General features: G+C 36.5%; 44 protein-coding genes and 1 pseudogene (1 of these 45 running past the window's edge). 25 read left to right on the top strand and 20 right to left on the bottom strand.

Going from position 1 to position 57,671, the window contains the following annotated elements:
* The 6 genes from H8R24_RS08255 to H8R24_RS08230 all read right to left on the bottom strand — a co-directional run.
* Positions 1-310, bottom strand: partial view of an enoyl-CoA hydratase/isomerase family protein gene (locus H8R24_RS08255; protein WP_187018031.1) — the beginning only. The gene continues 473 nt to the left of window position 1, outside the view; only the first 310 of its 783 coding nucleotides appear in the window; it begins with the start codon at positions 308-310; its stop codon lies beyond the left edge, outside the window.
* 9 nt (positions 311-319) lie between these two features.
* Entirely contained in the window at positions 320-1,735 is a 1,416-nt protein-coding gene (locus H8R24_RS08250; protein ID WP_187018030.1) for a sensor histidine kinase, read from the bottom strand.
* 59 nt (positions 1,736-1,794) lie between these two features.
* Entirely contained in the window at positions 1,795-2,352 is a 558-nt protein-coding gene (locus H8R24_RS08245) for a CopD family protein (RefSeq protein ID WP_187018029.1), read from the bottom strand.
* Positions 2,336-3,694, bottom strand: coding sequence for an MATE family efflux transporter (locus H8R24_RS08240; protein ID WP_187018028.1), 1,359 nt, complete (start codon positions 3,692-3,694; stop codon positions 2,336-2,338). Before H8R24_RS08240 ends, H8R24_RS08245 begins: the two co-directional genes overlap by 17 nt.
* Complete coding sequence (gene hemH / locus H8R24_RS08235; RefSeq protein ID WP_187018027.1) at positions 3,695-4,726, bottom strand: ferrochelatase; 1,032 nt, start codon at positions 4,724-4,726, stop codon at positions 3,695-3,697.
* 99 nt (positions 4,727-4,825) lie between these two features.
* Positions 4,826-5,698 (bottom strand): helix-turn-helix domain-containing protein, encoded by an 873-nt coding sequence (locus tag H8R24_RS08230; RefSeq protein WP_187018026.1) that lies wholly within the window; start codon positions 5,696-5,698, stop codon positions 4,826-4,828.
* 228 nt (positions 5,699-5,926) lie between these two features.
* Here H8R24_RS08230 and hemA point away from each other — a divergent pair, with 228 nt between their 5' ends.
* From hemA to H8R24_RS08130, 20 genes and pseudogenes are all read left to right on the top strand, one after another.
* Positions 5,927-7,183: a glutamyl-tRNA reductase gene (hemA, locus tag H8R24_RS08225; protein ID WP_187018025.1), complete on the top strand. Its 1,257-nt coding sequence runs from the start codon at positions 5,927-5,929 to the stop codon at positions 7,181-7,183.
* A gap of 74 nt (positions 7,184-7,257) precedes the next feature.
* Positions 7,258-7,665 carry a GxxExxY protein gene (locus tag H8R24_RS08220; protein ID WP_187018060.1) on the top strand — a complete coding sequence of 136 codons (408 nt, stop codon included), beginning with the start codon at positions 7,258-7,260 and terminating at the stop codon, positions 7,663-7,665.
* Between the two features lie 99 nt (positions 7,666-7,764).
* Positions 7,765-8,691 (top strand): hydroxymethylbilane synthase, encoded by a 927-nt coding sequence (gene hemC / locus H8R24_RS08215; RefSeq protein ID WP_187018024.1) that lies wholly within the window; start codon positions 7,765-7,767, stop codon positions 8,689-8,691.
* The gene (locus tag H8R24_RS08210) at positions 8,691-9,383 is read left to right on the top strand and encodes a uroporphyrinogen-III synthase (protein WP_187018023.1); all 693 of its coding nucleotides are present in this window, start codon (positions 8,691-8,693) and stop codon (positions 9,381-9,383) included. Before hemC ends, H8R24_RS08210 begins: the two co-directional genes overlap by 1 nt.
* A 62-nt stretch (positions 9,384-9,445) precedes the next feature.
* On the top strand, positions 9,446-10,471 hold the full coding sequence (hemE, locus tag H8R24_RS08205; protein ID WP_187018022.1) for a uroporphyrinogen decarboxylase: 1,026 nt from the start codon (positions 9,446-9,448) through the stop codon (positions 10,469-10,471).
* A gap of 6 nt (positions 10,472-10,477) precedes the next feature.
* A complete protein-coding gene (locus tag H8R24_RS08200) occupies positions 10,478-10,858 on the top strand; it encodes a hypothetical protein (RefSeq protein WP_187018021.1) in 381 nt (126 codons plus the stop codon).
* Between the two features lie 5 nt (positions 10,859-10,863).
* A complete protein-coding gene (locus H8R24_RS08195; protein WP_187018020.1) occupies positions 10,864-11,400 on the top strand; it encodes a GNAT family N-acetyltransferase in 537 nt (178 codons plus the stop codon).
* Positions 11,390-12,298, top strand: coding sequence for an oxygen-dependent coproporphyrinogen oxidase (gene hemF, locus H8R24_RS08190; RefSeq protein ID WP_187018019.1), 909 nt, complete (start codon positions 11,390-11,392; stop codon positions 12,296-12,298). The genes H8R24_RS08195 and hemF overlap by 11 nt, the downstream gene beginning before the upstream one ends.
* A 300-nt stretch (positions 12,299-12,598) precedes the next feature.
* A pseudogene (tnpA, locus tag H8R24_RS08185) lies at positions 12,599-12,991 on the top strand (IS200/IS605 family transposase); the annotation flags it as partial.
* Between the two features lie 164 nt (positions 12,992-13,155).
* Positions 13,156-14,151 (top strand): porphobilinogen synthase, encoded by a 996-nt coding sequence (gene hemB, locus H8R24_RS08180; protein WP_187018018.1) that lies wholly within the window; start codon positions 13,156-13,158, stop codon positions 14,149-14,151.
* A gap of 87 nt (positions 14,152-14,238) precedes the next feature.
* The gene (locus H8R24_RS08175) at positions 14,239-14,652 is read left to right on the top strand and encodes a c-type cytochrome (protein ID WP_187018017.1); all 414 of its coding nucleotides are present in this window, start codon (positions 14,239-14,241) and stop codon (positions 14,650-14,652) included.
* 166 nt (positions 14,653-14,818) lie between these two features.
* Positions 14,819-15,289 carry a methylated-DNA--[protein]-cysteine S-methyltransferase gene (locus tag H8R24_RS08170; protein WP_187018016.1) on the top strand — a complete coding sequence of 157 codons (471 nt, stop codon included), beginning with the start codon at positions 14,819-14,821 and terminating at the stop codon, positions 15,287-15,289.
* Positions 15,290-15,433: 144 nt separating this feature from the next.
* Positions 15,434-16,147 (top strand): 3'-5' exonuclease, encoded by a 714-nt coding sequence (locus tag H8R24_RS08165; RefSeq protein WP_187018015.1) that lies wholly within the window; start codon positions 15,434-15,436, stop codon positions 16,145-16,147.
* Positions 16,148-16,283: 136 nt separating this feature from the next.
* Complete coding sequence (locus tag H8R24_RS08160) at positions 16,284-17,723, top strand: nucleoside recognition domain-containing protein (RefSeq protein ID WP_187018014.1); 1,440 nt, start codon at positions 16,284-16,286, stop codon at positions 17,721-17,723.
* Between the two features lie 354 nt (positions 17,724-18,077).
* Positions 18,078-19,679 (top strand): fumarate hydratase, encoded by a 1,602-nt coding sequence (locus H8R24_RS08155; RefSeq protein ID WP_187018013.1) that lies wholly within the window; start codon positions 18,078-18,080, stop codon positions 19,677-19,679.
* Between the two features lie 697 nt (positions 19,680-20,376).
* A complete protein-coding gene (locus H8R24_RS08150) occupies positions 20,377-21,261 on the top strand; it encodes a tail fiber protein (protein WP_187018012.1) in 885 nt (294 codons plus the stop codon).
* Between the two features lie 9 nt (positions 21,262-21,270).
* Positions 21,271-30,060, top strand: a complete 8,790-nt coding sequence (locus H8R24_RS08145; protein WP_225876784.1) for a LamG-like jellyroll fold domain-containing protein — start codon at positions 21,271-21,273, stop codon at positions 30,058-30,060.
* A gap of 73 nt (positions 30,061-30,133) precedes the next feature.
* Positions 30,134-33,469 carry a cadherin domain-containing protein gene (locus H8R24_RS08140; RefSeq protein WP_222617381.1) on the top strand — a complete coding sequence of 1,112 codons (3,336 nt, stop codon included), beginning with the start codon at positions 30,134-30,136 and terminating at the stop codon, positions 33,467-33,469.
* Positions 33,470-33,529: 60 nt separating this feature from the next.
* The gene (locus H8R24_RS08135; protein ID WP_187018010.1) at positions 33,530-34,405 is read left to right on the top strand and encodes a PorP/SprF family type IX secretion system membrane protein; all 876 of its coding nucleotides are present in this window, start codon (positions 33,530-33,532) and stop codon (positions 34,403-34,405) included.
* A 358-nt stretch (positions 34,406-34,763) separates the two neighbouring features.
* A complete protein-coding gene (locus H8R24_RS08130) occupies positions 34,764-35,180 on the top strand; it encodes a hypothetical protein (protein ID WP_187018009.1) in 417 nt (138 codons plus the stop codon).
* Positions 35,181-35,955: 775 nt separating this feature from the next.
* Here the strand turns inward: H8R24_RS08130 and H8R24_RS08125 are convergent.
* The 5 genes from H8R24_RS08125 to H8R24_RS08105 all read right to left on the bottom strand — a co-directional run bounded on the left by H8R24_RS08125 (position 35,956) and on the right by H8R24_RS08105 (position 41,613).
* Positions 35,956-36,612: a 3-oxoacid CoA-transferase subunit B gene (locus H8R24_RS08125; RefSeq protein ID WP_187018008.1), complete on the bottom strand. Its 657-nt coding sequence runs from the start codon at positions 36,610-36,612 to the stop codon at positions 35,956-35,958.
* Between the two features lie 85 nt (positions 36,613-36,697).
* On the bottom strand, positions 36,698-37,399 hold the full coding sequence (locus tag H8R24_RS08120) for a CoA transferase subunit A (protein WP_187018007.1): 702 nt from the start codon (positions 37,397-37,399) through the stop codon (positions 36,698-36,700).
* Between the two features lie 121 nt (positions 37,400-37,520).
* Entirely contained in the window at positions 37,521-39,827 is a 2,307-nt protein-coding gene (locus H8R24_RS08115; RefSeq protein WP_187018006.1) for a penicillin-binding protein 1A, read from the bottom strand.
* 9 nt (positions 39,828-39,836) lie between these two features.
* Positions 39,837-40,316, bottom strand: a complete 480-nt coding sequence (locus H8R24_RS08110) for a gliding motility lipoprotein GldH (RefSeq protein ID WP_187018005.1) — start codon at positions 40,314-40,316, stop codon at positions 39,837-39,839.
* A complete protein-coding gene (locus H8R24_RS08105; protein WP_187018004.1) occupies positions 40,300-41,613 on the bottom strand; it encodes a PSP1 domain-containing protein in 1,314 nt (437 codons plus the stop codon). The genes H8R24_RS08110 and H8R24_RS08105 overlap by 17 nt, the downstream gene beginning before the upstream one ends.
* Before the next feature lie 432 nt (positions 41,614-42,045).
* Here H8R24_RS08105 and H8R24_RS08100 point away from each other — a divergent pair, with 432 nt between their 5' ends.
* From H8R24_RS08100 to H8R24_RS08085, 4 genes are all read left to right on the top strand, one after another.
* A complete protein-coding gene (locus H8R24_RS08100) occupies positions 42,046-43,293 on the top strand; it encodes a hypothetical protein (RefSeq protein ID WP_187018003.1) in 1,248 nt (415 codons plus the stop codon).
* Between the two features lie 78 nt (positions 43,294-43,371).
* Positions 43,372-43,881: a hypothetical protein gene (locus tag H8R24_RS08095; RefSeq protein WP_187018002.1), complete on the top strand. Its 510-nt coding sequence runs from the start codon at positions 43,372-43,374 to the stop codon at positions 43,879-43,881.
* 76 nt (positions 43,882-43,957) lie between these two features.
* Positions 43,958-44,905 carry a DUF6175 family protein gene (locus H8R24_RS08090; protein ID WP_187018001.1) on the top strand — a complete coding sequence of 316 codons (948 nt, stop codon included), beginning with the start codon at positions 43,958-43,960 and terminating at the stop codon, positions 44,903-44,905.
* Positions 44,906-44,921: 16 nt separating this feature from the next.
* Complete coding sequence (locus H8R24_RS08085) at positions 44,922-45,875, top strand: hypothetical protein (RefSeq protein ID WP_187018000.1); 954 nt, start codon at positions 44,922-44,924, stop codon at positions 45,873-45,875.
* A gap of 206 nt (positions 45,876-46,081) precedes the next feature.
* Here H8R24_RS08085 and H8R24_RS08080 read toward each other — a convergent pair whose 3' ends face one another.
* The 5 genes from H8R24_RS08080 to H8R24_RS08060 form a co-directional block, all read right to left on the bottom strand.
* Positions 46,082-47,602: a SusD/RagB family nutrient-binding outer membrane lipoprotein gene (locus tag H8R24_RS08080; protein ID WP_187017999.1), complete on the bottom strand. Its 1,521-nt coding sequence runs from the start codon at positions 47,600-47,602 to the stop codon at positions 46,082-46,084.
* Between the two features lie 20 nt (positions 47,603-47,622).
* Positions 47,623-50,721, bottom strand: coding sequence for a SusC/RagA family TonB-linked outer membrane protein (locus tag H8R24_RS08075; RefSeq protein ID WP_187017998.1), 3,099 nt, complete (start codon positions 50,719-50,721; stop codon positions 47,623-47,625).
* A 245-nt stretch (positions 50,722-50,966) separates the two neighbouring features.
* Positions 50,967-52,325 carry an oxygen-dependent tRNA uridine(34) hydroxylase TrhO gene (gene trhO / locus H8R24_RS08070; RefSeq protein ID WP_187017997.1) on the bottom strand — a complete coding sequence of 453 codons (1,359 nt, stop codon included), beginning with the start codon at positions 52,323-52,325 and terminating at the stop codon, positions 50,967-50,969.
* Positions 52,326-52,650: 325 nt separating this feature from the next.
* On the bottom strand, positions 52,651-53,268 hold the full coding sequence (locus tag H8R24_RS08065; RefSeq protein WP_187017996.1) for a hypothetical protein: 618 nt from the start codon (positions 53,266-53,268) through the stop codon (positions 52,651-52,653).
* Between the two features lie 7 nt (positions 53,269-53,275).
* On the bottom strand, positions 53,276-54,256 hold the full coding sequence (locus H8R24_RS08060) for a YHYH protein (RefSeq protein WP_187017995.1): 981 nt from the start codon (positions 54,254-54,256) through the stop codon (positions 53,276-53,278).
* Positions 54,257-54,519: 263 nt separating this feature from the next.
* Here H8R24_RS08060 and H8R24_RS08055 point away from each other — a divergent pair, with 263 nt between their 5' ends.
* A complete protein-coding gene (locus H8R24_RS08055) occupies positions 54,520-55,419 on the top strand; it encodes a hypothetical protein (protein ID WP_187017994.1) in 900 nt (299 codons plus the stop codon).
* Between the two features lie 14 nt (positions 55,420-55,433).
* On the opposite strand, the gene H8R24_RS08050 is transcribed toward H8R24_RS08055, so the two are convergent.
* The 4 genes from H8R24_RS08050 to H8R24_RS08035 form a co-directional block, all read right to left on the bottom strand.
* The gene (locus H8R24_RS08050) at positions 55,434-56,228 is read right to left on the bottom strand and encodes a DUF6503 family protein (RefSeq protein WP_187017993.1); all 795 of its coding nucleotides are present in this window, start codon (positions 56,226-56,228) and stop codon (positions 55,434-55,436) included.
* Positions 56,229-56,415: 187 nt separating this feature from the next.
* Positions 56,416-56,874: a CPBP family glutamic-type intramembrane protease gene (locus H8R24_RS08045; protein ID WP_187017992.1), complete on the bottom strand. Its 459-nt coding sequence runs from the start codon at positions 56,872-56,874 to the stop codon at positions 56,416-56,418.
* A 67-nt stretch (positions 56,875-56,941) separates the two neighbouring features.
* Positions 56,942-57,154, bottom strand: coding sequence for a hypothetical protein (locus tag H8R24_RS08040; RefSeq protein ID WP_187017991.1), 213 nt, complete (start codon positions 57,152-57,154; stop codon positions 56,942-56,944).
* A 159-nt stretch (positions 57,155-57,313) separates the two neighbouring features.
* Complete coding sequence (locus tag H8R24_RS08035) at positions 57,314-57,586, bottom strand: DNA-binding protein (RefSeq protein WP_187017990.1); 273 nt, start codon at positions 57,584-57,586, stop codon at positions 57,314-57,316.
* Positions 57,587-57,671: the final 85 nt, after the last annotated feature.

Raw genomic sequence — 57,671 nt, 5'->3', positions numbered from 1 at the left:
CTGCAATAACAGGGATTTTAAGGTTTTCAACAAAGTTGAATAAGATGTCTTGTCCTTGAGCGGCAAGTTGAACGCCTTCTTCAACTGAGAAGTTAGCAAATTCAGCAATATCAGCTCCAGCTACAAATGCTTTCTCGCCACTTCCTGTTAGGATAATAACGCGTACATCATAACTTTTTTCCAATTCTTGAAAAGCTTGGTGCAGTTCTTCAATTGTCAATTTGTTTAAAGCATTCAGCTTAGTTGGACGATTGATTGTAATCGTTGCAATGTTATTTTCAGTATTTACAAGTATGTTTTCGTAGTTCATTATACTAATTTAAGAGTTAATTATAGGCAGGGAAACGGTAAAAGTGGTTCCTGTACCATATTCTGATTCAAAGGTAATTGTTCCTTTATAATTTTCAATAATATTTTTAATAATACCCAATCCAAGTCCCATTCCGCTACTTTTAGTAGTGAACTTGGGTTCAAATATACGACCAGTGTCGGCTGCTTTTATTCCTATTCCGTTGTCTTTAACCAGGATGAGTACCTTTTGGTCTACTTTTTTGACGGTCACGTGGACGGTTTTATTTTCCTGCTGTTCCGGTATGGATTGAATGGCGTTTTTAACCAAGTTGGTAATGATTCGAATGAGCTGCGTGCGGTCTATTTTCGAAATAATTTCAGGAGATTCACTTTCAAAAACAATTTGCTCTTCATTGAAAATGTCCAAAGTCAGTTCGACTACTTCAACCACATTTAAGGTTTCGTTTTGCTGTGCTGGCATCGAAGCAAAATTAGAGAAGGCCGATGCCACTGCATTCATTGTGTCTATTTGCTGAATCAATGTTTCCGAATAATCATTCATTTTCTGTTTGATATTGGGATCCGCCGGGTCAAAACGGCGTTGAAAACTTTGTACCGTCAATCGCATGGGTGTTAGCGGATTTTTAATTTCGTGTGCGACCTGTTTGGCCATTTCGCGCCAAGCTTCTTCTCTTTCGCTTTGGGCTAGCTTTACGGCACTAATTTCCAGTTCGTCAACCATTCGATTATAAGCAGATATTAGTAAATTGATCTCTTTACTGCTAGCTTCTAGTACAATCTTTTTGTTTTTTTGATTTAAGCTTGTTTCATACAATCGGTCAGAGATCGTCTTTAAGGATTTTGTTATGTATGACGATAGAAAGTAAGCGAGTGCAAATGCAACTAGCAACATAAAGGAATACACTTGCCCTAAACGGATCAGGAAACTATTTAATTCCTTGTCATAAAATCCGTCATCTTCAAGATAGGGTAGGTTTAAAACACCTAGAGGTTTGAATTTGTCGTCCTTGATTTGTGTAAACGAAGAGCGATTTTTAACTCCATTAATGGTTTTTATATCTACGTACCGTTTTTCGATAGAGGAACGTACGAGTTTTAGAATGTATTTTGGAATAGGTGGAGATACCTTGTCGACAGAAAATGATTCTTTGGATGATTTTAGTAATTGACCATTTAAGCTGTAAATGTTGATTTCGATATTGTGAATATGTGCAAGTTCATGAATTTTATCCTTGAAAATTAAATCTAGATTTTCTGTAGTCAAGGGATAAGTCGTAGTCGAAAGCACATAATTGATGTGTTCTCGAACAGCGTTTTCTTTGCGCTCTAGTCGTTCTTGGTGGTATTCTTTGGCTTCGTTTTTAAACTGTATGATCGAAATGGAAGCAAGTAAAATCGAGGCGACAATTATCAGTACGATCATCGAAAGGAAAATTCGAATTCGCAGAGAAAGCATCGATAACTTGAACCCTTTAAACATAATTATGATTGATTTTTTTCTCGAATTCTTTTATAAAATTTAAACCCTAACATGATTAAACTCGAAAACAAAATGATTCCGATTACACCGTAAATCCAATTGACAGCATTCTTTAAAACAACTAAAAAAACAACTGCAAAAAGAATGATGGTTGCACCTTCGTTCCAGATACGCATGTAATTAGAACTGTATTTCACTTCGTTGTTTTGCAATTGTTTGAAAATTTGGTGGCATTTAGCATGGTACAAATACAACACAAAAACAAAGCCAAGTTTCACATGCATCCAAGGCATTTGTAGCCAAGCATTTCCCATTGCTGTAAAAAACAACATCCAGAAAGCAAAAAAACTAGCCAATATTGCCGATGGCCAGGTGATGATGTACCACATGCGGTAGGTCATTATTTTAAATTGCTTTTGTAAAATCTCTTTTTCGGGTGAGGGTTTTTCGGCTGCTTCAATTTGGTAAACAAAAAGGCGAACGATATTGAATAGCCCAACAAACCAAGTGATTACAAATATAAGGTGCAGTGCTTTTAAGGTGTTATAATATTGATCCATTGTTGATTTTTGACAAATTAGTATTCATTTCTTTTTTTAGAAAATAACCTGTAATTAAAGTGGAAAGCACATCTGCAATAGGGAATGATATCCAAACTCCAAAAATACCGAAAAAATTTGGGAGAATGAGTACCAGCGGAATTAAGAAGAATCCTTGTTTGCTTAAAGTTAAAAAGAGTGCTTTTTTGGCTTTTCCAGCTGCTTGAAAGTAAGCTGCTCCAATTAATTGAATAGCAATTATGGGTGAGGCAGCAAAAACCCATCGTAAAGCAGTAGGCGTTTGGGCAATAACGGTAGGGTCAGTCGTGAAAACCGCTACTATAGGTTGAGCAAAAAACAGTATAAATACAAAGATGATCGCTGCTAAAAGTGCTGCGTATTTAATCGAAATCTTGATGCTTTCCTGTACTCGACCATAATTTTGAGCGCCGTAATTGTAGCCTGCAATTGGGATAAAACCTTGGGTAATTCCTAAAACGGGAAATAAGGCAAACATTAACATTCGACTAATGATTCCATAAATTGCTAGGGAATGCTCTCCTCCGTAGGTGTACAAAGTATGATTTAAAATAATGGAGAGTATACTTACCACGCCTTGTCTCGAAAAAGTAACAAAACTGAGTTCGGTTATTTCTTTTACGACAGGGAAATTAAATCTAAAATGTTTGAGTTCTAATTTGAGCTCGCTCTTGTAGAGAAAGAACCACAACACAAATAAAAAGCACATAAAATAAGAAATCGATGTGGCAAGTGCAGCGCCAAACATGCCTAAATTCATGATTTTGATAAAAACAACATCTAAAATAATGTTTACAAAGGCAGGAATAATCATGGCGTACATGGCAAATTTTGCTTTCCCTTCGGCTCGAATGATGTTGTTTCCCATCATGCAAAGTGCCAAAAAGGGAACCGATAAGATGATCGGAAAGAAAAATTCGGTTGCTGGTTGTACAATGGCACCTTTGGCACCAAAAAGCAATAACATATCGGCACTAAAAAACATTCCCAATACTACAAATACAAATGCCAATAAAAAGGTCATCATGATTTGATTGGCAAATGTTAACAGTGCTTTTTCTTTGTCATTAGCCCCTAAAGCTCTAGAAAGTACGGAACCGCCACCCACACCAATTGCCATTCCAAGTGACGAAATGAAAAAAGTGATGGGTAAAACTACGGTAACAGCTGCAATGGCTAAGGAGCCAATCCATTGTCCTACAAATATAGTATCAATCAAGATATTAACCGACATGAATAGGATCCCTATTGATGCCGGAACAGCTTGTTTAATAAGTAGTTTTTTTATGTTTTGAGTTCCTAATTCCTCGGCAGATACAGCCATTTAGTATTGTAAATTTTTTGAAATTGACCAGGTGTTAATCCAGTTGCTTACGGTATTACACCATTCGTCACTATCATTTAAACATGGAATTGCTAAAAATTGTTCACCGCCATGTGCTTTAAATTCATGGTTGGCTTCCATGGCAATTTCTTCTAATGTTTCTAAACAATCAGAAACAAAAGCAGGAGTTACAACAGCTAATTTCTTAATTCCTTTTTCGGGCATTTTGTTTACTTCAACATCAGTGTAAGGTGTTAACCATTTGTCACCTGCTAAACGAGATTGGAATGTTTGGCTGTATTTTCCTTCTGGAATACCTAATAATTTTACGACCTGTTTAGTGGTTTCATAACATTGATGGCGGTAGCAAAACTCATGTGCCGGTGAAGGGGTGTTGCAGCAAGAACCGTCAATTTTACAGTGTGATTTGGTTACATCTGTCTTACGGATGTGACGCTCTGGAATCCCGTGGTAGGAGAATAAAAGATGATCATAGTCAAAATTTGCCAAATGTCCTTTGATAGAATCAGCTAGATTTTTCAAATAATCAGGTTTGTTATAAAAGGCAGGAACCGATGTGAATTTCATTTCTGGGAAATGTTTTTTACGCAATTCTTCAGCCAGTTCTAATATTGTAGTCGTTGATGCCATGGCATGCTGTGGGTACAATGGAAAAAGTAAAACCTCTGTAACACCTTTGTCACGCAGTTCTTGTAGTCCAGATAAAATAGATGGATTTCCGTAACGCATGGCTAGTGCCATTGGTGCTTCAACTTGTTCTTTTACTTTGGCAAACATTCTTTTAGAAATCACCACTAATGGAGAGCCTTCGTTCCACCATATTTTGGCGTAAGCAGCCGCTGATTTTTTAGGTCTTGTTTGTAAAATAATTCCGCGAACAAGCAATGCTCGTAATAAAAACGGAACGTCAATTACATATTTATCCATTAAAAACTCATCTAAATACGGTTTAACATCTTTGGGAGTAGGACTTTCAGGAGATCCAAGGTTTACTAATAATACGCCTTTCATGGTTTGATTTTTTGTTTACAAAAGTAATGAAACATACTTTTTTATAAATTGTGATTAACTATTTTTTATTTATTGTTTAATATATAAAATCAATGTCATCTAAGTGTTGGGATTGATAGACATTAAATATTTCTTTGGTGTGGTTGCAAATTTTTTCTTGAATGCAGCAATAAAGTGGCTTCCGGTGCTGTAGCCAATTTTTAAACCTACCTCATTTACATTATAAGAACCGCTATCGAGCAGTTTTCGAGCAAAATCCATTTTGTAGTCGAATAAAAAACCATAAACAGTATCGCCATATATTTGCTTGAAACCCATTTTCAGTTTCTTTAAATTCAAACCTATTTCATCAGCTAATTCTTGTAAGCCTGGTGGTTCGGCCATATTGGCGATGATGATTTCTTTGGCTTTTCTGATTTTCATTACGTTGTCTTCGTCTATTAAAAACGGACATTGTTCTGCATTAGGATCTTCAGTTCGATTAAAATACAAGCTCAATAGCTCGTATCCTTTTCCTTTATAATACAGGTTTTTTATCGAAGGATGTAAGTTGTAATGAAACAACTGACTGAGTACAATAGCCATTGATGGGCTAATGTTTCCTTCGTTATAGTATTTTTTGTCCTTATTCTCTCCACTTAAAAAGGTAATATAGTCTGCTTCTGAAGAAAACAACGCGTGAAATTTTTTGATCGAAATAATTACAGATATCACCCAGGAGTTAGGTGCTAATTCCAGATTTAAGGGTAATTCTTTTTGTGGATTATAGAGTAACAACGACTTTTCTTCCTTCAAGTCTAGCGCATAGTTTCCTTGATTGAAAATGAATTTAGCGCTTCCCTTTAGTCCAAAGTGAAACTGAATCAATCCACTGCTTACTTCACGTTGGGCATTGAAAGTTTCTAAGCCGTCATTTTGAAAGCGAATGAGCGTAAAATCATCCTCTATTTTTATAATTTCTTGTGAACCCATAGCGACATTTTTTTAATGGTAATATGATAATTATCAATATTAATTATTTAGAATTGTTCTAAATTACTTAGGCTGTATAACTTGATTTCAGTACAAAAATAGCGTTTTTTGTCTATTTTGAGCCGTTTAGAATCAAAAAAACATATAGCGACACAAAAAGTACTTACAGCGTTACTTTTATAGAAGCTATAGTGATAATTTTGTTCGACTTTCTGGAAAAGTATTTATATGGAAAATAATAACCTTTCAAAACATCACTATTTTTATTCTGTTGGACTAAGCTACAAAAAAGCGGATGCCGAAATGAGAGGTAAATTTAGTTTAGATACTTTAGCAAAAATACGTTTGCTAGAACAAGCCAAAGCCGATGGAATCGAGAGTTTGATCGTGACTTCGACTTGTAACCGAACTGAAATATACGGCTTTGCTGAGCATCCTTTTCAATTGATAAAATTGATTTGCGAGAACAGTAATGGTAGTGTCGAAGAATTTCAAAAAGTTGGTTTCGTCTACAAAAATCAAGAAGCAATAGGTCACATTTTTAGAGTTGGGACTGGTTTGGACAGTCAGATTCTAGGTGATTTTGAGATTATATCTCAAATACGATCGAGCTTTACACAGTCAAAATCGATGGGCCTTGCTAATACTTTCATGGAAAGATTAGTCAACGCAGTGATCCAAGCGAGTAAAAAAATCAAAAACGATACAGAGATTAGTTCAGGAGCGACTTCGGTTTCTTTTGCGGCGGTGCAATATATAATCAAGAATGTTGAAGACATTGGTAATAAGAACATCTTGTTGTTTGGTACCGGTAAAATAGGTAGAAACACTTGTGAAAACTTGGTAAAACATACTAAGAATGAACAAATCACACTGATTAATAGAACGAAGGATAAAGCAGAGAAATTAGCTGGAAAGCTAAATTTGATTGTTAAAGATTATTCAGAACTTCATTTAGAATTACAAAAAGCAGATGTTGTTGTAGTGGCTACGGGCGCGCAAAACCCAACTGTAGACAAGGCTATTTTGAACTTGAAAAAGCCACTGTTGATTTTGGATCTTTCGATTCCGAAAAACGTACATGCTGATGTTGAGGAGTTAGAAGGAGTGACATTGATTCACATGGATTATTTGTCGCAATTGACAGATGAAACTTTAGAAAACAGAAAAAATCATATTCCTGCAGCCGAAGCCATTATCGAAGAAATTAAAGAAGAATTTAATGTGTGGACCAAAGGACGCAAGTTTGCCCCTACGATTCATGCTTTAAAGGAAAAGTTGAACGCGATTAAAAACTCTGAACTAAACTTTCAAAGTAAAAAAATAGCCGATTTCAACGAAGAACAAGCTGAGATCATCAGTGCTCGAATCATTCAAAAAATCACAACCCAATTTGCGAATCATTTAAAAGATGATGACACGATGGTGGATGAAAGTATTGAATGGATCGAAAAAGTGTTTAAAATTGGGTTAGCGGCAAAATAATAGGAACATTTCTTTTGTTTACCATTAAGAAATTAAGTTTCATTTAGTTTTAAATCAATATTACTTTATGTATGATGACTAAAAAGGAGGTTACGCAGTTGTCTTTTGAAATTACTGGTTTTGCCATAAAAGTTCATAAGAAATTAGGGCCGGGTCTTTTAGAAAGTGTGTATGAACAGTGTTTGAAATATGAATTAGAGAAGAACGGTTATGATGTCAAACAACAATTGAGTGTTAAAATCGTATATGATGATTTAGAACTAGAATCTAATTTAAGAATTGATTTGTTAGTAAATGATATAGTTGTAGTAGAATTAAAATCAGTAGAAACTATTTTACCAATACATGAAGCACAGTTGTTAACATACATGAAAATATTAGAAAGGCCTCAGGGTTTGCTAATAAATTTCAACACAACAAGTATTACAAAATCGTTGAAACCTTTTGTAAATGAATATTTTTCAATGTTATCGGAAGGATAAGCATAATACTTAATGAGTCTTAATTTCTTAATGGTTAAAAAAAAGGAACAATAAATTGTTAAAAAATCAAATGGTTCAAATCATTTGCGATAAATAAAAATGGCAGAAAAGACAATACGAATAGGAACTCGCGATAGCGAACTCGCACTTTGGCAAGCACATACCGTAGAAAAAAAGTTAAACGATCTTGGTTATAAAACTAAAATTGTAGCGGTAAAATCAACTGGAGATGTGATTCTAGATAAGCCACTTTACGAATTGGGAATCACCGGAATTTTTACAAAAACACTTGATGTTGCCATGATCAATGGTGATGTAGATATTGCAGTGCATTCTATGAAAGATGTTCCTACGGCTTTGCCACAAGGAATTGTGCAAGCTGCCGTTCTTGAAAGAGCCAATACACTTGATATTTTAGTTCATAAAGGCAACCTTGATTTTCTGAATGAATCAGGAACTATTGCTACCGGAAGTTTGCGTCGTCAAGCGCAATGGCTCAATAAATACCCAACACACAAAGTAGTTGACCTTCGCGGAAATGTAAATTTGCGCATGAAAAAACTCCAAGAAGGCAACTGGAATGGAGCTGTTTTTGCAGCTGCAGGATTAGAGCGTATTGACCTAAAACCAGAAAATTATATTAATTTAGATTGGATGATTCCTGCTCCAGCCCAAGGTGCAATGCTTGTGGTAGCCATGCAAAACGATGCTTTTACCTTGGATGCTTTGTCCCAATTAAATGATATAGAAACCGAAATTGTAACCTACATAGAGCGACAATTTCTTAAAACCCTAGAAGGAGGTTGCACGGCACCAATTGGCGCATTGGCACGATATAACGAACAAGAAGATACCATCCATTTTCAAGGGGTGTTATTTTCGCTTGATGGAAAAGAAAAAATTGAAGTAGACAAAAAGGTTCCTATCCAAGAATGGAAAAAATTAGGATTCTACTCGGCTCAAGAAATTCTGAATAACGGAGGCACAAAATTAATGACCGAAATCAAAAATAATTTGAAAAAATAATGAGCCAAATAAGTATTTTATCCACCAAAACATTGTCAGACGAACTAAGACAAGTATTTATTGATGCTAATTTGGATCTTTTAGAACAAGATTTTATCGAAATTAAAAACACCCTTTTTGAGCTAGATAAAATCAATAACAATCTGATATTTAGCAGCCAAAATGCGGTTTTAAGTTTGATGGAACAAAACGGTTGGGAAGCTTTGAAGTCCAAGCCTGTTTTTTGTGTTGGTATCAAAACCAAAGAATTATTAGAAGCGAATGGTTTCACTGTGGATGTCTATTTGGACTATGCATCAGAACTAGCGGAGATAATTACATTGATTTACAACCAAGAAAGCTATACTTTTTTCAGCGGAAACTTGCGCAGAGAGACTTTGCCAGAAGCTTTAAAAGAAGCCGGAATTACTTTTAATGAAATTGAAGTGTACCAAACCACTTTGGCACCTTTTAAAATTTCAGATCAAGAGAATTTTGATGGAATTATGTTCTTCAGCCCATCTGCTGTTGAGAGTTATTTATCGAATAATAAAATTAAAAAAGAGTTTTGCTTTTGTATCGGTAGTACAACAGCTGCCGCATTAGAAGAAAAGAAAATTAAAAACATTGTAATTCCTGAAATACCTACTGTCGAAGACGTGATTATTGAAGTAATTCAGCATTACAAGCCAATACCTGAAGAAGGTAACTAGAACAAAGAAAACAAGATAAACCATCAGCTAAAAGCCAAAAGCGACTAGCCAATAATAAGAAAATGATAAAAAACGACTTATTTTTAAGAGCACTTAAAGGAGAAACAGTGCAACGTCCGCCAGTATGGATGATGCGTCAAGCTGGTAGGTATTTACCAGAATTTATCGCTTTGCGTGATAAATACGATTTCTTTACCCGTTGTCAAACTCCAGAGTTGGCTGCCGAAATTACGGTACAACCTATCCGTAGAATCGCTCCTGATGCTGCAATTTTGTTCTCGGATATCTTAGTGATTCCACAAGCAATGGGAATTGATGTAGAAATGAAACCTAATTTTGGTCCGTATTTACCCAATCCTATTCGTACGATTCAAGATGTTGAGAACGTAATTGTTCCAGATGTACATGAAACTTTAGGATACGTTTTTGATGCTATTAAATTGACTAAAGAAATGTTGAATGATGAGGTGCCGTTAATTGGTTTCGCAGGTTCGCCTTGGACAATTATGTGTTACGCAGTAGAAGGACAAGGGTCTAAAAGCTTTGATAAAGCAAAAGGATTCTGTTTTCAATATCCAGAAGCAGCACATGTTCTATTACAAAAAATTACAGATACCACTATTTTATACCTAAAAGAAAAAGTAAAAGCGGGAGTAAATGCCGTTCAAATCTTTGACTCTTGGGGTGGAATGTTATCACCTGTTGACTATCAAGAATTTTCTTGGAAATACATCAACCAGATCGTTGAAGCACTAGCTGATGACGCTCCGGTTATTGTTTTCGGAAAAGGATGCTGGTTCGCTCTTGGCGAAATGGGAAAAAGCCGCGCTTCTGCATTAGGAGTAGACTGGACTTGTTCGCCTAGAAACGCCAGATACCTTTCTGGTGGAAACATTACATTACAAGGTAATTTTGATCCATCAAGATTGTTATCGCCAATTCCGGTGATTAAGAAAATGGTTCACGAAATGATTGACGAATTCGGAAAAGACAAATACATTGTGAATTTAGGTCACGGTATTTTACCAAATATCCCTGTTGATCACGCAAAAGCGTTCATTGATGCAGTGAAAGAATACAATCAATAATAGCAAATGCTAAATAAAGGAGTAAGAGACGAGAAGAAAGTAAAGATTGACAACATGTTAAGTACTTTACTTTCTTTGGTTTTTGTGCCCAAATTTTGGAATATTGAAGACACGAGTGTAATCGATAATCAACTGACAGATTTAAGTTTAAGTACAGCTATTTTATGTGAAATATCCGAAAGGGATTTAATCACTTTACTCTCTGGATACGGTTTCGATTGGGAGGATAAAGAAAGATTTGCTGATTTTTTAATGACCTACTCTAAGAATAATCAATTTGATTTTTTGGCGAAAGCCAATGCTATTTACAATCACATTCAAATGGATAGCAAAACATTTTCATTTGATATATTTAATAAAATTGCAGCTATTAAATCAAAAATATAAGGTAAATGATGTTGTCTGAAAATTACATTATCGATCAATTAAAATCAACAGATGCGACTAGATTGCATCTTTTTTTGTTAGATAATACCGCGCGTTTTAGTAAATTTTTCCCACTTACGCTTTCGAGTAATGAAACTATAGAAAAATCAGTCGCTTATATTGAAGAAAAAAAGGATGAAATAGAGCGAAAAATAAACTTTACTTTTGCAATTAAAGAATTGGATTCGCAAAAAATTGCGGGTTTGATTATCATTAAAAAAATTGATTGGGTTGATAGAATAGGTGAACTTGCTTATTGTATCGGGAATAATTTTGAAGGGAAAGGCTTGGTTACGAAAGCCGTTAAAGCTATTTCGGGCTTTGCTTATAATGAATTAGATTTGAAAACTTTACAAATTATCGCTCATAAAACGAATTTAGGAAGTTTAAAAGTGGCCCAAAATTGCGATTTTATATGGAAGCGAACGTTATTAAATGAATTTACTCCTACTGGAGAATCTCCATTAGATATGGAATTATACGAACACACAAATGAAAAATAAATTTTTTACCTACATACAAAACCTTCAAGACACCATCGTCGCAGGATTAGAGGCTGTTGATGGTCAAGCCCAATTTAAAGAAGACTTATGGGAACGCCCAGAAGGGGGTGGAGGAAGAACACGTGTAATCGAAAATGGTCAAGTTTTTGAAAAAGGCGGTGTTAACATCTCAGCAGTTCACGGAAAGTTGCCAGAAGCCATGCAAAAAATGTTTGGCGTAGGCGAAGCCGATTTCTTTGCCTGCGGACTAAGTTTGGTTTTGCATCCCAAAAGTCCTATGGTACCTACAGTTCATGCTAACTGGCGTTATTTTGAAATGTACGATGAGAATGGAAAAGTAATCCAACAATGGTTTGGTGGTGGTCAAGATTTAACGCCTTATTATTTGTTTGAAGAAGATGCCATTCATTTTCACCAAACTTGTAAAACGGCTTGCGATAAACACAATCCTGATTTTTATCCAAAATATAAAAAGCAATGCGATACTTATTTCTGGAACGCACATCGAAATGAAGCACGTGGAATAGGAGGTTTGTTCTTCGATTATTGCAAAGCTACTGACGAAATGAAAATGGAAGATTGGTTCAACTTTGTATCCGAAGTGGGGAATAGTTTCCTAGAAGCGTATGTTCCAATTGTAGAAAAAAGAAAAAACTTACCCTATACACCAGAACAGAGAACATGGCAAGAAATCCGTCGTGGTCGTTATGTAGAGTTCAATTTGGTTCACGACAAAGGAACATTGTTTGGCTTAAAAACCAATGGTCGAATTGAATCTATTTTGATGTCATTGCCACCTCATGTACAATGGGTGTACGATCATCATGCTGAAACTGGAAGCGAAGAGGAGAAGTTGGTAAATGTATTAGAATATCCAAGAGATTGGTTAGCTTCGTAGAAGCGACATATTTATAGCTGGAAGCAAAGAAGATAAATTAGTACAAGTATTAGAAAATCAGGTTGATTGGTTAGCTTCGTAGAAGCGACATATTTATAGAAATGGGATTTTTTTTTGATTGAGCTCCGTAGGAGCGTTATATTTATAGCATCCGTAGAAGCGACATATTTATAGCATCCATAGGGGTGTTATATTTATAGCATTCGTAGGAACGGTATATTTATAGAATACAGTTGGTGTTTTTATAAGAACCCCATAGGGGTGATATATTGTTTATTGACTTAATATTTGAAATGATAAATGGCTAATACGTACACTCAAATATATCTTCATATTGTCTTTGCTGTTAAAGGTAGACAAAATCTAATTTCTAAAAATTGGAAAGATGAATTATATAAATATATTACAGGAATTGTTACTAATGAAGGTCAAAAATTAATTGCGATTAACGGAATGCCGGATCACATTCATATTCTAATTGGATTAAAACCCAATAAAGCTCTGTCTGATTTAGTAAGAGATATTAAAGCCAATTCATCTCGTTTTATAAATGAGAAAAAATGGATCAATGGAAAATTTGAATGGCAAGCAGGATTTGGTTCTTTTTCGTATAGTCACTCTCAAATAACAAATGTTATCAATTATATACAAAATCAAGAAGAACATCATAAAAAGAAAACGTTCAAAGAAGAATAGGTTGATTTTTTAAAAGCATTCGATATAGATTATAATAATCAATATCTATTTGACGATGTATAATAAAATATAAAGGTAGCACCCCTACGGGGTTGATATCTAACGTAAATAACAAATTACTATAAATATAATGCTCCTATGGAGCTATAAACTAAAATATTATGTTCCCATTACACAGAGGCCGAAGATTAAGAACTAATGAATCCATTAGAAGTTTAGTTCGCGAGACGACATTAAGTCCGTCTGATTTTATGTTTCCCATGTTTATTGCAGAGGGAGAAAATGTACAAGTAGAAATTGCTTCCATGCCCGGAATCTTTCGTCGTTCGATTGATTTAACGGTCAAAGAAGTGCAAGAAATATATGCTTTAGGAATCCGCGCGGTCAACATTTATGTAAAAGTCAGCGAAGGCTTAAAAGACAATACAGGAAAAGAAGCTTGGAACCCAAACGGGTTGATGCAAGAAGCCATTCGCGCGATCAAGGCTGCTTGTCCAGAAATGATCGTTATGCCCGATGTGGCATTAGATCCTTATTCTATTTACGGTCACGACGGAATCATTGCAAATGGAGATGTAGAAAACGATTCCACAAATGATGCTTTAGTAAAAATGGCGGTTTCTCATGCGCAAGCAGGAGCCGATTTTGTAGCACCATCTGACATGATGGACGGACGTGTATTGCGTTTGCGTCAAGGACTAGATGCTGCCGGTTTCCACAATGTGGGAATCATGAGTTATTCGGCTAAATACGCTTCGGCGTTTTACGGGCCTTTTAGAGATGCTCTAGACAGCGCACCAAGGGAATCAGATGTTGTGGTGCCAAAAGATAAAAAAACGTACCAAATGGACTATGCCAATCGCATTGAAGCCATCAAAGAAGCGCTTTGGGATGTTGAAGAAGGTGCCGATATGGTAATGGTAAAACCCGGAATTGCCTATTTAGACATTGTGCGTGAAGTCAAAAATGCGGTGAATGTTCCCGTAACCGTTTATCACGTTTCGGGCGAATATGCTATGATCAAAGCCGCTGCCGAAAGAGGCTGGCTAGATCATGACAAAATCATGATGGAGCAATTGATGTGTATTAAAAGAGCAGGAGCCAGTTTGATTTCGACCTATTTTGCAAAAGAAGCTGCCATTCTTTTGGCTAAATAACAATCTTATTTTATACCAATAAGATGATATTTGTCATGATTTGTAAACCAATAATATCCTATCTTTGATAGTATAAACATTTATATCATGAAAAAAGTCGCAATAATTGCAATCGCATTTTTAGCTTTTGCTTGTAAAAAACAAGAAGCAGAACCATTTGGAAAACAAGAACCAGCTCCTAGTACCGAAGCTCCTTCAGAAGGAATGGCAGCGCAATCGCAAACACCAGAACAGTTAGGTGAAGTGCTTTTTAATGGAAAAGGAACTTGCGTGGCTTGCCACAAGATGGACACCAAATTAATTGGCCCTAGTTTCAAGGATATTGCAACAATATATAAAGATAAAAACGCAAGCATCATCAGTTTCTTAAAAGGAGAAAGTGAAGCCATTGTTGATCCCGCACAATTTGCAGTAATGCAACCCAATCTTGTGGTGACAAAAGCAATGAGTGATGACGAATTAAAAGGACTTGAAGCTTATATCAATTCTGCTTTAAAATAAGAAGCTATTCCCGCCATTCGCTATATCTCTTGTGGTGAACACCACCACAAGAGGATGCCGCTACTGTCGGGGCTAAAAAATAAGAACCATTCGTTTTTCGAGTGGTTTTTTTATTTAGAAAACATTCCAAAAACTTTCTGTACTTTGCAACTCTTATGCTAACACTATGGACACAGTACACATTAAAACACCCCTTGGCATTGCTACAATAGTTGGTGATGAAGCTGGGGTTTCATTAATTTCAGTAGCCGATGAAGGAATAGCGAGCATTGCAATACCAGATAGTTTACAAGAAGCGGTTTCGCAGCTCAATGATTATTTTGAAGGAAAAAGAACCCGTTTTGATTGTAAACTCAATCCACAAGGAACCGATTTCCAAAAAAGAGTGTGGAACGCTTTACTCGATATCCCTTTTGGAAAAACAAGAACTTATTTGGAACAAGCAAAAGCCCTAGGAGATGTCAAAGCCATTCGGGCAGTGGCTTCTGCTAATGGTAAAAATCCACTTTGGATTGTGGTTCCTTGCCACAGAGTCATTGGTTCTGATGGTTCACTTACGGGTTATGCCGGTGGTTTATGGCGCAAAAAATGGCTATTAGAACACGAATGCCCCACGCCACAACAAAGTTTGTTTTGAAAATGGAACACTAATTTCACCAATTTTCACCAATTAGATTAGTAAATTTGGTTACTTTTAAAGTGCTAAAAAGAGCTTGTGAAATTATTTTAAGTTTTCGTACTTCGTGTAAATTCGTGCAATTCGTGTTCAAATAATGCTATTATGATAGAAAAAATAAACCTCAATAACATTTTGTTTCTGGATATTGAAACAGTTCCAGAAGCCGAAGATTACAACACTTTAGATCCTGAACTCAAAGACCTTTGGGAACACAAAACACAATACCAGCGCAAGGATGATTATACGCCTGAGGAATTTTACGATCGTGCGGGTATTTGGGCCGAGTTTGGTAAGATTGTCTGTATATCTGTTGGGTTTTTTGCTAATAAAGGGGACATTCGAAACTTTAGAGTGACTTCGTTTTTTGGAGACGAAAAGAAAATTCTACACGACTTCAATAATCTATTGAACAATCATTTCAATCAAGCACAGCATGTTTTATGTGGTCATAATGCTAAGGAGTTTGATATTCCGTTTCTAGCGCGACGCATGATTATTAATCAAATTGCTATTCCAAATAAACTCAATCTCTTCGGGAAAAAACCTTGGGAAATTCCGCATTTAGATACCTTAGAGTTATGGAAATTTGGCGATTATAAACATTTCACTTCCTTAAAATTATTGTGTAAAGTACTAGGAGTCCCATCCCCCAAAGGAGATATTGACGGCAGTCAAGTAGGTCATGTTTTTTATGTCGAGAAAGATATTGATCGTATTGTAACCTATTGTGAAAAGGACACCATTGCTGTCGCACAAATTTTCTTGCGCTTACGAAGAGAGGATTTATTGATTGATGAGGAGATTATTCATGTGTAAATAATGGAAGTGCAAAAGGTTTAAAAAAGGGAATTAAATATAATTTGCGAATTTGCGGAGCATTGAATTAGTGGCTTTGCAAAAACCCTTTGTGTACTTTGCGGTTAAATATTTACATTTACAAAAATTATAAGTTATGGTATTGAGTAGATTTTGGTTGGTGATCTTTATTTCATCGATTGTTTTTATTGTGGTGAGTTTATTTAGCGGGAACAGTTACACGATCGATTTTGTCTTGAACGGTAAAAAAGACGATCCCATTTTGATTTCAGAAAAGTACGTGGATCAATTGCCTGCTTTTATCAAAGACAGTATTGCCAATGCTCCAGATAAAACAATGGTGATCAATAATATCACTACAAATCCTGATACTACTTATGTTTATTCGGCTAAAACAGTTAAAATTTATAGTGGTGTTCAAAAATCGGATGGTTTATTACCCACTTGCAAAAGCACTTTGCTGGATTTAATCATTCCGCTTATTGCTTATTTAGCATTTTTCTGTGGGTTGATGGAACTTTTAATTATTTCGGGAGCATCAGGTAAACTCGCTATCGTTTTGAGTCCTGTATTTGTCAAAGTGTTTCCAAGTATTCCTAAAAATCATCCCTCGATCTCGTATATGACACTGAATTTTGCTGCCAACTTCTTAGGATTAGATTCTGCGGCAACGCCTTTTGGGTTAAAAGCCATGGAGAGTTTACAGGAACTTAACCCCGAAAAGGATAGGGCCAGTGATGCCCAAATTATGTTCATGTGTTTGCATGCTTCGGGATTGACCTTAATTGCGACGTCGATCATTGGTTATCGCGCTGCCGCAAATGCTAGCAACCCTGCCGATGTGATGCTACCTTGTATTATCACTTCGTTTATTGGTACCATTGCCGCTTTTTTAATTGTGGGAATCAAACAAAAAATCAATTTTAAAAGCGCTTCTTTGGTGGTGGCTTTGATTAGTTTGATAGCCGCTATTATTGGTTTGTTGATGTACATCAATCATTTAGACTTAATAGGAAAAAATTACTTTACGGCGAATCTTTCGAGTATGATCTTGATTGTTATTATCGCGTTCACTTTGATCTTTTCATTCTATAAAGAGAAAAAATTTGCCGATGCGAATACAACCGTTTTTGATGCCTTTGTTGTAGGTGCTAACAATGGAGTGAAAACGGGAGTGGTTATTTTTCCGTATGTTTTAGGAATGTTAGTCGCTATCTCGTTGTTTAGAAACAGTGGTTTATTCGAAATAATCAGCAATTGGATCGCTTTTATTTTCTCTAATATGGGAGTGAATAAACAAATTACAGATGCTTTACCAGTGGCAATGTTGCGCCCGTTTAGTTCAGCGGGATCTCGTGGATTTTTAATTGATTCGATGAATACCTTTGGAGCCGATTCGTTAACCGGGCGCTTGAGTAGTATTTTTCAATGCAGTGCTGAGAGTACGTTCTATGTAATCGCGGTTTATTTTGGATCAGTAAATATTAAAAACACGCGTTATGCATTGCAAACAATGTTGTTAGTGGATTTAATTTGTGTGATTACAGCGATCTTTGTGGCTACTTGGTTCTTTTAATCGGTAGATCTAGTATAATTTAGTAGTTGGGTATAGGATGATACATTTATTTTCCTTTCTTTTGAGAAATAGAAAATCAAAGCGTTTATAAATTTTAAAAAAAAATACAAAATGTCAAAATACACAAAGTACATTGCAATCGCATTAGTGATTCTTTTTCTGGTAACTAGTTTATTGACCTAGTTCCTTTTTTCAAACAAACATTCAAAAGTGTTTTTACTTGCCGTTACAAGCAGTAAAAACACTTTTTTGTTTTTCTTTATAACAAAATTGATGCATTTTTATGAGAATGAGGGGTCTGAATGGTTTCTGCGACGGCAAATAATTTTTATCTTTGTAGAAAACTATAGACAAATGGACTTTATATATCAGGATCCTTATCCAATTTTAAAAGACGATACGCAATACCGTAAAATCACTTCAGATTACGTAAAAGTAGAAAAACTAGGCAATAGAGAAATTTTAACGATTGACCCCAAAGGACTAGAGTTACTTTCTCAAGAAGCGTTGAAAGATGTCTCGTTTATGTTGCGTACCGCGCACCTAGAAAAATTAAAAGCAATATTAGATGATCCAGAAGCGACGGATAATGATCGTTTTGTGGCTTACAATTTGTTGCAAAATGCTGCAGTAGCGATCGAGGGAGAATTACCATCTTGTCAAGATACGGGAACGGCAATTGTAATGGGTAAAAAAGGAGAAGATGTCTATACCGGTGTCGATGATGCCGAATGGTTATCTAAAGGGATTTTTAATACCTATCAAGAAAGAAACCTTCGTTATTCTCAAATTGTACCCATCAGTATGTTTGAAGAAAAAAACTCCGGCTCTAATCTTCCGGCTCAAATTGATATTTATGCCAAAAAAGGCGCTACTTACGAGTTCTTGTTTTTAGCCAAAGGCGGTGGATCTGCTAATAAAACCTATTTATACCAACAAACAAAATCATTGCTGAACGAAAAATCTATGGATGCTTTTGTCCGTGACAAGATTAGAGATTTAGGAACATCGGCTTGCCCTCCGTATCATTTGGCGTTCGTAATTGGTGGTACTTCTGCCGAGGCCAATTTAGCTGCTGTTAAAAAAGCATCTGCGGGCTATTTCGACCATTTGCCTACAACAGGAAACATGGCAGGTCAAGCGTTCCGTGATTTAGAATGGGAAAAAAGAGTACAGTTAATTTGCCAAGAAAGTGCCATCGGAGCGCAGTTTGGCGGAAAATATTTTACCCATGATGTACGTGTCATTCGTTTGCCTCGTCACGCGGCTTCTTGTCCAGTGGGATTAGGAGTTTCTTGTTCGGCCGATAGAAATATTAAAGGTAAAATTACCAAAGACGGTATTTTTGTAGAGCAATTGGAAGTAAATCCAAGACGTTTATTACCAGAAACCGCTCCACATTTAGAGCCAGCAGTGGAGATTGATTTGAATCAACCCATGGCTGATATCTTGAAAAAATTATCGCAATACCCTATAAAAACGCGTTTAAAACTAAACGGAACTTTGATTGTAGCTCGTGATATTGCCCATGCAAAAATCAAGGAGTTACTAGACGCGGGTCAACCGATGCCCGAATACTTTAAAAACCATCCGGTCTATTACGCAGGTCCAGCCAAAACACCAGAAGGAATGCCTTCAGGAAGTTTCGGACCTACGACTGCTGGACGTATGGATGTTTATGTTGAAGAATTCCAAAAACATGGCGGAAGCATGGTCATGCTAGCCAAAGGAAATAGAACCAAACAAGTTATGAATGCTTGTAAAACCTACGGCGGATTCTATTTAGGCTCTATCGGAGGTCCAGCCGCTATTTTAGCCAAAGAGAACATTCTATCTGTTGAGGTAGTCGATTTCCCTGAACTAGGCATGGAAGCCGTGCGTAAAATCACCATCAAAGATTTCCCTGCTTTCATTATCACAGATGATAAAGGAAATGATTTCTTTGAAAATCTATAAGCAAAGGTACTAAGTCGCTAAGGCTCTGAGGCACTAAGAATACAAGTATACAAACCGCTGTTTTGCAAATTCAATTTGTGAAATAGCGGTTTTTTTATGGAGTTTGTTCCCGCTATTCGTTTCAAGCATCGCTATTTCAAACCGTTTTTCTACGCCCCGTCAGGAGCTTCCTTTGGTCGCTCTGCCAGTGCAAGAAAAACTAGTTTTCAATACGCAATGGCTTTCCACTACTATCAGGACTAGCTGCGGTCTAGAATTAACAGTACGATTTTTCTATAGAAAATTAAATCGAAAAGATATTGTAAAGAAGAATCGCGAGCAATAATTAAAAAACAAAAATAAAGAATTGGTACGGGGTCATTATCCCAAAAAGATCAGAACAATTGCTTTCTTTTCCGCTTTTTTTATCACAATCTAACTTCCAAAAGTGTAGACAGTCACCATCAATAAGTCTTTATATCTTAAAATGAAAGCACTCTATTCAGAACCAAGAAACTTCTTTCAATTGAAATCTAGAAACTCTTTTAACAGAAATTTTTGTTAAAAAATGTCCGAATGGGCTATCGATTTGTCCGAATGGGCTAGTGGTATTCCGTCAAAAACAATTATTTTCGCGACTTAATTTAATTTTTCGCCTGCACAAAAGGGCAATAAAACGCAATAAAACCAATAAAAATAAACTTAAATTCAATTCATTATGAGAACAAAATTACTTTCATTTTTAATGTTGCTTACAGTAGCAATCAATTACGGGCAATCATCTGCAAATGTGGCTGGAATTGCTATTCAAGGAATTGCAAGAGACAATAATAACACTGCAAGAACTAGTGCAACTATAAGTTTGACATTTCGTATTTACTACGGCTCAAATGTTGCTATTTATGAAGTTACTAGAACAGTTACTACAGATGCTTTTGGTGTTTTTTCAGCAGTTTTGGAACCAGGAGAAACTAATAATATAGTGATAGCCAATACGCAGGCCTATCTAAGAATTTCAGAAGGTTCAACTACCATTTCTGATGAAAAATTAAAACAAGTGCCTTATGCCATTGCTGCTAGTAATGGTGTGCCAACAGGTTCTATTATGCCATACATAGGTACTACAGCGCCAGCTGGATGGATATTTTGTGATGGATCTTCCTTACCTGCAGATGCTTTGGGAGGGGCTGCTTTACGAGCGCTTGTTGGGGATTATGCTCCAGATTTACGAGGGATGTTTATAAGAGGTGCAGGTCAAAACGGTAATACTACTAATGCCGCAGAAATACAGCCTAACACTTTAAAAGCTGTTCAAAGTTCTGATAATAAAAGCCATAAACATGGTTCTGGTGATTTAATAAACAATAATGGAGGTAGGCATAATCATGGTTCTGCTGATAGAACCAATTTACTAGTTGTTAAGGATGGAACTACTACATCTTCCGGCTTAGATAATAGTTCAAATGAAATCAATCAAATAAACGCTCCTCAGATACCTTTTGATGGAGAACATACACATCTTATAAGCGGTTCAACTGCTAGTACAGGAGGTTCAGAAAGCCGCCCAATAAATTACGGTGTGAACTACATTATTAAATTATAAGTTATAATTATGAAAAAAATAATTATAGCTTTATTCCTAGGGCTCATCGCCACAGGACTGAGAGCACAAAATACCGAAGGGGCTAAAATAGCTCCCGTCTCTCAGGCAATCCAAAAAAACGGTTTTACCATTCAGGTAGGACTTCCTTATTTAGGACAAAATCAAAGTGCAGCTACCCGTCCAACACAACCTTGGGATCTACGTTTTCCTTGGGATGTACTGTACTTGTTTCCTACTTTTACAGAAGATTCTTTTGATGTTTCTAAAGGATATTTTGGAGATAAAATATTGATTAGTTGGGACCTCAGAAGTAATTTTGAAAAAATCAGTAGTATCAAGATCTACAAAAGAGAATACAATCTAGCACAAGACAAGCCCTATCAGTTTGTAGGTAGTGTTGCTCCTAGTGTAACCCAATACGAGGATCGTTATGCTGAGGGTAATGTCTTGTTTCAATATAAAATTGTAGCCGAAGGCGTAAGTACAATAGAAAGTTTATACAATACCTACATCACAGGTTTTGGATATCGAAATCCTACTGCTATTGTAACTGGAAATGTTAGTTACAAAGGGGGTAATCCTGTAAAAGATGTGATTGTAATGGCAAATTCGGCAGGAACAAGTGTCAATCTTGGGAGTTCCTTGTTGATCCCTGCTGCATCAAGTTTGAAAATCGAAAATACAAACAAAGCAATTACTACTGCAGTAACTTACCAAGCTTGGGTAAAACCAAAAACGGCTTACACGGATGATGCAGGAAGTGCAATAAAGTTGTTTCAATTGAAGAGCGTGGACAACAACACCATTGATGCATCGGTAAAATTAAAAGCAAGTACCAATAAGCTAGAAGTTACCATTGGAAGTAGTGTATATGTTCTTGAAAATTATTATCCGTCTGGCGGTATTAATGGTAGAGGGGATGATGTACTGATTCCGGTTACAAATTTCAATACTAGCTTTGTTCATTTTTCGGTCATTATGAAGGATGGTATTGTGCCTACTTTATTGATTAACGGTAGAGCCATAACAACAGCATACAAAGATCTTGTTAATTCAAAGTTAACTGGAATTGATGCGAGCTATACTGCACCTTACTTTAATGTTACTATTCCAACGGCAACCAATACTTTAAAAATTGGTGGTGCAGATACACAATGGAAAAACATTTATGCCGGTGGTGGAAGAGATGCTTATCTGGATGAAATTAGAGTTTGGAAAGCTGGATTGGAAACACAACAAATGCGCACCGATTATTCTCGTTATATCAGTGGGAACGATTCTCGTTTAGTAGCTTATTTAAGAGCCAATGAGAAAGTAGGTCAATTTGCCTATGATTTATCACGTGACGGATTTAACTACAATAAAAACCACGGAAAACTTGGTAACTCTGGTACTGAGGTTACATGGGCTAGTGGCTCAGGAGAATTCCCAACAACGAGTCAGCTGGGTGTTTTAGGGGTTACGGATGTAAATGGAAACTATGAGATAAGTTCTATTCCTTACTCAGGTACTGGTGAATCGTTTACCATAACGCCTTTATACGGGCAGCATAAATTTGAACCAGGACAACAATTGGTGTTTTTAGGGCAAGGTTCTGAAGTAGTTAATAAAATCAATTTTATTGATAATTCTTCTTTTAGTTTCAAAGGGACAATAGTTTATGACACAAAAGGGGTATTCCCGGTGCTTACAAAAAATAATGTAGCAGGCCCTGGAATTTTAGATGATGGGTATAATTTTTATACAAAAGGGAGCGAGAAATTCTCAAAAGGAGAGTATTGGTTAAACAATAATGGCACTCCTGCTGATATTACGGACGATTACTTAGATAAGTATGCCAGGATTTATACCGCAGGTGCTAATGTGTATATCGATGGAAACATTGTTTTGGATGCCAATAGTATACCAGTAGTTTCTGATGATGCTGGTTATTTTGATATCAGTGTTCCTATTGGAAACCATTATATCACCGTAAAAAAAGACGGTCATGAGTTTACCTACAACGGACGATTCCCTGCAGCATCAACCAAAGAATTCTTTGAAGATTCAAACGAAGCGGTTGTATTTGTTGATAACACTCGTGTTACCGTAATAGGAAAAGTGGTTGGTGGATCTATAGAAGCCGCTAAAAAAGCTGGTTTTGGAGAAGCTGGTCTTAAAACGCTATCCGTAACAGATGCGAGTGGCAATTCAAAAACGATTGACGTTAGTACTCGAAACAATATTGGAGTAGCTTCATTTACTTTAGGATACAAACCCTTAGGAGGTGATGTGACAGCGTCTACTATGGCTGAATTCAAAACCAATCCAACTTCGGGAGAATATCGCGTGTCTCTTTTACCGTTGCAATATGAGTTGAAAGCAGCAGATTTAACAATCACTTCAGATTCTGATATTAAATTGATAAGTGCAACTGAAACGTTTAATTTCTCGAAAGTAGAAGCAACTACTAAACCTGTTTTTACCTACACAGACAATAAAATCGAAAAAACTTTGGAGGGGAAACCATACCATTACGAAAAAAGTTTTGTGTACAGGTCTACTCCGGTACTAAAAGTAATAGAGCAAACTTCGGATAAAAAAGTAACAGTCAATGGCGTTAGTGTCGAGACTACAAATTTTCAAATTGAAGACCCTAAAGATGTAGCAAAGAAAATCGCAGTAAAAGTTTATACGCAATTTAGTCCTTATTCTATTGTGTTAAGTCGTTTTGAGCGCTATACGAACAATGATGTCACGAACAATCCTGTAGTAGTACAAGTACCCGTTAGTGATGGGGAATTAATTAAAAATAATAATTTGGCTTTAATCAACTCTGAAACGGTGGTTGTAGATCCAAATGACGCAAGTAAATTAACTTATACTTTTCAAGCTGGACTGCCATCAGTTGCATCGCCTTTTACCATTAGTAGTAGTTTAAAATACCGAATTAATGAGAAGGATTATGAGGTGGAAGGCTATGAACCGCTTGGTATTATTTTAGGAGGTAAGTCGGATGGTAGCCAAACGTTTGTAACAGCGGCACCAGATATTCCAGAAATCGTTTTAAGAGATCCTCCTGGTACTAATAGTTTTGCATCTATTGAAAAGGGAGAAAGTATTTCTTTTACCTCTGAAAATTCTATGACACATTCTGAAGGGTTTACCAATGAACTTAAAATAATGTCAGGAGTGAATTTTAAAGCAGGGGGTGGATTAGCAGGGCCCGTAATAGAGGCTGAAAATCTTAATAATATTACCTTAGGTATTGGACTGACTCACTCTTCAACTGATGGGAAAAGCTTAACGAAAACCTATACTTTTAACCAAACTATTTCAACTAGTGATGATCCTGATTATGTAGGTTCTATGGGGGATTTGTATATTGGAAATTCCAAAAATCAATTTTACGGTTCTTTTGATGATGTAAAGCCATCTACAACAAAACCTACGAAAACTGTTAATGGGGTTAAAGAAGAATTAACACCTGGGGAATATCTTGAATTAGGACCTACTGAATCACCTTTATACATCAGCAAGCAAAAAGCAGTGTATTTTGTTGATGAACCGTCAGAGACCTTTTTTATCTATTCACAAAAACACATTTTGGAGACTTTAATTCCAGAGTACGAATTGTTTATTACCAACATAGATAATGGTTCTTTGATACCCGGAAAAGACGGTACTTTAACCAAAGCGCAATATCTGGAAAGAATTCGTTTGTGGAAGAAGTTAATTTTGGACAATGAGTTAAATAAGTATTTGGCCAAAAACAATCGTACAGACTATAAAGCGAAGGCAACCAACGTACTTACTGAATTTAACAGTTCAATTAACAATGAAATTAACGATGGCGATGTAGGAGCTGCAGGTATTGCAAGCCTAAAAAACAAATTGGACGAGTCTAAAAAAACGAGTGATTTGTTAAACAAATATTTCCAAAAAAACATCTCTTTTGATTCAGGTGTTGGAGAATATTCTCAGAGTGTTGAAACGAGTGTTGTAAACACAACCGCTACAGAATATAATTTAACTATAGATGAAAGTTTAGCTCTAAATTTAGGTTTTAGTCTAAATGGTCTTGGTTTTGTAAACAATACTTCTGGTGTATTTCAACAAGATATTAATTCTTCTCTTACTGAAGAATCAACTCAAACAACAACCATTAGTTATACTTTGAAAGATAACGACCAAGCTAACTTTTTGAGTGTCGATGTTGTTAATGCCTTTGATGGAAATGGTCCAATCTTTATCACGCAAGGAGGTAGAACATCTTGTCCGTATGAAGGAGCAGAAGAATCTTTGTTTTATTGCAATGGTGTTTTCAAAGATTACGTTGCCGCTACTATTGCTATTGACAAAAGGATCGCAGCTAAACAAAGTGAAATAAATGCTAAGCAAAGTGAAATAGATAAAAATAGAGGTAATGATTCTGTTTCTCTGGCTAAAAAAGCAAGAAATATAGGGGAATTAAATGTATTAATACAGAGTAGACAAACCATACTGACTGAAAAATCAAATCTTGACGCAGCCTTTTCAAGCTTTTCAAGTACGACTTCAGATTGTTCAGATGGTAATACTGTCGCACAATTAAGTTATGCTACGCAAAAAGTAGAAGTACCTGTTTTAAAAGTGACAGTTGCTGACATTAGTAATGTAACCGAAGGTAGAAATGCTGAGTATGAATTGATATTAGAAAATCAAAGTGCTGCAGGGATTGATGCTGATTACAAATTGGTGGTTGATAATACAACAAACCCGGATAATGCGATTATCAACATCGCGCCAAACGGGACAATTGTTCGTGTACCTTACGGAAAAATAATTACCTATAAATTGACCTTAGGGAAATCTATTTCGGATGTGTACGATTATAACGATATAAAAATCAGATTAGAGTCGCTTTGCGATGGTGAAGACGTAAGTTCAGAAGTTGCTATTTCTGCGAGCTTTGTTCCATCTTGTTCAATTGTACTTGTAAACGCACCTTTGAGCAATTGGGTTTATAATAGAGAAGTAGCCTATAATACGGATGGATCCACTAAACCGTTACAAGTAAAATTGAACGGATACAGTACTAAATTCAAGAGTTTTAAAAAGATCGATCTAGAATATCGATTGGCAACTGCTTCTAACTGGACACGCCTGCAAACCTATTATGGAACACAAGCGTTTTATGATGCAGCAGTACTGGCTGGTGAAACGGGTATTAAATTAATCGGTACAGATGTAGTTTTAAACTATGCATTTGATATCGCTGCCTTGAAATTAATTGATGGAAAATATGAAATTCGTGCTAGAAGTACCTGTACTAATGATACCGAATTCATTTCTGATATTACAACGGGTAGAGTCGATTTGAATGCGCCATTGCGTTTTGGAACACCCTTGCCTATCAATGGAATTCTAGGATCAGGTGAAGATTTGAAAGTGTTCTTTAACGAACCTATTTTCTACAATTCGGCCGTCTCTACTATTGAAATTAAAGGACAAACCAATCAATTAGAAATTGATCACAATGTATCGTTACGTTTTGATGGTGCTACAAATGAAGCCGTAATCAACAGTCCACGAATTACAACAGGAGATTTAGCTTTTGAATTCTGGATGAAAAACAGTACGACTGCAACAGCAGCAACTATTATTGCTCAAAAAGAAGGAGTAAATATTAAGTTAGCCAATGGTTCAGTGTATTTTGAATTGGGCGGTTTAACTGCTAATGGTGGTATTGCCAATGATGGTTTGTTTCATCATTATACCTTTACCCATAAAAACAATAGTGGTACGCTTCGTATCTATCAAGATGATAAAGAAATTGGAGCTAGTACAGGGGTAAGCAATGTACAGTTTTCAAATAATAATGCGTTAACTATTGGTGGAAACACCTTTATAGGGAATATGCATGACCTACGTTTATGGACCAAAGATATCAATCTAGATGAGGCTTACGCCAAAATGTATTTGAAGCTTATAGGAAATGAAGCTAATCTAGTTGGATATTGGCCAATGGACGAAGGTAGGGGAACTATAGCTAATGACAAAGCACGATACAAACATGCTATTGTTAAAGAAGCATGGGACATCAAGCCTAAGGGAACTTCGTATGAGTTTGCAAACAGTCAACATTTAAAGTTAGACAAAGTTGGCTCTGTGCAGTTAACTAAAGAGATGGACGCTACGGTTTCTTTCTGGATGAAAACGGGTGTTTCGCAAGAAGCCACTTTGTTCTCTAACGGAAAAGGAGACGGTACTGATCTAAAACAATCCAATGGTTTTAGTAATAAATGGGCGATCAACTTGAAAGCTACAGGTAAATTAACCTTGGAGACAGAAGGAAATTCGTATGAATTAGCAAGTCAAAACATGGCCGACAATACGTGGCACCATGTAACCCTGTTATTCAATAGATTGGGTTCGTTACGTACGTATGTAGATGCTGTTGCTGTTTCGTCAAATCCAATGGTTAATATTGGTGGTTTCTCTGGAAACAAGGTTTGGTTAGGAGCACGTGGTGCAACCGATCTTGCAGGTGTCGAAACAGTAGATCGCGCGTATGCAGGTAAACTAGATGAATTCCAGTTATGGAATACCTTGCGTAACGTAGAGCAAATCAGTCGTGATCGTTACAATGAAATTAGCGCGGAGAGTATCGGATTGATGCTGTATGCAAAAATGAACGAGCCAGATCCAAAAACGGCAAATGGCCCTCGTTATTATCATGTAGAAAAAGGTGCAGCTGGTTTCCCAGATAATGCTGTTTTAAGTACAGGAACAGTTAAATATTCTGATGATGTGCCGCCAGTTAAGCCAGAGCGAACATTGATCAAATTTCAAGTGAACAATGTGGTTAATCAAGATCAAATGATTTTAGAACCAGTGATAACAGATTGGGCTTCATTAGAAGGTCAAATTATTGATATTACAGTCGACAAAATGTTTGATAGTGCCAATAACATGCAACAGTCGCCAATAACGTGGACTGCTTATGTAAAACGCAACGAAGTAAGCTGGTATGCCGAAGGCTACAACGAGATTGTTGATATTGTTAAAAAATCAGGAGAAGAAAAAACTTTTGAAATTACATTGTTGAACAAAGGAGGAAAAGGACAGCCTTTTGCTATTAGTAACCTACCAAAATGGTTGACTTTGAGCAAAACTTCTGGTACGATTTCACCGGCTAGTAAAGTAATCATTACTGCTACGATTGACAAAGAACTGACTCCTGGAGAATATCTAGAAAACCTGTATTTGAAAACAGATTTTGGATACGACGAAAAAATGCAAATTAAGCTAAGAGTACTGGGACAGGAACCAAGCTGGACCGTAAACCCAACGGATTTCAAGTACAGTATGAATATTGTAGGTCGAATTAAAGTAGATGGCAAGTTCTCTGAAGATACGTATGATCGAATAGCTGCTTTTTCAAATGGAGCTGTACGAGGAAGTACTAAGTTAGTCTACAATGCGTCTTACAAGGAATACTTCGTGTTTTTAACAGTGTATAGTAATTCTACTAGTGGTGAGAATATCGACTTTAAAATTTGGGATGCTTCACAAGGAGCAATTCTAATAGCAAACATGAATGCGAAAGCGTCCATTGCATTTGAAGAAAATGAAATATTTGGTAAGCTTAGCGCGCCTGTTATTTTTGAAAACTCTGCCGTAGTAGAGCAAAAAATCAATCTTAATACAGGTTGGACTTGGGTATCGATGAACGTGAATGATCCTAATTTTGCCAATCTTAATACATTGACTAGTGGATTGAAATTAGAAACTTCTGATCGTATGTTGACCAATTCGCCAGCGCGTTTGGAAACCTACTTTAAAAATGAAGCGATACCTGCGAATAGTGGTTGGTCTGGTACTATTTCGGCTAATGGTGGTTTAACTAATTTTAAAATGGTCAAGATGTACTTAACACATGAGCAATCGTTGACTATTAAAGGAACTGCTATTGATGTTGTTAACTGGAGTTTCCCATTGCAAGAAAAATGGAACTGGCTTCCGTATACTTTAGGAGGAAACCAGCAAACAAATGAAGCTTTAGCGTATTTTGATGCCACAGATGGGGATGTGATTAAATCACAAAACTTGTTTGCTATTTATGATCCGCTTATTGGATGGAACGGTACCCTTAATTACTTAGAAGCAGGAAAAGGATACATGGTGAAATCTACGAAAGCACAAACGTTTAAATATCCATCTTATTTAGCAAGTACGAGTAAAATCAAAACGGCTAACAAGGTGGACAATACAAATGACCTTAGTCAAGAACCTATTAAAGCTGAGTTTAAGCAGTACCCAGACAACATGAACGCTGTGGTTTTATTACCTACAGGATACAATGAATTGTTTGTGTATGATGCTCGAGGAGTTTTGAAAGGATCGGCGGCTACTCAATCTGTAAATGATAGTAAACTGAGTTTTATAACGGTTTACGGAGATACGGAGGAAGAGCTAGCTTTCTATATTGGAAACGGAATGAGTACTAAGAAAACGTCTAAGAAATTTACTTTTAAAGGTAACGATGTATTAGGTACAATTTCGAAACCGATCCTATTAGAAGAAATGACAGAGGGTGTAAGTATTTATCCTAGTCCATTTGATAATGAAATAACGATTAAAGCTAATGCAGTTAAAGATCAAAATATTAGTATCCGACTGTATTCATTATCAGGTAAATTAGTTTTAGATGAAAAACAAAATGTTCTGAAGGGGGAAAATGTACTAAAAATCCAACCAACAGTTGTATCTGGTGTTTATGTAATTCAAATTACAATCAATGGAGAAACCATCACTCATAAAGTGATGAAAAACTAGCATTAAATCAGTTTAGATTCCAAAACACCTTTTTAGGTGTTTTGGCAATTTAAATCAATTTAAAATTTAAACTATGAAAAATTTTATATACAGTACCATCGTACTGTTTCTTATAAGTTTTAACACTTTTGGTCAGGCTCCTTCTTGGACGGTGAATGAAAATAATTTTCAATACACCATGACTTTTGTTGGATCTTTAAACATTGATGGAGTTCGATTAGCCAATGGGAATGATAAAGTAGCCGCATTTGTAAATGGAGAATGTCGCGGTGTAACTAATTTGATCTATGTGGCTACCGAAAATAAGTACTATGCTTACCTAACGGTTTCTTCGAATACAAATAATGAAACCATAAGTTTTAAAATGTATGATTCGGCAAATAATGCCGTTAAAGATGTTTTTAAAACAGCAATTTTCACATCCAATGCCAATTTTGGAAACCTGTCTCAAACCTATATTTTCTCAAACAATGCTTTGCGTCAAGGTGCAGATCTTTTAGACGTAGGTTTTGTTGGCGTGACTCGCAATGACATAACCATTGTAGGTAATAAAGTAACACTGTATCTTAATCCAGGACAAACGGTAACAGCATTAAATACTATTTTTACAAGCAGTCCTGGGGCTACTGTGTATATCGGAAATTCACAACAGACTTCGGGTTCAAATAGTTTGAATTTTAGTAGTCCGATTGTTTTTAAAGTTTATTCGGAAGATCTAACTGTTGTGAAAGAATGGACTGTGGCGGTGCAATTGCCCACCTATCCTGTAACCTTACCGACTGTTTTTACTTTGTCAAAATTAACGATTAACGAAAATCAAGCAGTTGGAACTGTAGTAGGCGATTTTAATGTATTGATCGAGGACAGAGTTGTTTCGGATCTTTCCCTTGTGGCTGGAGATGGTGGTTTTGATAATGCTTCATTTGAGATTATCGGGAATAAACTGAAGGTGAAAAGCATCTTCGATTTTGAAACCAAGAGTATCTATAAAATACGTGTTCAAGGGGTTAGTAATCGTAAAGAAGTAATAGAAAAGACTTTTGAAATAACAGTTCTAGACGATTTGTTACCTACGGTTTTTACTTTATCTAAATCAACTATTGAGGAAAACAAACCTGTGGGAACTGTTGTAGGTGACTTTACGGTAGTTAAGGAAGATCGAACAGCATTTGCCTTGACATTAGTTGACGGTGCAGGCGGTGAGGATAATGCTTCATTCGAAATCATAGGAAATAGTTTGAAGGTAAAGAGTATTTTTGACTTCGAAGCTAAAAGTAGTTACAAAATTCGCGTGCAAGCAGTAAGCAGCCGTGGAGATGTTTTAGAGCAAAATTTCACAATAACGGTTCTAGACGATCTGTTACCTACGGTTTTTATTTTGTCTAAATCAACTATTGAGGAGAACAAACCTGTGGGGACTGTTGTAGGTGACTTTAAGGTGCTTAAGGAAGATCGAACAGCATTTGCCTTGACATTGGTTGACGGTGCAGGCGGTGAGGATAATGCTTCATTCGAAATCATAGGAAATAGTTTGAAGGTGAAGAGCATTTTTGACTTCGAAACTAAAAATATTTATAAAATTCGCGTGCAAGCAGTAAGCAGCCGTGGAGATGTTTTAGAGCAAAATTTTACAATAACAGTGCTAGACGATCTGTTACCTACGGTTTTTACTTTATCTAAATCAACTATTGACGAAAACAAACCTGTGGGAACTGTTGTGGGTGATTTTACGGTGATTAAGGAAGATAGAAATGCATTTGTACTGACTTTAATCGAAGGTGTGGGTGCAGATGATAATGCTTCTTTTGAAATTACAGGGAATAGTTTGAAAGTGAAGAGCGTTTTTGACTTTGAAGCAAAAAGTATTTACAAAATTCGCGTACAAGCAGTAAGCAGTCGTGGAGATGTTTTAGAGCAACCTTTTACCATCACGGTACTAGATGATAAATTGCCTACGGTTTTTACTTTGTCAAAATTAACTATTGACGAAAACCAACCCGTTGCAACTGTAGTGGGTGATTTTACGGTGATTAAGGAAGATAGAAATGCATTTGTACTGACTTTAATCGAAGGTGTGGGTGCAGATGACAATGCTTCTTTTGAAATTACAGGGAATAGTTTGAAAGTGAAGAGCGTTTTTGACTTTGAAGCAAAAAGTATTTACAAAATTCGCGTACAAGCAGTAAGCAGTCGTGGAGATGTTTTAGAGCAACCTTTTACCATCACGGTACTAGATGATAAATTGCCAACGATTTTCACCCTGTCTAAAGCAAACATTGACGAAAACCAGCCTGTCGCTACTGTAGTGGGTGATTTTACGGTTATTAAGGAAAACCGTACTGTTTTTACCTTAACATTGGTTGATGGCCAGGACGGAGAGGATAATGCCTCATTCGAAATCACAGGAAATAGCTTGAAGTCTAAAGAAATGTTTGATTTTGAAACTAAAAACAGTTACAAAATTCGTGTAAAGGCACAAAACAACTTAGGCGAAATACTGTTTGCTACCTATGTTATTGCTATTAATGACATCAATGACACCCCTGTTTTAATCACAATAAGCAATGATAAAATCAATGAAAACACTGCTGCGGGTACTGTTATAGGAACATTAAAGACCAAGGATCAAGATAAGGATACTAGCATATACCGTTTTTTTATAAGCGGTACTGATTATTTGAACTTTGATCTTGTAGGTGATCAGTTGGTGTTAAAGAAAAGTTTGGATTTCGAAAAGCAAAATGTTTTTAATTTTGATCTTATTAGTAACGATCAAAGAGGAGGAGAAGTAACTGAGAAAATGACGATTTACGCCCTAGACGTAAACGAAAATCCAGTTATTATTAAAAATGTAGGATCAAATACAGTAGATTTTGTTTTTTCTGGATTATCTAATGCTGCTGTTGTCGTTGGCAAGGTAGAAGCAACAGATGTGGATGCAAATAGCGTCCTAAGTTGGGAAATAAATCCGAGTCAGCAAGTTCCTTTTACCATTACTAAAGACGGAATCATAAGCTTTGATGGTTCAATTGATCCTAACAACAAAACGAGCTATAGTTTTACCGTTAAAGTAACAGATAATGGAACTCCTAAACTGTCTGATACTGTTATTGTAAACATAACTATTGAGTTTACTGTTGATGATACTTTGATGTACAACAATCTGGTTTCGCCAAACGGGGATGGTCACAACGATCGTTTACTCATCAATAACTTGCACTTGTACAGCGATTATGTTTTGACAATTTACAATTCAAAGGGGCAAATAGTCCTAACCACTAGCGATTATAAAAATGACTGGATGGGTAATGGCTTAGCCGAAGGAGAGTATTATTTGTATTTTACAGGAAAAGACCCAAGCAACAAAGAACGTGTTTACAAAGAGCTTGTTAGGCTGGTTTACAATTAATGTAACAACCCCTAACGACCATAAGTTAAACGTTGTAAATGATCAATAATTAAAAAATAAATGAAATATATAGCAAAAAAAATAGTGTTCAGTTTAGTTCTTGTCCTGTTCATTATCTCTTCGGGTAAGGCGCAGTACCAATTAAACAATCGCTTGATTCAACAAAACAAGTTGGGTGTCAATGTTGCCTATGCTGGTGAGCTCGATAAAACGCGCATGTCACTCGTGGTAGGATCAACTCCAAACAAAGTCGAAGATGCTAATACACTCAAATGGCAGCAAGTAACCCTTGATTTGCCATTGGGCAGTAAGTTAGCAACAGCAACAGTATTTACTAAAATAGCTGCAGGTAGTTTTTCACAAATGCAAATTAAGCAAGCCTTCGCTTATCGAGTGGATTTGTCCGAAAACCAAACCTTATCCGTAGGTTTTGGACTGAGTTTTAATCAACAAAATATTGATTTTAAAAACGGCTTTACGCCAAATAGTTTTGTCGATTTAAATGACCCCTATTTGTCGAGAGAGAATTTCTATGAAAATAAACTGGGCTTGGAACTTGGTTTTGTATACAAGTTTAAAAACTTTCAATTCTCAGTGGCGCTTCCTTCTTTAGGAAAGGAAAAACCGTATAACAATGAAGTCACAGCCTACACAGAGTACAAGTTTAAAGTAGGTAAAGAGCTGGATCTTGTGCCGTCTATCTTGTTTGCACAAACACAAAGTAATCGATACGAATTAACCAATAGTTTGAATTTAAATTACCAAAAAAGAGGTTGGCTACAAGTGGGTTATGTAGATAATGGCCAGATCAATATGGGCTTTGGATTGAATATAAAAGGACTCGGAATTGGCTACAATTTCGGCTACGTTCAGCAAGACAAAGTCAGTGCCATTTTTGGAAACAGCCATCAATTTGGCCTGTTCTTCAATTTATAATCCATAATGAAGTAACTGGCTGAGGAAGTTCGGCAAGCAGTTTATAAAACCGCAAATTCGCAAATGATTTCATTTTTCTTTGAGATCCTATTTTGTGAATTCGCGGTTTTTTTTATGGAGTTTGTTCCCGCTATTCGTTTCAAGCATCGCTATTTCAAACCGTTTTTCTGCGCCCCGTCAGGAGCTTCCTTTGGTCGCTCTGCCAGTGCAATAAAAACTAGTTTTCAATACGCCATGGCTTTCCACTACTATCAGGACTAGGAAAATAGTGATATTTCAAGGACATAAGAGACAGCAGCTTTCAAATAGTTTTTTGCAAAATTTAAGCTACATTTGTGTAGTACAAACACCCACAACTATGAACAATAACCCACAGAATCCCGAATTCATATTCGCATCTCAGGCAGATCAATGCTTGCAGACTATGAAAATAAGAGCCGAGCAAATGCACATTCAAGGTGTAGGATTAGTGGCTTATTATAACAGCAAGACAGCAAATTGGACGTCCAAGATGGTTGTTATGGGCGCTTTAAAAAACGAAACCGTTAATTTTCTGTCCGTCGCATATTCAAAAGCAGGCGAGATGATTGATACCTTTCAAAATAGCGGTACTACAGCACGCGTTCCACTGCTAGGTGAATTTAATTTCAAGGGCGGCGTCATTTCAAAAGTACAAGAAAATTATGTTTTAGTTGTTTTTTCAGGTGCAAGCGGAGAAGAGGACACTATCGTTGCTCAACAAGGTTTGGATTTCTTGCTCAGTACGTTAACCTAAATCATACGGCTAGAGCGTTGCACAATCGCATGCAGTAAAACAGCTCTGTGTCATTTGCTTCACGCAGTCGCTGTAGGTGGTATGGTAGGTAAAGATGGTGAATACCGCCAGCGCTCGTTTAACTAAGATTTATGTTGCTAGATTGTATGGCGTACCGGTTGCAATTAAAGCACTAATCATAGCGTTTGCAACACGCATAAATAAGATAGAAGCGGCTTTTTACAGCACTGTTTTTTATAATTGATATATTGGAAAGAAAAACAATGATGGATACCTATAAAGTTATAGGTAGTGTTTTGTAACTATTGAGCCTTCGTGGTGATTTTTAATCGAACCGCGTTTCAAGCGCTTTGTTTCGTTTTCAGAAGTAAGTAGGTACTCGTTGTTTAGGAGCCCAGAGGGCTGCAGTTGAGGAAATAACGGGCCACCCCAAGTTTGTCTCGCTGAAAGCGTCTCACACAAACCATCACCTCACATGAGATTCCTACGGAATGACAAACTTTGTGGATTGAAATGGCTTGAACCTCATAGTTAAAATGAAGTCGGTCTTAAATACAAACGTAAAATATTCTCGCAGATGGCGCGGTGAAATTTTATTTGAGCTGGGTTACAAACGCAATAATTTGTTTTCAAAAGTAAGTAGGTATTCGATTGCTTCGAGTACCAGGGGCAAAAACAAACTGTGTGCGTCATCTTGTTCTTTGCCAGTATTATAAATAAAAACAGCAACTAAATAGGTAGCTGCTGTTTTTGTAAAGTTATTTTTCGGTGGATTTTAATCTATCACCATCTCAGGTATATTACCTTCAATAATTAAGGTCGCTTCGGTTGATGCTATGATGTGCTCTACAGTTACACCAGGTGCGCGTTCTAGTAATTTGAATCCTTTTGGGGTTACTTCAAGTACGGCCAGCTCAGTGACTACTTTTTTTACACAACCTACACCGGTTAAAGGTAAGCTGCATTTTTTTAGGATTTTTGACTCTCCTTTTTTGTTTACGTGCATCATAGCTACAATGATATTCTCGGCTGATGCTACTAAATCCATTGCGCCTCCCATACCTTTTACCATTTTTCCGGGTATTTTCCAGTTGGCTATATCTCCGTTTTCGGCTACTTCCATAGCGCCTAGAATGGTCAAATCTACTTTTTGCGAACGGATCATTCCAAAACTCAAAGCCGAGTCAAAGAAGGATGCGCCTGCTAAGGTGGTTATGGTTTGTTTTCCGGCGTTAATGATGTCAGCGTCTTCTTCTCCTTCAAAAGGGAATGGGCCCATGCCTAGAACGCCGTTTTCGCTTTGAAATTCAACAGCGATATCTGTACGCACATAATTAGCCACCAATGTTGGAATTCCGATTCCTAAGTTTACATAATAGCCATCTTTTACTTCTTTGGCAATACGTTTTGCTATTTCTTCTTTTCCTAACATATACTTTATATTTATACCATTAAGGGATTAAGGATAATTACGTTTATTTTGGGTAATCGCCTTATGAATTTGGGGATTACGGGAATTATTGTTTTTGTCTAACCGTTCTTTGTTCGATTCTTTTTTCGAATGTTTTACCTTGAAAAATGCGTTGCACCATGATTCCTGGAATGTGAATTTCGTTTGGATCAAGTGAGCCTACTGGCAAAAGTTCTTCTACTTCGGCCACGGTTATTTTTGCAGCTCCCGCCATGCAAGCGTTAAAGTTGCGCGCGGTTCCTTTAAAAATTAAATTTCCTGCTGCGTCACCTTTCCATGCTTTTACAATGGCAAAATCAGCTTTGTAGGCTAATTCCATGATGTGCATTTTACCGTTAAATTCGCGTACTTCTTTTCCTTCGGCTACTTCTGTTCCGTATCCGGCTGGGGTAAAAAAGGCAGGAATTCCTGCTTGAGCAGCGCGGCATTTTTCGGCTAATGTTCCTTGGGGAGTCAGCTCTACGTCAAGTTCTCCTGAAAGCATTTGGCGTTCAAATTCGGCATTTTCTCCTACGTACGAAGAGATCATTTTTTTGATTTGTCGCTTTTGCAAAAGCAATCCTAGTCCAAAATCATCTACTCCAGCATTGTTTGAAATACAGGTTAGTTCTTTGGTTTCTTTGATCACCAGTTCGGCAATGGCGTTTTCTGGAATACCGCACAAACCGAAACCGCCTAACATAATGGTCATTCCGTCTTGTACTCCTTGAAGCGCTTCTTGTACAGTGTTTACTTTTTTATTAATCATAATTGTATGTCTAATGATGTAATGTGTAGTGTGCTCTAGCCCAGACCGGAGCGGCATCCTTTGTGGCTGGTGTTCAGCCACAAAGATACAGCGTAGTGCTGGAATTGGCTTCTAAAAAATATTAGAATTCAAATTCATCTGTGTTTTGAACGGCTGTAGTATCTTTTACTTTTGGAGCGGTGTAGCAATCTACTTTTATAGACAGATTGGCTGGTCGTTCAAATTCAGATTTAGATACTTTAAGTTCTGGATCGGCATAACAAAGTTTCATGAAATAAGCCCAAACTGGTAAGGCTGCTGTTGCTCCTTGACCGAAAGTGATGCTCTTGAAACGTGCTGAACGGTCCTCGCAACCTACCCAAACTCCTGTTACTAGGTTAGGGACCATACCCATGAACCATCCATCAGATTGGTTTTGAGTAGTTCCCGTTTTACCCGCAATGGGGTTGGTAAACATGTAGGGGTACCCCGTGATTCTATTGTAACCGTAACCACCACCTTGTGTTCTTAATCTATTTCCAGATCCACCTTCGGTTACTCCTTCAAGCAATTTAATGATGGCAAATGCGATGTCTTTGTTCAATACATCGTGCGATTCTGGAATGGGTTCGTAAATGATTACGCCACTTTTATCCTCGATTCTACTTAAAAATTGTGGTTTTGTATAGACTCCTTGATTTGCAAAGGTGCTGTAGGCTGCTACCATGTCTTCGACAGTGATATCTACGGCTCCAAGGGCGATTGAAGGTTGCAAAGGAATTTCGGACTTGATACCAAGTTTGTGTGTTAACTTCACTACGGCTTCTGGTCCTACTTTGTCCATTAATTTGGCCGAAATGGTATTGACAGAGTTAGCCAGTGCTTTCTTCAATGTGATCATTCCGCGGTATTTATTGTCCGAGTTTTTTGGCGTCCAGTCGGCTGTTACGTGGTGACGTCCAACAGGGATGGTAAATGGTGCATCGATAATCGAGTCACAAGGAGACATGTTCAATTGCTCAATTGCGGTTGCATAAACGAATGGTTTGAAGGTTGAACCTACTTGACGCGCTCCTTGTCCTACGTGATCGTACTGGAAATATTTGTAATTAATACCTCCAACCCAGGCTTTTATGTTACCCGTTTGTGGCTCCATTGCCATCACACCGGATTGTAAAAAGTGTTTGTAGTAGCGTATAGAGTCTAGGGGAGTCATGATAGTATCTTTCTCTCCTTTCCAAGTAAATACAGTCATCTTGGCTTTTACGCTAAATGATTTTATGATTTCGTCGTCGCTTTTTTCTAATGATTTTAAAACGGTCCAACGGTTTGAAGCCTTCATGGCTTGTGTTAAAATGCGTTGGGTTTCTCCATCTGAAATATTAACAAATGGCGCGTTTTTATTGGTTTTAGCCTGTATAAAAAATTCTTCTTGCAGGTTAGCCATGTGCGCAGCTACTGCTTCTTCGGCATGTAATTGCATTCTAGAGTCAATGGTGGTATAAATTTTCAATCCATCTTTGTAGATGTCATAATCAGTACCATCTGGTTTTTTGTTCTCCTCGGCCCATTTTTTCATGTAATCGCGAAGGTACTCTCTAAAATAAGTAGCTGTTCCTTCTCTATGGCTTTCTAATTTGAAATGTAGGGTGATCGGTAGTGCTTGGAATTTTAGTTTTTGAGCTTCGGTAATCATGTGGCTTTTTTGCATTTGCGCAAGCACCACATTTCTACGATTTTTTACTCCTTGTGGGTTTCTTACAGGGTTGTATAGTCCAGAATTTTTGAACATTCCTACTAAAATAGCCGACTCATCTGTAGTAAGATTTTTGGGTTCCTTGGAGAAATAAGTTTGCGCTGCAGAGCTAACTCCCACTGAATAGTTACCAAAATCGTATACGTTGCAGTACATGGCAAGAATCTCATTTTTAGTATATTGTCTTTCCAGACGAATGGCGATGATCCATTCTTTGGCTTTTTGTACAATTCTAAAAGGTAAAAATTTAGAACCTTCACCATGAAATAATTGTTTGGCTAGTTGTTGTGTCAACGTACTTGCTCCACCGCTAGTTCCTAGACTTGCAATGGCTCTTAGTGTTCCTCTACCGTCAATTCCTGAGTGCTCGTAGAAACGCTCGTCTTCGGTTGCTACTAGTGCATCGACAAGGTTTTTTGGTAAGTCGGAATATTTTAATTGTGAACGGTTTTTTTGAAAATACTTTCCTAAAACCACTCCATCTGCTGAAATGATTTCAGTAGCTAAGTTTGAATCTGGATTTTCTAAATCTTCAAATGAGGGCATTGAGCCAAAAAGTCCCCATGAAGCAAATAGGAAAAAAAGAACGACAGCTCCCAGTCCGTAAAAGAAAAATCTCCAAAATGTTTTAGTGTAGTACTTAAAGTCTTTTTCGACAGTTGTACCTTTATTATTGTTTTTATTAGCAGCCATATATCTTTATTATTCTTTTTTTTCTATTCGTAAACCTACTTCTGTAATTCCTTCTAAGGCTTCCACGCCAGGTACCTTACCACTTTCTCTAACCACTTGACTGATGTGTACTTTGTAGTTGCCTCTAAAACGTACATTCTCTTTGTAAAACAATTTACTTTCCTTGATGTCCGAGAATCCATTGCCTAGTAAAGTACCATCTGGTTCAGCCATTTGGTATTCTAGAGTGTCCACTTTGGTGAATCCGCTTGGGGTTTCTAAGGCAACTATCAAAAAGAGATTGTTGAATTTGTAATTGTTGTTGTCTCTAATGTTTAGAAACAGATTGTATCTTTTTGTCGAATCTAAATCAGATAGGTTAAAAGTTACGGTACTGTCTTTGTGCCAGGCACTTCCAACAGATTTGTATTCGTCAAAAACTCTTTTTTTGTCACATGAAAAAAAGGTTGCCGTAATTAAAAGCAATAAAAAGCTATTTCTTAGACTCATTTTTGGTAATAATTATTGGTTTTCTAGCTGGAGCGGGAGCAGCCGGTCCTGCTGCTGGTTTTTTATCGTTTTGATTGGCTGGTTTTTTATGAGCCGGTTTTTTGTTGTTAGGAACAATTTTATTGTCAGCTGCCTTTTTAGGCGCAGCGGCAATTGCGTTTTCGCCTGCTTTTCTTGGCTTTTTATTGTTTCTTTTGCTCTTTTTAGGTTGGTCAAAACGAGTTAAACTCTCTTGTCCCATAGCATTGTTGAAATCTTTTTCGGTTTCTTGAACAATTTCAATAGCGTAATCTTCAAGTGCCGACACCTTGTTTTTAAGTTTGTTCTCGGCAATGATTTCTTGTACTTTCTCGATTTTTAAAACATGCCAGTTGGCGAAGTTATTCGTGTAAGCAAACCACATTAATCCTTTGAAAATATCTTGTTTTTGACAAATAGCATCTCCTTTTTCAGTAACTAGTTTTGTTTCGAAGTCTGGGAAACCTTTCAAGGCATCCATGTACGTATCGAGCTCGTAGTTCAAACAACATTTTAATTTACCACATTGTCCTGCAAGTTTTTGAGGGTTTAAAGACAATTGTTGGTAACGGGCTGCAGAGGTGTTGACACTTCTAAAATCGGTTAGCCAAGTAGAGCAACATAATTCACGACCACAAGAACCAATCCCTCCTAAACGAGCTGCTTCTTGACGGAAACCTACTTGTTTCATTTCTACTCTAGTACTGAATTCTTTGGCAAAATCTTTAATTAACATTCGGAAATCGACCCTGTCATTCGCAGTGTAGTAGAAAGTAGCTTTTGATCCATCTCCTTGAAATTCAATATCAGATATTTTCATTTCTAGTTTTTGAGCAATCGCAAGTTCACGTGCACGAACCTTCATAGGCTCTTCTTTTTCACGAGCTGCGGACCAAATGTCAATATCTTTTTGAGATGCTTTTCGGTATATTTTTGGAATTTCATTACCATTGTAATTTGCTCCTTTTTTCTTCATTTGGATTTTTACTAACTCTCCAGTTAGCGTTACGATTCCAATATCGTGTCCAGGTGAGGCTACTGTAGCAACAATGTCTCCCATGGATAAAGTTAATTTTTCGGTATTGCGGTAAAATTCTTTACGACCGTTCTTGAAACGTACTTCAACACAGTCAAAAGGAGCTTGTCCGTTAGGTAAGCTCATATTAGAAAGCCAGTCAAATACCGTTAATTTATTGCAGCTATCGGTGCCGCAAGTCCCATTATTTTTACAACCCTTTGGTGAACCACCATCCGAAGTTGAACAACTTGTACATGCCATAATTTTATATGTAGTGTTGTGACGCGCACAACTTAAGTTCTTAAAACGTTTAATGTGTAAAGATAGTATTTTTTGATGAAATGTTTCAAACTCTATTTTCGAATCTAAAAAGGACATCGTTTTGAAAACAAAATATGGAGACAAGTTAGAGGCGAATTATTTTTGGCGTGTTTAAATTGAAACAGAATGCTGCAGTACAATTTTTATTAAAAAACAAATTTTTTTTTATTAAATAAATTCCTAGGTTTGCGGTTGAAAACAAAATCATATTATAATTTTATAACAAGTAAATACTTAGATCCTAAGTGTTGCTGTGTAGAATTATAGTGGGATTTTTTTTTTGAAATTTTAGTAATGATGTGTAGTCCAGAAAACACAATAAAAAACGGGGAATAACTCTAAATCCTTAAGAGTAAGAAACAAACAAACCTTATGAAGCTTAAAAGTTCATTTTTACTAATCTTAGCAGTAGCAAGTTTTAATGGCTACTCACAATCAAACAAAGACCTAAAAGAGGTTAAATATCGCAGGAGTTCTTTGCATACTATTTTAATCGAATCAGAAAGCTTTCCTAAGAAGGAACAGGTAATAAAAGCATATTATAATGCACCTTTTCCTGATAAATATGACAATCATAGTGTAGGAGAAAAATCATTTGATGCTAAAAAATATGGCGCAAAAGATGATGCTTCAGAAGCGGAAATGATCGAAGTTGTTACTACTTATTTAAAGAAAACTAAAGTTGCGAACAAAATGGTGGCTAAATGGTTTAACCGTAAAGCCAATGGTACATTTGATATTGACTTAATTGGAGAAAGAGGGCTGGTTAATGCTTCATTTACTGATATGAAAACGGCTTCGGCATCAGCAGAAGGGAAGGCTTTATTGCAAACGGCAGGTTTAGATTTGATCAACAATACGTTTGTGGTTGTTTCTAAAATGAAGTTTATTGAAAATGAACCAGTTGCTAGAGTAGCTAGAGATGCAGCAATTTTAACGGCTAATAAAATTAGTATTGCCATGTTGCGTTCTAAAGCAATTGCTGTAGCTGATAAAGCGTATGATCAAGCGAAAGTAGGGTACTCAGTATGGACGACTTCTTTTTTATACAAATTAAAATGGGATGATGTAACAAGTGGTACTTTTTATCAAGATTACTGGTTAGACAATGCGGCCGATCCACAAGCGGCGGCTAAAAAAGCTAGTTTCGATTCTTCAGATTTGTTTCAGCTAGAATTCATTGGATCAGAAAGCGCTAGCAGTTTAGTTACTTTTTCTTTATCTGAAAAAAGAACAGAAAATCAAATTATCGAACTTTCTGTTGCTAGAAATATTGATCATGTTTATGCTAAGCTTCAAAAGAAATACGATGTCTTTAAAACTAAAACACCTTTGTACTCTGCGAGTCCATTAAGTGCTAAGATTGGTTTGAAAGAAGGATTAGAAGGTGGAGAGAAATTTGAAGTATTAGAAGCTAATATGGATCCTAAAACTGGTATTATCGAGTACAAAAAGAAAGGTGTTATTAAAGTTGACAAAGATAACATTTGGGATAACCGTTTTAACGCGGGACTACTGGATGAAGATAATGCAGATGGTGGAAAAAAAGCACTTGAAGGAACTTTATTTGAAGGAGGAGGAAAATTCTATTCAGGTATGTTGATTAGACAAATTAATTAGTTGTAGCATCCATAAATAATCCTACAAGCTCTCTTTAGGAGCTTTGTAGGGTTTTTATAAATATTTAAATTCAAACAAATGAAATACATTAAAATTATTATTGCCCTATTGTTAGTTGGTTTTTCTAATGGAAGTGCAGCGCAATCACGTAAAGCCGATAAGGATACTCAAGCATGGAGATACGAAGTCGAAGCTGTTCAAACAGGGGTACAGGGAACCTACTTGATTAAAGTTTGGTCTTATTCTAAAAATCCAGACGTAGCTACAGAACAAGCAAAGAAGAATGCTGTTCACGGAATTATTTTTAAGGGATTCACAGGGATATCTGGTGTTCCTGGACAAAGTCCGTTGGCAAATAGTTTGAATGTTGAAAACGAAAAAGAAGATTTCTTTAAGCCCTTTTTTAAGGATGGTGGAAATTACATGAAGTATGTTTCTCTTTCTAATGACGGTGCTGTAGGTGCTGAAGATCGCATGAAAATTGGTAAAGAATATAAAATTGGTGTAATCGTTGCAGTTAATATCACTGAGTTAAGAAAAGACTTAGAGAAAGCGGGTGTTATTAAATCACTTACTAGTGGTTTCTAAAATCTTGAGTAATTAAATAGCAACACAATCCGAGGGTGCTACAAATGACATTTTATAAAACGAAAATAATACAATAATGAAAAGAATAATTTTATTAGCAATAGTTTTTTTAACCACAGTGGCAAGTATGAATGCCCAGGCTAAGAAACCTACAATTATGGTAGTGCCAAGTGATGTTTGGTGTAATCAACGAGGGTATATGCTTGATTTTGATAACCAAGGAACGTATGTACAAGTACCGGATTATAAAAGAGCAGTACAAGAAGATGCTGCTTTACTAATTGTAATTAGTAAGATAAACGAATTAATGGCTTCTAGAGGTTTTCCATTGAAAAACTTAGAGTCGGTTTTGAAATCCTTAGAAAGCGAATCAGCTGAAGACGCTATGCTTAGCGGGAAAAAAACAGGTGCATCAGTTGTAGAAAGCCCTATTGATAAATTGAAAAAAGTGGCTAAAGCAGATATTATCATGCAAGTAACTTGGAATGTAAATACTGTTGGACCTAAGCATTCTATCACTTTTAATATCCAAGGTTTAGATTCGTACACAGATAAGCAAGTTGCTGGAGCTTCTGGAACAGGTCAAGAATTAATAGGTTCTACTTTGCCAGTTATGCTAGAGACTGCTGTTTTGTCTCAAATTGATAATTTCAATGTGCAATTAATGAGTCATTTTGATGATTTATTTGCTAATGGGCGCGAGATAACGTTAAGAGTTAAGAAATTTGATTCTTTTGCTGATGATTTTGAAGCTGATTATGGTGGAGAAGAGTTAGGGACTCAAATAGAAAATTGGGTTCAAAAAAACACTGTAAAAGGACGTTTCAGTACAACTGATGCTACAGAGAACATGTTGTTTTTTGAGCAAGTAAGAATTCCGCTTTTTGATGCTACAGGTAAAGCTATCGACGCTAGAGCTTGGGCCAAAGGACTTCAAAAATATTTAAAAGACACTTTTAAAATTGAAGCAAAATTAATGACCAAAGGTCTTGGTCAAGCTTCTATTGTTGTAGGAGAAAAATAATCATTAAATCATTAATATGAAAAAGATAATTTCAATTTTATTGCTGTTTGTAGTCCCATTAGTAAAGGCACAAAGCAAGAGTGTGGAGGCAGCTTCGCAAATAGAATTAAGTACGTATGTGTCTGACGACGTGGAAGGTTTGACTGATATTGCTAGGAATAATTTAGAAAATAAATTATCACAAATTGTCACTGCTAATGGCATGGGAGTAAGTGCTGCTTATTCTAGATTTATCATTACAGCTAATATTGAAGTATTGTCTAAAGATATTACTGCAACAGCTCCGCCAATGGAAGCGTATACCCTTGGAGTTAATTTGTATATTGGTGATGGTATGGAAGGAATCAAATTTTCTTCGTATTCGGTTACAGTAAAAGGCGTTGGTACTAATGAGGCCAAAGCTTATATTGCTGCATTAAAGAATATTAAAACAAATGATCCTCAATATCAAACGTTTATTAGCAAAGCCAAATTAAAAATTATTGACTTTTATAATAAAAAATGTGATGCTATAATTACGGAGGCCAAAAGTGCTGCAGGACAAGGTCAATATGATGCTGCTTTGTACAAGTTAGCAACTATTCCAACTGCTTGTAAAGAATGTTATGCTAAAGCAGCTCCAGTAACAAAAACGATTTACAAACAACAAATTGATAGAGAGTGTAAAACAAACTTGGCAAATGCAAAAAGTAGCTGGGTTGGTAGCCAAGATCAATATGGAGCGACTACCGCTAGTGAATACTTAGCGATGATTGATCCAAGTGCTAGTTGTTACAAAGAAGCGCAAGCTTTCTCAAATCAAATTGGGGCTAAAATCCTTGCTGATGAAAAACGCGAGTGGAACTTTAGAATGAAAGTATACCAAGATGATGTAGCTGCCGAAAGAGCTGCAATGCAAGCCGCGAGAGATATTTCTCTTGCTTACGCCAAAGCCGAAGTGGTAAATTATACTATTGTAGGCTGGTGGTAAACCGATTATAATCTATAGTAAAACAGGCTGTAAGAGTTATTCTTACAGCCTGTTTTTTTTGTATGGTGGATGCTAAAAAGCTTTTTGATGGTGCTAATCAAAGTTGTTGTGATATTTCATCTTTTATTTTAGTTTAAAGTGTTTGAAAACAAAAAAGCCTCAACTTCTTTTTAAGAAAATTGAGGCTTTATTTTGCAAATAGAATTTTATTTATCCCACCATACTGGGGTAATCATGGATTTGAAATTTAAATTATAATTAACTGCATTTGCGCTTCTTTCGTTGCTGGAGTAAACAAAACGTCTGATCCATTTTCCGCCATTTAAAGGGTCGGTAGCGGCAGGAATGGTTAAGTTTTTAAAGGCATTAGTAGAGAAGTCATAACGTCTATAATCACTGAAAGTTTCCGGATTTAAGAATAATGCTATGAACTTTTGTCTCATGATGTCTTTTAACTGTAGTGTTGCTGCTCCTTTGGCTATTGATCCATCAGCTAAATAATTGTTTTTGTTTGTGGATGTGACACCTATTTTGTCCATATTAGCGCCAATCCCAGCTAAATAAGCCGAATACGAAGCGGCGTTAGTACCTGTAGATGTGGCTGTACCTCCCGCTAGTAAAAATTGTGCTTCGGCTTCCATGAATTTAGCTTCGGCGTAGGTAAGGTAAACTAGGGGTGAATCAATTTTAGAATAAAAAAACTGGGTTCCTATTTTAGTTTTAGAGGTAGTTCCTGTTCCGTTTGTTGAACCAATGTAGTTGGCTACTAAAGTTGGATCTGGACCCGCTGTAATTCCGGCACTTGAATAGGTGCTAAGATCAACTAATAATGGCATTCTTGGATCCATCGTTACAGCTGCAGAGGCAAATGGATAGACTGATCCGCCATTCATGTAGCTTATAAAATGATTTGAAATATAAAAAGTTAGATTACCCGTTGATAAGCCCAGTTGCGATTGGTACCACGGATTTGTGTTTACACTGTTGTATTTCAGTTGAAAGTCATCAGTGTTTGCAGTAAAACCTTTGGCTAAGCTGGCAAGCACGGCTGTAGCTGTAGCTGTTCCGCCATTTACTTTCATTAGATGCAATTGAAATCTTGCTTTGAAGGTGTATGCTGCTTTGGTCCAACTTGCTGCTTTTCCACTGTATATTAAATCGTCGGCGCCAGGAGTGAAAGTAGACGTGTTAGGACTTGAAAGTAATACAATTGCGTCATCTAATAATTTAATTACATCGGTGTAAATGAGTTGCTGCGCATCGTATTTAGGGTAATAATTATTGGCAGCAAGCGTTGCTTCGGTATAAGGAACATCTCCATGTAAGTCTGTCGTTAAACCAATGTTGATGGCTTTTAGAACTTTTGCAATAGCGAGATAATAACTCGAGTTTGTTGCCGTTGCTTTGTCTTCAAGTACCTTGATGTTGGGTAAGGCCTTTGAGTAAACAAGTCTCCAATATTCGTCTAGTGAATTTTGGTAATGTTTATCGATATTTTGATCGTTAAAAGCCGAAGCAATATGTTGATCTACTTGCGCTAGACTTGTCGCGGCGCTGTACTGCGCACTCATCGTAGCTTGAATAGCTGATGGTAAAATGTTGTTGATTGCAACCGTTTCTGATGCTACTGCGTTACTTGGCGTATTGGTGTCATAGTAACTATCACTACAACTATAAAGGGATATTGCTAAGGTGAAAACACCGGCAATTTTAAGTATGTTTTTCATAATTCAGGTCTTTTAATAGATTAGAAACCAATGTTTAAGCCTAGTGAATAGGATTGTGTTAATGGAATGTTTAAACCAGAGAAGCCATATACATTACTTCCTGATCCAAATTGTTGTCCCTCTGGGTCAAAACCTCTAAATGGTGTCCATAAAAGGAAGTTGTTTCCACTTACTGATAACGAAGCATTCGATAATTTTAGTTTGGAAGCTATTTCGGTGGATAAATTATAGGTTAATGATACATTTCTAAGTTTTAGCCACGAAGTGTCTTGAATCAATATTTCCGAAGCTTGATTGATAATTGTATTTCTATAATAGCTGTTTCCGTCTATGGTTACAGGAATGTCATTGGCTGTACCATCTGCTTTTACTCCTTCTAGTACTTGTGTATGGTTTCTATCTTCGGTCATTTTTAAGATTCCGTTTCTGATTCCGTTACGCTCTGCTGGGTCAAAACCTTCTCCTCCTTTTTTGTATTCGAATAAGAATGCTAGATCCCAGTTTTTGTATTTAAAGTTGTTGTTTAATGTTAAGACATAGTCTGGAAATGCGTTTCCAACCTTGGTGTACAGTACAGCTCCGTTGCCGTCCTTTGCAATTACAGGAAGTCCGTTCGTACCGATAAGGCGTTGGCCATTTACATAAGTCCACGTTCTACCGTATAATGATCCAGCTGCGTCACCTACTTTTATTCTAGAGTAAATGTCTGCTCCGCCATTGTAGGCAAAGTCAATGTTGTCAAAGGGTAGTGCTAAAACTTCGGTTTCATAAGCAGTAAAGTTGGCTATTGCGGTCCATTTTACGTCTTTGGTTTTAATAATATCAGCAGCCAGTGTCAATTCATGTCCAGTGGTTTTAAGCGAACCAGAGTTTGTCCAAGTTCCCGTTAATGATGTACTTTGTGGTAAAGTTACTTTTAGGATTTGTCCGTCACTTTTTCGATCAAAATAAGTGTATTCTAAGCGTATTCTATCATGAAAGAAACGCAAGTCGGTTCCAATTTCAGTTGTGGTAACAATTTCGGCTTTGATGTTTGGGTCAACATCAACAGTACCAATACTTACACCACCTACACCGTTGAAAGGAGTGTCTGGATAGCTGTATCGTCCTGTTCCAAATGGCGGAATTTTGCCCACTTGCGCCCATGATCCACGTAGTTTCCCAAAAGAAAGAACGCTTCCTTCTTTGTCTATTAAATCATGAAAAACAAAGGCTAGATTGGATGAGAAATAATTAAAGGCGCGATTAGCAGTTGGTAAAGTTGAAGCGTAATCTCTACGGCCTGTTGCAGCAATGAAGATTCGCTCTTTATAATCGGCTTTTAATTCAGTGAAATAACCTACTGTTCGTACAACTTCGTTTGTTTGTACAGCATATTTGTTAATCGTGTTTGCGATGTTGTTGAATTTTGGTAAAAGCAATCCTTCACCTCTTGTGAGTCCGTAATCCGAATTGGTTTCGAAAATTTGATTCCCAATCATTGCCGAAGTATTAAAATCGCCAAATTTCTTAGTAGCCGAAATTAATAAATCGGAGTTTAATCCTTTGAAATTTATTTTTTCGTTGACAATAAACCCATTTACGGGAGAACCTGGGTCGAGATCTGCTCCTGCGTATCTGTTTCTAGTTTCAGAATAATTATCAACGCTTCCTCTGTAGGTGATGTTTAGCCATGATTTAGCTTGCCAGTTTAAGTCGGCTGAAGCAATCCAACGGTCTACATTATCTTCTAAATTACTGGTTTTAGCAAAGTAAACGGGTTGGTCAATGGTGCCCGATGTCCAGTCTTTTTCACCGCCGGTAGCGGTTTGATAATCATTAATATCGATCGATGGTGACCAATAAGAAAGGGAACTCATGATTGATTTATCACCGGTGTTCGCTCTCATTCCTCCGGAATTTGCATACGAAACAGAAGTGCCTAATTTTAAATTGTCTGCTAATTGGTAGCCTCCATTGAATTTTAATGTTTTACGGGCATAGGCTGTGTTGGGTACAATTCCTTCGTCTTTGCTGGTCGATGCAGAAACGTAGTAATTCATTTTTTCGGTTCCTCCGCTTAGGCTAATATTGTTGGTGGTATTAATTCCTGTTTTGAAGAAATCTTTGTAAAAATGTCTGAATTTAATTGTCGCGTCATCCGTACTTGAGTATGCTGGACCATTGGTTTGAAAGCCAGAAGTAAAGCCTGGGTAAAATGAAATACCAGATGGGGTGTTGGCAGCCATACTCAAAACTCTTGGAGTTAGTCCTGATCCTTCTCTCCATTGCGATTGTAGTTCTGGGTATTTGTTTACCTCGCTCATAGTAACGCTAGAAGAGATGTTTACTTTGGTTTTTCCTTCTTTTCCTTTTTTGGTGGTAATAATAATAACTCCATTACCGGCTAATATTCCGTAAAGTGCTGTTGCTCCAGCACCTTTTAATACGGTATAGCTTTCTATGTCGTTCGGGTTGATGTCTATGGAACGGTTTGAAAAACCAAACTGCTCGTTGCTACCTGGAGACGAGTTGTTCGCACTGGATAATACATTTCCAGATATAGTGCTATTGTTTACCGGGTTTCCATCGATAACAATTAACGGTTGGTTGTTGCTACCTGTGCTTAAAGAAGAAACGCCTCTAATTAAAATATCGACACCTCCTCCTGCTTCTCCAGAAGTTTTACTTATGGTAACCCCAGAAATGCTTCCTTGTAAGGCTTGAAGCGCATTGAGTTGTCCGGGGCGCTCAATGTCGGCTGCTTTGATCGTTTGATTGGCGTACCCTAATGATTTAGTTTTGTTTTTAATACCCATCGCGGTAACTACGACTTCGTCAAGTTTGTTATTAGAATCCTCTTTTAAAGAAGCATTTACAATAGCGCCAGAAACTTTAAGCTCTTGATTGGTGAAACCAAGAAAGGAAAAGATTAAGCTGGCTCCTTTTGAGGCTTGAATTTGATAATTTCCATCCATGTCTGTTGCAACAGTGGACTTTGAGCCTTTTAGTGTGACGTTGGCACCTGGAAGTGGTAGGCCTTGTGCATCTGTTACTTTACCTTTTACTGTAGTGTTTTGGGAATAACATGTAATAATCCCCAAAAAAAATAGTATCAGCATTAAATACTTTTTTCTCATGATTCGTTATTTTGGTTAGTTCTAGTAAATCTAATCAATTTTAACAATAATTAACAAAATATTTTTAGTAAAATAGCTTTATCTGTGCATAATAACCATAATTAGGGCAGCTAAGTGGTGGTTTGTTGTGATTTTAATAGAAAGATGCAGAGACGGTTTTGTTCATGTGCTGCGTACTAAGACAAAAAAAAGCCTATTTCAAAAGGAATTGAAATAGGCTTTCTGGAATAGTTGTTGAGTGGTATTTATTCCACAATCTTATATAATTTGTCAGATAAACGCACTCTAAACGGCACTGGAAAGGTGATTCTATCACCTGCTTTGGCTGTAGTTCCTGCTACATCATTAACAATCATGTTTTCTAAAACCAATTCCTGAACACCGGTTGTAGGTCCAGAAATAATGATTTTGTCGCCCACAGTCAATTCTTTGTTTTCGATAGAAAAAAGACCAACTTGCGCTTTGACATAATAATGATCTACTTTACCGATCAATACTTTTTTTACCTTAATTTTTTGGCGAATATCCACTGGCTTTATGGCTGTTCCTATGGCCAAATCAGCTAATTCACCTGAGTGTTTGAACTTCAATTTATCTGATTTTCCTTTTCTAAAAACCTTGTTCCCTACTTGTTTTCCCGTTCTCAATCGTACTTGATCCACTAATGGTAAACGTGTGATTTCAAGACATTCTGTAGAACAACAATTATCCATGGCAGCCTTACATTCGTCACATTGGATAAACAACAAATGGCAACCATCATTTTCACAGTTGGTATGATTATCGCAAGGTTTTCCGCATTGATGGCATTGCGAAATAATATCGTCAGTAATTCTTTCGCCTAAGCGATTATCAAAAACAAAATTCTTACCTACAAACTTGCTTTCTAAACCTTCTTCCTTGATTTGTTTGGCATACTGAATGATTCCACCTTCCAATTGGAACACATTTTTGAATCCTTGGTGCTTGAAGTAAGCGGAAGCTTTCTCACAACGGATTCCGCCCGTGCAGTACATCACCAGGTTTTTATCTTCTTTAAAATCTTTTAATTGCTCGTTGATAATAGGCAACGATTCTCTAAAAGTCTCCACATCTGGAGTAATGGCGTTTTTAAAATGACCAATTTCACTCTCATAATGATTTCGAAAATCAACAACAATCGTATTTGGATTTTCTAATATTTCGTTGAATTCAGACGCTTTTAAATGCACTCCTTTATTAGTCACATCAAAAGTTTCGTCATTCAAACCATCCGCAACAATTTTATCACGCACCTTAACAGTTAGTTTCAAGAAAGAGTGGTCATCGTGCTCTACGGCTACATTCAAGCGAATGCCTTTCATAAAATCATAGACTTCAAGGGTGTCTCTAAAAGCTTCAAAGTTATCGGCAGGAACACTCATTTGAGCATTAATACCTTCTTTAGCGACATAAGTACGGCCAAGGGCATCAAGTGCGTTCCAGGCTACAAATAAATCGTCGCGAAATTTTTTAGGATCTTCAATTTTGGCATACGCATAGAAAGACAACGTGAGTCGTTGTTGTCCAGCCTGATCAATCAGTTCGGCTCTTTCATCTGCGCTTAAGGTGTTATACAGTTGCATGCTATAAACGGTTTAAGGGTGATAAATTATTTTTGCAAAAGTAAGGAAAAGGGACTAAATGGCAAAGTTTCTACCGTTCTAAGTTTCTGTTTTTTGAGGAGCTATTTCCCGCTATCCGTTATAATCTTTTGGGGGCAAAACAAAAGCCCCCAAAAGGATTTTCACTTCAAATGAAGTTCACTGAATTCCTATGAAAATATAATACAGTGAAGTAATCGGGGTTAGGGATTATAGGTGATTCGCTTTCATTACAAAAATCAATAAGCCCAGAAGAAACTCCTGGGCTTATTGTTGTAATGCTATGGATTGTACTCTTGGTGGTATTTTATTTTCTAATGTGTTTGCGGTCACGATATCCAATGTACAGTATTGGTACCATGGATAACAATAAAAACAAACCAACGTAAAGCATGTTTTTTGGTTTGAATCCCAATCCTAGGTTGACCCATTTTCCCTCTTGTAGTTCAAGCGAAACCGTTTGCTCGTTTTCGTTTTCTAATACATGTTGGTCTTTCGGCAAGCCGTCAGCTAGCATAATAACCGCCATTTGATTGTGTGGCATGTCCTTGAACATGGAGTTTTTAAAATATAAAGAGCTAATGTTCTTTGGGATGTTTAGTACTTCCACAATTAACTTCGATTCATGTCCAAGCAATACTAATGGTGCACCAAATTTTAAAGTATCTTTTTCGTTTGCAATGAAAAAGACATTTTTATTAAAATGATCCACAACTAATTTCTTGAAAGCCTCTGGAGTTTTATAAGCATTTGTAGTGTAGAGGTAGTCAATTTCTCCTTGAAAAGCAGCTAGTGAACTTGTTATTTGCAATACATAAATGCCATTATCTGTTTTTGAAAGGACGCTGGTCGAAAAATCTGGCGAATGGGCATGGCTCACCAAAGACATCAAAAATGCCGATAGGAACAACCATTGCTTCTTCATTTTATTTTTACTTAACATACACACCATGTAAGCTGTTAATAAAGTTATTTTTACCTTTGTAATCTACGTGGTAGTGGTATCCTCTGGTTGAATCGTAGTGACCTAATGAAGCGTCTAAGTCGGTATAGGCCTTTCCAGTTGAGTCAAAATGTGCATACATTCCATAACCGTCCATCGCGTAACCTATCATTCCTGCATGACCATCTGCTTGCGCTATTTCTGTCGACAATCCTGTTGCAGCATGGTAATGATAACCAGCAGCTAAGTTAATATGTCCTCCTGCATCATCAAATGGTGCCAAAGTGTAGGCTGCCAAAATCACACTTGTAGGCGCTGGTGCATCAAACACTACTCCGTTGAATGCGATACCTCTAGAACTTGGTCCAGTTGAATTGGGTCCAGAACCAAATGCAATAGGAGAACTCGCTGCTTTTGGAGTCACAGGAATGTAGTATGTATGTGACAAGTCGGCTACATAAGAAGGCAAACATTCTACACAATAATTTTTATAGGTTGCGCCTACATTTGGGTTTGCAGCTGCTTGACATTCTGCTTGTGTACTTGTTTTTGTGATTGCCCCTGTAGTTGCATTGTACATCATCCAAGTGTTGTCTTTATAGAAAGTGGCCATGTTTTTTACAAAGGCTCCATCTACGTCGTAGGCTTCTCCACCTTCTAACCATATTCCACCTTTTGAAGCGTCGTCTGAAATGTTAGTAGGGCACCATGGTCCCATAGTATGGTCTGTTGCAAGGCTAGTAGTTACAATTTTATAGCAATCAGCGGTAGTTCCGTCTGATAATGTTTTCGAAACTATGGTAATAGGTTCTCTTAAGCCAGCGGATAAAAATTGAGAAGAGGATACATTAATCACAACTGCTTCATCTGCAGTTGTTGTTGCAGTTTCAGTTGTACTATCGTCTTTGCTGCAAGCGTTGACAAGGCAAAGTAACACGGTTGAAACAAATAAAAGGCTTACATTTTTCATACTTGATTGGTTTATTCGTTATTGAATGGGGTAAAAGTAAGGAGAACTACAAAGGTATTTTAGAACAATCAGCGAACGGCCTTAAGTTTTCAGTAAATGACTGTGGTCATTTATTTAAAAGTGAATTAAGTTTTTTGTTTTTGCATAATATTTTTATGAACAGCTGTATGATCATTTGATAAATCAATTATATTTACTTTGTATTGCAATTGGCAATCTTGTTGATTTATAGGGGTCTAAAGCATAATAATTCAAGTACAATCATGAAAAATAAAATAGTGTTGCTATTGTTTTTTATAGCAAGTTTAAATGCTTTTGGACAAGTAAATATTGGAAAAAAAGTACCACTTAAATGGCTCAAAACAGCCATTCAAGGTGGTGATAATGGAAAATTAGTACATGAATTTGGTCAAATGTTTCCGTCCAAAGTCATTGCGGAAGATCCTGTTCTAAATGATGCAATGACGGTTTATCTTAATCTCACGAAGGTGAATCTAGATACTGATTTTGAAGATGAATATGTGTTATTCATTGGGTCATATTATGCTCAAACAATGTTTTATGTGATTGATCATGATTTTAAAATCATTCACGAGGAATATTTATGGTTGCACAATGACTATCCGCAAATGAAAATTTTGAGCGCTACTAATCAGCATAAGTTGATTAGTTTTAAATTTTTGTACGGCAGAGGCTCCGGTTTCTGGTTGTTTACCAATAAGGTGTACCGCCTTGAATCAGGAAAACTAGACTTGGTTTTAGAGTTGGTAGACGATTCTAATGATACTTTTAATGATAAGGGAATCAACGGAATGATTACTGTTGATAGTTTTGAAGAATATGGGAATGAATTGTTTGTTACTTATTCATTTCGTCTAAACCCTCATTATCTCGTGCTGGAAAAATTGAGCATTCAAGATGAAACATTCGAATTGATAAAAAGAGATAAAGTGTCGGCGATTTATGCCTACGATACTGATCTTAGAAAATTTATACCAAAAGACAGTCCTATTACAGCTGATATGGAAGCTTATTTTTTAAGACCAGGGAACGACGCTTTGTTTCTAAAAGCATTCAGACCCGATTTGGCCTTGTTATTGAGTAACGGAACAGAAAATCAGAAGAAAGTAGTGCGCTATTTGCAAAACTTAAAGCCAGACTAAGTAGGTTACGGAGCTTATTTAATCTGATTATTCACCACGTTCTCAGTCAGGATTTTTGAAGCTTCTTTAAGTTTGCTTTGTTCGTACAAGGCGGGCAAGTCATTTAAAGGCGTTTTTACCGGAGCTTCATAATTGATATAATCTTGAAAAGTCACTCCTGCAACTGCTCTAGGGTTGAATGCCGCTCTAAAACGTACACCACCGTCATTTACTTGATAATTATATGCGAAGTAATCCATTTTGTGCGTTTCCGTATTGATCCAATACATGTATTCATCATCAAAATCTTTTCCGCCACCGTCTTGACCAAAAGTAACCTGAATCACATCATATTGCTTTCCTTTGATAGTCGTTTGTTCGATATACTTTTTGTGCACAGAAGCATCTTGAAGTTTGTGAGGAAGCGTTGCAAAATAAATAACAGAATTTAAGGATTCGCCGTATTTACCTGCATCTTCTGGAGTAAGGTTTTGCTTTTTAGTATTGATGTAACGCGTGAAATCATTATTGACCATTACATCTTTGATAAGCGAATCTCCTTTTTGTCCTTCAGATGAATATTCGTAATTGCTACCGTTATTTTTAAAACGGTATTTTTTGTCTCTAAAAGTAAATGAATAATCGGCTTTTGTGTATAAGTCACCACCGTGAACTTCGATTGCAAGGTTTATAATAGAATCGGCTTTTGACAATGGTTTAGCGGTGGCAATGGTGTCGTTTTTTAGATTGTCATCCAGACTTTCTTTTTTAGAATTACAAGAGAGAACAACTGCGGCTAAAACACAAAGAGTAAGTATCGATTTTTTCATTTTATAAAAATATTGTTTTTTAGTAGTATTTATAAATCGAAAGTGGTTTTTGTGTAAAGTTTAACTTTGGTGAAACTAACTAAATCGAAGTCTTAATTATTAATCACAAATCGCACAAATCATTTTACGCTTTAAACTTACTAAATGTTGATTTTAGGTAGCTTTACGCACTTAGATCTTCCGTCAATTACAACTGTTGTAAAAACACCAATAAATTATGAATAGAGTGTAAAAGAAAGATTGTCAAGAAGGCTTTTCGTTTTAACTTCAAAAGTATGAGATATAAGTATGTAAAATAAAAGCCTAGTGTAAAACTATAAAATATATAAAAGGATTGATAATTATGAGTCAATCCAAATAAAATAGCTGAAAGAACGGTAATTTGATAGCTATTTTTAGAAGTAAATATTAATATTTTTTCTAAGAGGTATTGAAAGATAAAAGTTTCTAAAAGTGGACCAACAAACACTCCAGAAAAAAACTTTTGCCAGTTATTTTTTTTAACCATAACGTCATTAAGCATTTCTATGTCTAACGATTCTAACAGGATAGATAAACATAAAATTACAAGTAAAAGGAAAATTAAGGATATGAAAAAAATTTGATAATCTTTTTTAGTCGATAAATACGTTTCTAATTGATTCATTTTATTTTTATAAAAGCTGAGGCAGTAATTGCATTTAGCGCCTCAGCTTTAATTAATCAGATAAATATTACCATTTCAAACCACCTGAGCTAGCTTGGTGCTTATATGCATAAGCACCATATTCATCCCAACCTGTAAACATAAATTCCAGTGCTATATCAATTGCTTTACCAATCAAATAATCTTTACCAATGCCGCGAACACCACCTGATCCGCCATAAATATTTTCAATCTCTACGATATTCAGATCTTGCAATCTTAAAACATTTAAATTTTCCATAAAAAAAAGTTTTTTTAATTATTAATTTTGTCTTTAAATAAATAGTCCTCCTGTCAGATTCCAGGGAATTAATAAAGGTTTCTTATATGATTTATGTGAAAGCTCTACTGTACGCGCCCAGTATGATTTCATTTGTAAAAGTATATTGTTTCAATGCAACTATATTGCAACGAACAAATTGTTTTGTAAAAAATAAGTGCCACCATAAATATTACTTGTTTCATTATCAGTTAAAATCTTTATTGTGACAGATATTTTTAAGTCAAAATAATTGATGTAGTAATAGGTTTTTCTACTTCTACTGTAACGAATATGGGCATTATAATCTTTTAATTGATCTAATAATAAATGAATTGAACGCTCACTTAATTTCATTAAATTAGCCAACTCTTTTGGGGTACCAGTTTTTTCAATAATAATTAGATTGTGCAATTGTTGTAAACGTCAGTCTGTGAAAAAACTTCCGTTTATTTCTTTCAAATATAACACTTAATACAATATAAAAGGAAGAAAAGTT

The organism is Flavobacterium muglaense, assembly GCF_014305155.1.
GTDB classification, from domain to species: Bacteria; Bacteroidota; Bacteroidia; order Flavobacteriales; family Flavobacteriaceae; genus Flavobacterium; species Flavobacterium muglaense.
The sequence above is the reverse complement of the archived record's forward strand: the minus strand, read 5'-3'. Positions and strand labels throughout refer to the sequence as shown.

What these genes read in the sequence shown, in the direction of transcription:
- H8R24_RS08130 (WP_187018009.1), top strand. Translation starts at nt 34,764, where the DNA reads ATGAACAATAACCCACAGAATCCCGAATTCATATTCGCATCTCAGGCA.
- H8R24_RS08230 (WP_187018026.1), bottom strand. Translation starts at nt 5,698, where the DNA reads ATGGGTTCACAAGAAATTATAAAAATAGAGGATGATTTTACGCTCATT.
- H8R24_RS08060 (WP_187017995.1), bottom strand. Translation starts at nt 54,256, where the DNA reads ATGAAAAATGTAAGCCTTTTATTTGTTTCAACCGTGTTACTTTGCCTT.
- H8R24_RS08210 (WP_187018023.1), top strand. Translation starts at nt 8,691, where the DNA reads ATGAGCCAAATAAGTATTTTATCCACCAAAACATTGTCAGACGAACTA.
- H8R24_RS08175 (WP_187018017.1), top strand. Translation starts at nt 14,239, where the DNA reads ATGAAAAAAGTCGCAATAATTGCAATCGCATTTTTAGCTTTTGCTTGT.
- H8R24_RS08250 (WP_187018030.1), bottom strand. Translation starts at nt 1,735, where the DNA reads ATGATCGTACTGATAATTGTCGCCTCGATTTTACTTGCTTCCATTTCG.
- H8R24_RS08145 (WP_225876784.1), top strand. Translation starts at nt 21,271, where the DNA reads ATGAAAAAAATAATTATAGCTTTATTCCTAGGGCTCATCGCCACAGGA.
- trhO (WP_187017997.1), bottom strand. Translation starts at nt 52,325, where the DNA reads ATGCAACTGTATAACACCTTAAGCGCAGATGAAAGAGCCGAACTGATT.
- H8R24_RS08240 (WP_187018028.1), bottom strand. Translation starts at nt 3,694, where the DNA reads ATGGCTGTATCTGCCGAGGAATTAGGAACTCAAAACATAAAAAAACTA.
- H8R24_RS08125 (WP_187018008.1), bottom strand. Translation starts at nt 36,612, where the DNA reads ATGTTAGGAAAAGAAGAAATAGCAAAACGTATTGCCAAAGAAGTAAAA.
- H8R24_RS08245 (WP_187018029.1), bottom strand. Translation starts at nt 2,352, where the DNA reads ATGGATCAATATTATAACACCTTAAAAGCACTGCACCTTATATTTGTA.
- H8R24_RS08110 (WP_187018005.1), bottom strand. Translation starts at nt 40,316, where the DNA reads ATGAGTCTAAGAAATAGCTTTTTATTGCTTTTAATTACGGCAACCTTT.
- H8R24_RS08220 (WP_187018060.1), top strand. Translation starts at nt 7,258, where the DNA reads ATGACTAAAAAGGAGGTTACGCAGTTGTCTTTTGAAATTACTGGTTTT.
- H8R24_RS08095 (WP_187018002.1), top strand. Translation starts at nt 43,372, where the DNA reads ATGAAATACATTAAAATTATTATTGCCCTATTGTTAGTTGGTTTTTCT.
- H8R24_RS08140 (WP_222617381.1), top strand. Translation starts at nt 30,134, where the DNA reads ATGAAAAATTTTATATACAGTACCATCGTACTGTTTCTTATAAGTTTT.
- H8R24_RS08170 (WP_187018016.1), top strand. Translation starts at nt 14,819, where the DNA reads ATGGACACAGTACACATTAAAACACCCCTTGGCATTGCTACAATAGTT.
- hemB (WP_187018018.1), top strand. Translation starts at nt 13,156, where the DNA reads ATGTTCCCATTACACAGAGGCCGAAGATTAAGAACTAATGAATCCATT.
- hemA (WP_187018025.1), top strand. Translation starts at nt 5,927, where the DNA reads ATGGAAAATAATAACCTTTCAAAACATCACTATTTTTATTCTGTTGGA.
- H8R24_RS08155 (WP_187018013.1), top strand. Translation starts at nt 18,078, where the DNA reads ATGGACTTTATATATCAGGATCCTTATCCAATTTTAAAAGACGATACG.
- H8R24_RS08165 (WP_187018015.1), top strand. Translation starts at nt 15,434, where the DNA reads ATGATAGAAAAAATAAACCTCAATAACATTTTGTTTCTGGATATTGAA.
- H8R24_RS08100 (WP_187018003.1), top strand. Translation starts at nt 42,046, where the DNA reads ATGAAGCTTAAAAGTTCATTTTTACTAATCTTAGCAGTAGCAAGTTTT.
- H8R24_RS08200 (WP_187018021.1), top strand. Translation starts at nt 10,478, where the DNA reads ATGCTAAATAAAGGAGTAAGAGACGAGAAGAAAGTAAAGATTGACAAC.
- H8R24_RS08090 (WP_187018001.1), top strand. Translation starts at nt 43,958, where the DNA reads ATGAAAAGAATAATTTTATTAGCAATAGTTTTTTTAACCACAGTGGCA.
- H8R24_RS08075 (WP_187017998.1), bottom strand. Translation starts at nt 50,721, where the DNA reads ATGAGAAAAAAGTATTTAATGCTGATACTATTTTTTTTGGGGATTATT.
- H8R24_RS08085 (WP_187018000.1), top strand. Translation starts at nt 44,922, where the DNA reads ATGAAAAAGATAATTTCAATTTTATTGCTGTTTGTAGTCCCATTAGTA.
- hemH (WP_187018027.1), bottom strand. Translation starts at nt 4,726, where the DNA reads ATGAAAGGCGTATTATTAGTAAACCTTGGATCTCCTGAAAGTCCTACT.
- hemF (WP_187018019.1), top strand. Translation starts at nt 11,390, where the DNA reads ATGAAAAATAAATTTTTTACCTACATACAAAACCTTCAAGACACCATC.
- H8R24_RS08105 (WP_187018004.1), bottom strand. Translation starts at nt 41,613, where the DNA reads ATGGCATGTACAAGTTGTTCAACTTCGGATGGTGGTTCACCAAAGGGT.
- H8R24_RS08195 (WP_187018020.1), top strand. Translation starts at nt 10,864, where the DNA reads ATGATGTTGTCTGAAAATTACATTATCGATCAATTAAAATCAACAGAT.
- H8R24_RS08150 (WP_187018012.1), top strand. Translation starts at nt 20,377, where the DNA reads ATGAGAACAAAATTACTTTCATTTTTAATGTTGCTTACAGTAGCAATC.
- H8R24_RS08040 (WP_187017991.1), bottom strand. Translation starts at nt 57,154, where the DNA reads ATGGAAAATTTAAATGTTTTAAGATTGCAAGATCTGAATATCGTAGAG.
- H8R24_RS08045 (WP_187017992.1), bottom strand. Translation starts at nt 56,874, where the DNA reads ATGAATCAATTAGAAACGTATTTATCGACTAAAAAAGATTATCAAATT.
- H8R24_RS08065 (WP_187017996.1), bottom strand. Translation starts at nt 53,268, where the DNA reads ATGAAGAAGCAATGGTTGTTCCTATCGGCATTTTTGATGTCTTTGGTG.
- H8R24_RS08135 (WP_187018010.1), top strand. Translation starts at nt 33,530, where the DNA reads ATGAAATATATAGCAAAAAAAATAGTGTTCAGTTTAGTTCTTGTCCTG.
- H8R24_RS08050 (WP_187017993.1), bottom strand. Translation starts at nt 56,228, where the DNA reads ATGAAAAAATCGATACTTACTCTTTGTGTTTTAGCCGCAGTTGTTCTC.
- H8R24_RS08160 (WP_187018014.1), top strand. Translation starts at nt 16,284, where the DNA reads ATGGTATTGAGTAGATTTTGGTTGGTGATCTTTATTTCATCGATTGTT.
- H8R24_RS08055 (WP_187017994.1), top strand. Translation starts at nt 54,520, where the DNA reads ATGAAAAATAAAATAGTGTTGCTATTGTTTTTTATAGCAAGTTTAAAT.
- H8R24_RS08120 (WP_187018007.1), bottom strand. Translation starts at nt 37,399, where the DNA reads ATGATTAATAAAAAAGTAAACACTGTACAAGAAGCGCTTCAAGGAGTA.
- hemE (WP_187018022.1), top strand. Translation starts at nt 9,446, where the DNA reads ATGATAAAAAACGACTTATTTTTAAGAGCACTTAAAGGAGAAACAGTG.
- hemC (WP_187018024.1), top strand. Translation starts at nt 7,765, where the DNA reads ATGGCAGAAAAGACAATACGAATAGGAACTCGCGATAGCGAACTCGCA.
- H8R24_RS08080 (WP_187017999.1), bottom strand. Translation starts at nt 47,602, where the DNA reads ATGAAAAACATACTTAAAATTGCCGGTGTTTTCACCTTAGCAATATCC.
- H8R24_RS08115 (WP_187018006.1), bottom strand. Translation starts at nt 39,827, where the DNA reads ATGGCTGCTAATAAAAACAATAATAAAGGTACAACTGTCGAAAAAGAC.